Source organism: Streptomyces katrae, assembly GCF_000717655.1.
Taxonomy (GTDB): Bacteria; Actinomycetota; Actinomycetes; order Streptomycetales; family Streptomycetaceae; genus Streptomyces; species Streptomyces katrae_B.
Genome location: NZ_JNZY01000028.1, coordinates 1 through 56,012, shown reverse-complemented (window position 1 = coordinate 56,012; position 56,012 = coordinate 1). Strand labels below are relative to the sequence as shown.

Annotated in this window: 50 protein-coding genes, 1 tRNA gene and 7 pseudogenes (1 of these 58 running past the window's edge); 34 read left to right on the top strand and 24 right to left on the bottom strand. The window is 71.5% G+C overall.

Annotated features, from left to right (window positions below):
* The 3 genes from IF09_RS0128545 to IF09_RS0128535 form a co-directional block, all read left to right on the top strand.
* A protein-coding gene (locus tag IF09_RS0128545; RefSeq protein WP_030300392.1) for a substrate-binding domain-containing protein crosses the window boundary here: on the top strand, positions 1–943 show its 3' portion. It extends 197 nt beyond the left edge of the window; only the last 943 of its 1,140 coding nucleotides appear in the window; the start codon falls outside the window, past its left edge; its stop codon occupies positions 941–943.
* Between the two features lie 38 nt (positions 944–981).
* Positions 982–1,056: transfer RNA gene (locus IF09_RS0128540), tRNA-Trp, on the top strand.
* A gap of 526 nt (positions 1,057–1,582) precedes the next feature.
* Positions 1,583–1,960, top strand: coding sequence for a hypothetical protein (locus tag IF09_RS0128535; protein ID WP_030300390.1), 378 nt, complete (start codon positions 1,583–1,585; stop codon positions 1,958–1,960).
* Positions 1,961–1,984: 24 nt separating this feature from the next.
* Here IF09_RS0128535 and IF09_RS0128530 read toward each other — a convergent pair whose 3' ends face one another.
* Positions 1,985–2,752 (bottom strand): NPP1 family protein, encoded by a 768-nt coding sequence (locus IF09_RS0128530; RefSeq protein ID WP_030300389.1) that lies wholly within the window; start codon positions 2,750–2,752, stop codon positions 1,985–1,987.
* Between the two features lie 670 nt (positions 2,753–3,422).
* Here IF09_RS0128530 and IF09_RS0128525 point away from each other — a divergent pair.
* From IF09_RS0128525 to IF09_RS0128510, 4 genes are all read left to right on the top strand, one after another.
* A complete protein-coding gene (locus IF09_RS0128525) occupies positions 3,423–4,199 on the top strand; it encodes a CAP domain-containing protein (protein WP_030300388.1) in 777 nt (258 codons plus the stop codon).
* A gap of 285 nt (positions 4,200–4,484) precedes the next feature.
* A complete protein-coding gene (locus IF09_RS0128520; RefSeq protein ID WP_078613505.1) occupies positions 4,485–5,393 on the top strand; it encodes a class II aldolase/adducin family protein in 909 nt (302 codons plus the stop codon).
* Positions 5,394–5,405: 12 nt separating this feature from the next.
* Positions 5,406–6,149: a TetR/AcrR family transcriptional regulator gene (locus IF09_RS42035; RefSeq protein WP_051832995.1), complete on the top strand. Its 744-nt coding sequence runs from the start codon at positions 5,406–5,408 to the stop codon at positions 6,147–6,149.
* Positions 6,146–7,033, top strand: coding sequence for an alpha/beta fold hydrolase (locus IF09_RS0128510; RefSeq protein WP_063607443.1), 888 nt, complete (start codon positions 6,146–6,148; stop codon positions 7,031–7,033). Before IF09_RS42035 ends, IF09_RS0128510 begins: the two co-directional genes overlap by 4 nt.
* Positions 7,034–7,207: 174 nt before the next feature.
* Here the strand turns inward: IF09_RS0128510 and IF09_RS0128505 are convergent, their stop codons facing one another.
* Positions 7,208–8,425 carry a cytochrome P450 gene (locus tag IF09_RS0128505; RefSeq protein ID WP_030300380.1) on the bottom strand — a complete coding sequence of 406 codons (1,218 nt, stop codon included), beginning with the start codon at positions 8,423–8,425 and terminating at the stop codon, positions 7,208–7,210.
* Entirely contained in the window at positions 8,422–9,138 is a 717-nt protein-coding gene (locus IF09_RS0128500; RefSeq protein WP_030300379.1) for a tRNA-dependent cyclodipeptide synthase, read from the bottom strand. Before IF09_RS0128500 ends, IF09_RS0128505 begins: the two co-directional genes overlap by 4 nt.
* Before the next feature lie 403 nt (positions 9,139–9,541).
* On the opposite strand from IF09_RS0128500, the gene IF09_RS0128495 reads away from it, so the two are divergent.
* Positions 9,542–10,561, top strand: a complete 1,020-nt coding sequence (locus IF09_RS0128495) for a glutathione S-transferase C-terminal domain-containing protein (protein ID WP_030300378.1) — start codon at positions 9,542–9,544, stop codon at positions 10,559–10,561.
* 4 nt (positions 10,562–10,565) lie between these two features.
* Entirely contained in the window at positions 10,566–11,288 is a 723-nt protein-coding gene (locus IF09_RS0128490) for a DUF72 domain-containing protein (protein WP_030300376.1), read from the top strand.
* A gap of 54 nt (positions 11,289–11,342) precedes the next feature.
* Here IF09_RS0128490 and IF09_RS0128485 read toward each other — a convergent pair whose 3' ends face one another.
* Entirely contained in the window at positions 11,343–11,564 is a 222-nt protein-coding gene (locus IF09_RS0128485; RefSeq protein ID WP_030300374.1) for a hypothetical protein, read from the bottom strand.
* Positions 11,565–11,687: 123 nt separating this feature from the next.
* Positions 11,688–12,161 carry a DUF6328 family protein gene (locus IF09_RS0128480; RefSeq protein ID WP_030300372.1) on the bottom strand — a complete coding sequence of 158 codons (474 nt, stop codon included), beginning with the start codon at positions 12,159–12,161 and terminating at the stop codon, positions 11,688–11,690.
* Positions 12,162–12,390: 229 nt separating this feature from the next.
* Between IF09_RS0128480 and IF09_RS0128475 the strand changes: the two genes are divergently transcribed.
* The 6 genes from IF09_RS0128475 (at position 12,391) to IF09_RS0128450 (ending at position 17,507) form a co-directional block, all read left to right on the top strand.
* Positions 12,391–12,948 carry a type 1 glutamine amidotransferase domain-containing protein gene (locus tag IF09_RS0128475; protein ID WP_030300370.1) on the top strand — a complete coding sequence of 186 codons (558 nt, stop codon included), beginning with the start codon at positions 12,391–12,393 and terminating at the stop codon, positions 12,946–12,948.
* Between the two features lie 70 nt (positions 12,949–13,018).
* The gene (locus IF09_RS0128470; protein WP_030300368.1) at positions 13,019–13,561 is read left to right on the top strand and encodes a hypothetical protein; all 543 of its coding nucleotides are present in this window, start codon (positions 13,019–13,021) and stop codon (positions 13,559–13,561) included.
* A gap of 1 nt (position 13,562) precedes the next feature.
* Complete coding sequence (locus IF09_RS0128465) at positions 13,563–14,066, top strand: hypothetical protein (RefSeq protein WP_051832992.1); 504 nt, start codon at positions 13,563–13,565, stop codon at positions 14,064–14,066.
* Positions 14,067–14,298: 232 nt separating this feature from the next.
* Positions 14,299–15,306, top strand: coding sequence for a cation diffusion facilitator family transporter (locus tag IF09_RS0128460; RefSeq protein WP_037636223.1), 1,008 nt, complete (start codon positions 14,299–14,301; stop codon positions 15,304–15,306).
* Positions 15,307–15,453: 147 nt separating this feature from the next.
* Entirely contained in the window at positions 15,454–17,124 is a 1,671-nt protein-coding gene (ctaD, locus tag IF09_RS0128455; RefSeq protein ID WP_418953080.1) for a cytochrome c oxidase subunit I, read from the top strand.
* Positions 17,121–17,507, top strand: a complete 387-nt coding sequence (locus IF09_RS0128450; RefSeq protein ID WP_030300361.1) for a cytochrome c oxidase subunit 4 — start codon at positions 17,121–17,123, stop codon at positions 17,505–17,507. The genes ctaD and IF09_RS0128450 overlap by 4 nt, the downstream gene beginning before the upstream one ends.
* Positions 17,508–17,520: 13 nt before the next feature.
* Here IF09_RS0128450 and IF09_RS0128445 read toward each other — a convergent pair whose 3' ends face one another.
* The 4 genes from IF09_RS0128445 to IF09_RS0128430 all read right to left on the bottom strand — a co-directional run bounded on the left by IF09_RS0128445 (position 17,521) and on the right by IF09_RS0128430 (position 20,987).
* Positions 17,521–19,197 carry a ubiquinol-cytochrome c reductase cytochrome b subunit gene (locus tag IF09_RS0128445; RefSeq protein WP_030300359.1) on the bottom strand — a complete coding sequence of 559 codons (1,677 nt, stop codon included), beginning with the start codon at positions 19,195–19,197 and terminating at the stop codon, positions 17,521–17,523.
* Between the two features lie 139 nt (positions 19,198–19,336).
* A complete protein-coding gene (locus IF09_RS0128440) occupies positions 19,337–20,083 on the bottom strand; it encodes a metallophosphoesterase family protein (protein WP_030300357.1) in 747 nt (248 codons plus the stop codon).
* Entirely contained in the window at positions 20,080–20,334 is a 255-nt protein-coding gene (locus tag IF09_RS0128435) for a BON domain-containing protein (RefSeq protein ID WP_030300355.1), read from the bottom strand. Before IF09_RS0128435 ends, IF09_RS0128440 begins: the two co-directional genes overlap by 4 nt.
* Positions 20,331–20,987 (bottom strand): nucleotidyltransferase family protein, encoded by a 657-nt coding sequence (locus IF09_RS0128430; RefSeq protein WP_234321181.1) that lies wholly within the window; start codon positions 20,985–20,987, stop codon positions 20,331–20,333. The genes IF09_RS0128435 and IF09_RS0128430 overlap by 4 nt, the downstream gene beginning before the upstream one ends.
* 136 nt (positions 20,988–21,123) lie before the next feature.
* Here IF09_RS0128430 and IF09_RS43565 point away from each other — a divergent pair.
* Positions 21,124–21,225 (top strand): annotated as a pseudogene (locus tag IF09_RS43565) (uracil-DNA glycosylase); the annotation flags it as partial.
* A gap of 270 nt (positions 21,226–21,495) precedes the next feature.
* The gene (katG, locus tag IF09_RS0128420; protein ID WP_030300351.1) at positions 21,496–23,682 is read left to right on the top strand and encodes a catalase/peroxidase HPI; all 2,187 of its coding nucleotides are present in this window, start codon (positions 21,496–21,498) and stop codon (positions 23,680–23,682) included.
* 184 nt (positions 23,683–23,866) lie between these two features.
* Here katG and IF09_RS0128415 read toward each other — a convergent pair whose 3' ends face one another.
* Both IF09_RS0128415 and IF09_RS0128410 read right to left on the bottom strand, forming a co-directional pair.
* Positions 23,867–24,328 carry a universal stress protein gene (locus tag IF09_RS0128415; RefSeq protein WP_030300349.1) on the bottom strand — a complete coding sequence of 154 codons (462 nt, stop codon included), beginning with the start codon at positions 24,326–24,328 and terminating at the stop codon, positions 23,867–23,869.
* 155 nt (positions 24,329–24,483) lie between these two features.
* Positions 24,484–25,275, bottom strand: coding sequence for an N-formylglutamate amidohydrolase (locus IF09_RS0128410; RefSeq protein WP_030300347.1), 792 nt, complete (start codon positions 25,273–25,275; stop codon positions 24,484–24,486).
* Between the two features lie 248 nt (positions 25,276–25,523).
* On the opposite strand from IF09_RS0128410, the gene IF09_RS0128405 reads away from it, so the two are divergent.
* Complete coding sequence (locus IF09_RS0128405; protein ID WP_030300345.1) at positions 25,524–29,717, top strand: bifunctional nitrate reductase/sulfite reductase flavoprotein subunit alpha; 4,194 nt, start codon at positions 25,524–25,526, stop codon at positions 29,715–29,717.
* Between the two features lie 100 nt (positions 29,718–29,817).
* Here the strand turns inward: IF09_RS0128405 and IF09_RS0128400 are convergent, their stop codons facing one another.
* Positions 29,818–30,504, bottom strand: a complete 687-nt coding sequence (locus tag IF09_RS0128400; RefSeq protein ID WP_030300343.1) for a TetR/AcrR family transcriptional regulator — start codon at positions 30,502–30,504, stop codon at positions 29,818–29,820.
* Between the two features lie 174 nt (positions 30,505–30,678).
* Between IF09_RS0128400 and IF09_RS0128395 the strand changes: the two genes are divergently transcribed.
* The 4 genes from IF09_RS0128395 to IF09_RS0128380 all read left to right on the top strand — a co-directional run bounded on the left by IF09_RS0128395 (position 30,679) and on the right by IF09_RS0128380 (position 33,820).
* Positions 30,679–31,710: a medium chain dehydrogenase/reductase family protein gene (locus tag IF09_RS0128395; protein WP_030300341.1), complete on the top strand. Its 1,032-nt coding sequence runs from the start codon at positions 30,679–30,681 to the stop codon at positions 31,708–31,710.
* Between the two features lie 86 nt (positions 31,711–31,796).
* Positions 31,797–32,210: an ATP-binding protein gene (locus tag IF09_RS0128390; RefSeq protein WP_051832990.1), complete on the top strand. Its 414-nt coding sequence runs from the start codon at positions 31,797–31,799 to the stop codon at positions 32,208–32,210.
* Between the two features lie 110 nt (positions 32,211–32,320).
* Complete coding sequence (locus IF09_RS0128385; protein ID WP_030300337.1) at positions 32,321–32,635, top strand: hypothetical protein; 315 nt, start codon at positions 32,321–32,323, stop codon at positions 32,633–32,635.
* Between the two features lie 264 nt (positions 32,636–32,899).
* Positions 32,900–33,820, top strand: a complete 921-nt coding sequence (locus IF09_RS0128380; protein ID WP_030300335.1) for a cobalamin-binding protein — start codon at positions 32,900–32,902, stop codon at positions 33,818–33,820.
* 9 nt (positions 33,821–33,829) lie between these two features.
* On the opposite strand, the pseudogene IF09_RS43560 reads toward IF09_RS0128380, so the two are convergent.
* From IF09_RS43560 to IF09_RS0128365, 3 genes and pseudogenes are all read right to left on the bottom strand, one after another.
* Positions 33,830–34,049 (bottom strand): annotated as a pseudogene (locus tag IF09_RS43560) (short-chain fatty acyl-CoA regulator family protein); the annotation flags it as partial.
* 20 nt (positions 34,050–34,069) lie between these two features.
* Positions 34,070–34,978 (bottom strand): hypothetical protein, encoded by a 909-nt coding sequence (locus IF09_RS0128370; protein ID WP_030300334.1) that lies wholly within the window; start codon positions 34,976–34,978, stop codon positions 34,070–34,072.
* A gap of 285 nt (positions 34,979–35,263) precedes the next feature.
* Positions 35,264–35,968 carry a class E sortase gene (locus IF09_RS0128365; RefSeq protein ID WP_051832989.1) on the bottom strand — a complete coding sequence of 235 codons (705 nt, stop codon included), beginning with the start codon at positions 35,966–35,968 and terminating at the stop codon, positions 35,264–35,266.
* Between the two features lie 505 nt (positions 35,969–36,473).
* Between IF09_RS0128365 and IF09_RS0128355 the strand changes: the two genes are divergently transcribed.
* Complete coding sequence (locus IF09_RS0128355; RefSeq protein ID WP_030300328.1) at positions 36,474–37,421, top strand: 5'-nucleotidase; 948 nt, start codon at positions 36,474–36,476, stop codon at positions 37,419–37,421.
* A 43-nt stretch (positions 37,422–37,464) separates the two neighbouring features.
* Here IF09_RS0128355 and IF09_RS40740 read toward each other — a convergent pair.
* Positions 37,465–37,707, bottom strand: a pseudogene (locus IF09_RS40740) (antibiotic acetyltransferase); the annotation flags it as partial.
* 350 nt (positions 37,708–38,057) lie between these two features.
* On the opposite strand from IF09_RS40740, the gene IF09_RS0128345 reads away from it, so the two are divergent.
* Positions 38,058–39,617 carry an alpha/beta hydrolase gene (locus IF09_RS0128345; RefSeq protein WP_030300324.1) on the top strand — a complete coding sequence of 520 codons (1,560 nt, stop codon included), beginning with the start codon at positions 38,058–38,060 and terminating at the stop codon, positions 39,615–39,617.
* A 51-nt stretch (positions 39,618–39,668) separates the two neighbouring features.
* Here the strand turns inward: IF09_RS0128345 and IF09_RS0128340 are convergent, their stop codons facing one another.
* A complete protein-coding gene (locus IF09_RS0128340) occupies positions 39,669–41,057 on the bottom strand; it encodes a (2,3-dihydroxybenzoyl)adenylate synthase (RefSeq protein ID WP_030300323.1) in 1,389 nt (462 codons plus the stop codon).
* Between the two features lie 312 nt (positions 41,058–41,369).
* Here IF09_RS0128340 and IF09_RS40735 point away from each other — a divergent pair, with 312 nt between their 5' ends.
* From IF09_RS40735 to IF09_RS0128325, 3 genes are read left to right on the top strand one after another with little or no spacing between them, the layout of a single operon-like run.
* The gene (locus IF09_RS40735) at positions 41,370–41,999 is read left to right on the top strand and encodes a single-stranded DNA-binding protein (RefSeq protein WP_234321180.1); all 630 of its coding nucleotides are present in this window, start codon (positions 41,370–41,372) and stop codon (positions 41,997–41,999) included.
* On the top strand, positions 41,996–43,030 hold the full coding sequence (locus IF09_RS0128330; protein WP_030300318.1) for an NAD-dependent epimerase/dehydratase family protein: 1,035 nt from the start codon (positions 41,996–41,998) through the stop codon (positions 43,028–43,030). Before IF09_RS40735 ends, IF09_RS0128330 begins: the two co-directional genes overlap by 4 nt.
* An 11-nt stretch (positions 43,031–43,041) precedes the next feature.
* Complete coding sequence (locus tag IF09_RS0128325) at positions 43,042–43,230, top strand: DUF6381 family protein (RefSeq protein ID WP_030300317.1); 189 nt, start codon at positions 43,042–43,044, stop codon at positions 43,228–43,230.
* A gap of 20 nt (positions 43,231–43,250) precedes the next feature.
* On the opposite strand, the gene IF09_RS0128320 is transcribed toward IF09_RS0128325, so the two are convergent.
* The 3 genes from IF09_RS0128320 to IF09_RS0128310 form a co-directional block, all read right to left on the bottom strand.
* Entirely contained in the window at positions 43,251–43,673 is a 423-nt protein-coding gene (locus IF09_RS0128320) for a VOC family protein (protein WP_030300316.1), read from the bottom strand.
* 101 nt (positions 43,674–43,774) lie between these two features.
* Positions 43,775–44,143 (bottom strand): hypothetical protein, encoded by a 369-nt coding sequence (locus IF09_RS0128315; RefSeq protein ID WP_030300315.1) that lies wholly within the window; start codon positions 44,141–44,143, stop codon positions 43,775–43,777.
* A 258-nt stretch (positions 44,144–44,401) separates the two neighbouring features.
* Positions 44,402–44,599 carry a CsbD family protein gene (locus tag IF09_RS0128310; protein WP_030300314.1) on the bottom strand — a complete coding sequence of 66 codons (198 nt, stop codon included), beginning with the start codon at positions 44,597–44,599 and terminating at the stop codon, positions 44,402–44,404.
* Positions 44,600–45,069: 470 nt separating this feature from the next.
* Here IF09_RS0128310 and IF09_RS0128305 point away from each other — a divergent pair, with 470 nt between their 5' ends.
* A complete protein-coding gene (locus IF09_RS0128305) occupies positions 45,070–45,468 on the top strand; it encodes a cofilin family protein (RefSeq protein WP_030300313.1) in 399 nt (132 codons plus the stop codon).
* A 69-nt stretch (positions 45,469–45,537) separates the two neighbouring features.
* Here the strand turns inward: IF09_RS0128305 and IF09_RS0128300 are convergent, their stop codons facing one another.
* Positions 45,538–45,987: an SRPBCC family protein gene (locus tag IF09_RS0128300; RefSeq protein ID WP_030300312.1), complete on the bottom strand. Its 450-nt coding sequence runs from the start codon at positions 45,985–45,987 to the stop codon at positions 45,538–45,540.
* A gap of 510 nt (positions 45,988–46,497) precedes the next feature.
* Between IF09_RS0128300 and IF09_RS0128290 the strand changes: the two genes are divergently transcribed.
* Together IF09_RS0128290 and IF09_RS0128285 are read left to right on the top strand one after the other, a co-directional pair.
* A complete protein-coding gene (locus tag IF09_RS0128290; RefSeq protein WP_051832988.1) occupies positions 46,498–47,871 on the top strand; it encodes an MFS transporter in 1,374 nt (457 codons plus the stop codon).
* 24 nt (positions 47,872–47,895) lie between these two features.
* Positions 47,896–49,827, top strand: coding sequence for a helix-turn-helix domain-containing protein (locus IF09_RS0128285; protein WP_037636219.1), 1,932 nt, complete (start codon positions 47,896–47,898; stop codon positions 49,825–49,827).
* A 50-nt stretch (positions 49,828–49,877) separates the two neighbouring features.
* On the opposite strand, the gene IF09_RS0128280 is transcribed toward IF09_RS0128285, so the two are convergent.
* Positions 49,878–50,795, bottom strand: a complete 918-nt coding sequence (locus tag IF09_RS0128280) for an MBL fold metallo-hydrolase (RefSeq protein ID WP_030300308.1) — start codon at positions 50,793–50,795, stop codon at positions 49,878–49,880.
* Positions 50,796–50,895: 100 nt separating this feature from the next.
* Between IF09_RS0128280 and IF09_RS0128275 the strand changes: the two genes are divergently transcribed.
* A complete protein-coding gene (locus IF09_RS0128275; protein WP_030300306.1) occupies positions 50,896–51,825 on the top strand; it encodes an AraC family transcriptional regulator in 930 nt (309 codons plus the stop codon).
* 98 nt (positions 51,826–51,923) lie between these two features.
* Here IF09_RS0128275 and IF09_RS40730 read toward each other — a convergent pair.
* A pseudogene (locus IF09_RS40730) lies at positions 51,924–52,276 on the bottom strand (DUF4360 domain-containing protein); the annotation flags it as partial.
* 190 nt (positions 52,277–52,466) lie between these two features.
* Between IF09_RS40730 and IF09_RS0128265 the strand changes: the two are divergent.
* Positions 52,467–54,341: a glyoxal oxidase gene (locus IF09_RS0128265; RefSeq protein ID WP_030300304.1), complete on the top strand. Its 1,875-nt coding sequence runs from the start codon at positions 52,467–52,469 to the stop codon at positions 54,339–54,341.
* 45 nt (positions 54,342–54,386) lie between these two features.
* Here the strand turns inward: IF09_RS0128265 and IF09_RS47365 are convergent.
* A pseudogene (locus tag IF09_RS47365) lies at positions 54,387–54,590 on the bottom strand (MarR family transcriptional regulator); the annotation flags it as partial.
* On the opposite strand from IF09_RS47365, the pseudogene IF09_RS40725 reads away from it, so the two are divergent.
* Positions 54,554–55,069: pseudogene (locus IF09_RS40725) on the top strand (DMT family transporter); the annotation flags it as partial. The pseudogenes IF09_RS47365 and IF09_RS40725 overlap by 37 nt on opposite strands.
* A gap of 262 nt (positions 55,070–55,331) precedes the next feature.
* A pseudogene (locus IF09_RS46420) lies at positions 55,332–56,012 on the top strand (hypothetical protein); the annotation flags it as partial.

Sequence of the window (56,012 nt, the reverse complement as noted above, 5' to 3'; positions counted from 1 at the left end):
CACCGGGCCCCGGGCGGTCCCCGGCAAGTCCCTCGTGTACGTCGCGCAGACCATGACCAACCCCGGCGTCGCCGGAGTCGCGAAGGGCGTCAAGGAGGCGGCGCAGGCCATCGGCTGGGACGTCCGGGTGATCGACGGGGAGGGCACCCCCGCCGGCATCCAGGCGGCACTCAGCCAGGCCGTCACCCTCAAGCCCTCGGGCATCGTCATCGGCGGCTTCGATCCCCGCCTGACCTCACAGCAGGTGGCGCAAGCCGAGGAGGCGGGGATCCCGCTCATCGGCTGGCACGCGGTCAGCTCCCCCGGCCCGAGCACGAGTCCCAGGCTCTTCACCAACATCACCACGAGGGTGGAGGAGGTGGCGAAGGCCAGTGCGGACTGGGTCATCGCCCAGTCCGACGGCAACGCCGGGGTCGTCGTCTTCACCGACGACTCGATCCCGTTCGCCGGTACGAAGTCCCGGCTGATCGAGCGGCGGCTCGCCGCCTGCCCCGGCATGAAGCTCCTGGCGCACGCGAACATCCCGATCCCTGACGCGAGCCGGCGCACCCCCCAGGAGGTGTCCTCGCTCCTGTCCCGCTTCCCGAAGGACTGGACGTACTCCGTCGCCATCAACGACCTGTACTTCGACGACGCCGCCCCGGCCTTCCGCGCCGCAGGCAGGCCCGGCGCCGGGCCGCCCTTCAACATCGGCGCCGGCGACGGCGACCCCTCCGCGTTCCGGCGCATCAACAGCAAGCAGTTCCAGTCCGCGACCGTCCCGGAGCCGCTCTCGCAGCAGGGCTGGCAGATCGTCGACGAGTTCAACCGCGCCTTCGCCGGGCAGCCCGCCAGCGGCTACGTGGCTCCCGTCCACATCGCCACGGCGGCGAACAGCAGCGGGGCCTCCTCCTGGAACCCCCCGGACTACCGGGGTGCGTACGAGAAGATCTGGCGCGGCTGACCGGGCCTCCGGCGGACCTCGTATGATGTGGCCCGGACGGGGCCGTAGCGCAGAGGTCGTCGCGCGCGGTCTCCAAAACCGCGAGGACGCCGGTTCGATTCCGGCCGGCTCCGTCTCGGGCCGGCGGCAACGGCCCCGGCATCGGATACCGGGGCCGCAAGGTTCACGAGGACGCGGCGGTCGGGCCGGGGTTCCGGTCAACGCCGCGCTCGGCGAGATGCTGCCGAGCCGGCCCGGGTGAAGCCAGTCGGGCGTGAGGTCGTCGACCGCGGTCGTGCCACGAGGTGTCCGAGCTCGTCGCCCCGGACACGAGCCGGCCCGTCCGCCCCTGCGTCGCGGTGGTGCCGCGGGGGCGGGGGCGTGGTCGGGACGGGCCCGGGAGCCGGCTTGCGCCGGCTGTTCACCCGCCGCGGCGTCACCTCCGGGTCAACTCCAGCGCACCAGGGCCGTCATCGCGGCAAGGTCCGGCTCCGACCGGGCGATCGGGTCCCCGGGCCAGAGCAGTTCTCTTCCTGCCCACCCCATACCCCCAGCCCTTGCATCTGGCCGGCGCCTGCCGGGTATAAGGGTCCCGTCAGAGGCGGCCGACCGGCCTGCGATGATCGTGGACACAACAATGGGGCCAAGGAGATGAAGCAAGTGATCAGTCGCAGGATCGCCCGTACAGTACCCGCACTCGCGCTGGCCGGACTGCTGCTGAGTCCCCAGGCGCAGGCTCAGGCTGCGCCGGTGACGGCTCGTCCGATCGCGGTCGCCGCCGCCGAGGCGCAGCTTCCGTCCCAGGGTGCACCGGCCCAGGCGGCATCCGGGCAGGTCCAGCACTCGGCAGTCGACTCCGCCGGCCTCGTCGACGGCGCCAAGAAGGGCGACAAGAACAAGGACAAGGGCAAGAAGGGCAAGAAGAAGAGCTTCTTCAAGAAGTTGGGCACCGCCGCTGTTGTCGGCACCGTGGTCATCGTTCTGCTCGCCATCGCCGTGATCGTCTTCGCCGCCCGGCGCCGCCGCAGGGAGGCGTGACGGGCCCCGGAGTGCTTGCGCCGCCTACTGATACGGGTCGAAGGGGATGCCCGCCGGCTTGGCCTCCGCGAGGTGGGAGGAGAAGGCGCCGTCCTTCAGGCCGAAGTGGGCACTGCCGAAGTCGGCCTGGCTGAGCTTCTCGCGGAGCGTGGCCGGGTAGCCCGACCAGCCGACGAGCGTGGGGAACTGCCAGGTGCCGCGGTGGTTCTCCGGCGGTTCGTCGTTCGTGTTCGCCGCGCGGAAGCAGTGCGTGCCGATGCCGTCCTTGTGGTAGACGATCTTGGGGTGGGTGCCGTCCCAGCGGATCCGGTCGCGCGCGTGGATCTCGAAGTCGCCGTGGGCGGAGGTGGCGACGTACTTCGCCTCGTCGCCCTGGATCCACACCACGACGTGTTCCCAGTCGTGGCGGTGGCCGCCGAGGCCGATGCCCGGGACGGCCTGGTCCTTCTCGAAGTACAGCGCGTACATCACGGCACACCAACCGTTGTTGCAGGTGGCGCGGGAGTAGCCGTTGGTGTTGGCGAGGTCAGAGGCGTCGCGGCAGCTGCCGTCGAGGGCGCCGCTGGGTTTGAGACCGCCGTTCAGGACTCCGGTCGGGCCTATGGCGGGTGTCGGGTAGCAGCCGTCCGTGTCGTAGTCGTACGCCGGCTGGAAGGTCAGCTCCACGGCTTCTGCGTTGGCGGGGAGCGCCGGGGGCGGAGCCGCGAAGGCCGTCTGGGCGGCGGCGACGACCAGCGCGAGGGCGGCGCCGACGACGAGGGATGATCTCCGGATGTGCTGGCTCGTCCGCAAGGCAGGCCTCCGGGGCCGGTCGATTCGGGGCGGGGCGGATCCCGGCCGGGTGGCCGGCGCACAGCGAGCATCATTCGCGAACCTCGACGGCACAGCAAGGGTCCCGACACGGACTGTTCAGCCTTGATCGGCTTCGCAACGGGGCTGACTTCAGGACGAGTTGACGCCGACCGGGGATACCGAGCGCCGCGGCCGACGGATTGACCGGCGCCCCGATGCCCGGCGAGCCGTCCGGCGGCGCCGTCCCAGGACCCCGCGGACGCCTGTTCACCAGCACCCGGTTCCCCGCTAAACAGTGACATGCATCACTGCACCTCAAGGGATCACGGAAGCATTACGTCCGCTCATGCTTCCCCGACATGTCGATATTTGTCCCACTGGAATCGACATTCCCCGCTTCGGCGAAATGGGCATTCTGCGGATCGGCGCGTTCTGCGGTAACTCGCCACGCCACAGGCGTGTCTGAGGGCCGGCCTTCGTCTCACACAGTCGGCCGACCGGACGGCCAGCACGACTGTCCGCCCATTTCAAGCCCGCTGTACGGACGTCCCGCACGGGTCGGCGGCAAGACTTGCCAGCCCGTTCAGGGCCTTCTAAGAATGGCGGCCCGGCCCCGGCGCTCCAGCAGCTCAGGCGCAGGACGCATCGCAGAAACCAAGTGAGGTCACGCATGCACAAGCACCGTAAAAAGCGGACGCACTACAAGAAAATAACCATCGCCGCTGTCACGCTCGGCGTCGTCGGCATCCCCACGGCCGCCATGGCGTGCCTGGACACCCAGGAGGCGGGCTCGTCGAGGGCCGCCGGCCGGCACCACGGCATGCGCCCCTTCCACAGCGCCCCCTCCCCCAGCGAGTCGCTCCAGATCCAGGCGGGTCCGGCGGACGCCCCGGTCGAGACGGCACCGGCCGTGCCGGTCGAGCAGACCGAGCAGACCCAGACCGAGCAGGCTCCGCAGACCACGGAGCCGTCGACCGCCCCCGCCGCGCCGAAGCCCGCGCAGCCGGCCCCGGCCCGTCCGACGGCTCCGGTGACGCCGCAGAAGCCGACGACCCCGACCGCTGCGCCCTCCGGCCCGGCCGCCGAGGTGGTGGCCCTCGTGAACAAGGAGCGCGCCAAGGCCGGGTGCTCCGCGCTGACCGTCAATGCGAAGCTGACGGATGCCGCGCTGAAGCACAGCCAGGACATGGCCGCGCACGCCAACATGTCGCACACCGGTTCCGACGGTTCCGACCCGGGCCAGCGCATCACCCGCGCCGGCTACTCCTGGACGACCTACGGCGAGAACGTCGCCTACGGCTACACCACGCCCGAGCAGGTCATGACCGGCTGGATGAACAGCCCCGGACACCGGGAGAACATCCTCAACTGTGCCTTCAAGGAGATCGGCGTCGCCCTCGCGCAGCCGAACTCCTTCTGGACGCAGGACTTCGGCACCGCCCGCTAGGCGCGTCGTCCCGGGACGTCGGTGACACGCGTGCCGGGTTCCTGGAATGGATGAGGGCCTCCCGGCTCGGTGTGGATTGCGACATCCGCACCGATCCGAGGAGGCCCTCGTGCCCCACCGCGATGCCCCGCTGACCGGGACCGGGCGACTTCGCAGCCCGCTGGGCCACCCGGTACCGCCGGCTCGGAATCGCCGGAACGAGTGACCCGAACGGGCGCCCACACCACCGGCCGCCGGCGTCGGGTCTTGCGCTATGCGTCCACTGGAACCCATGCTATGCGTCCAATGGACGCACAGCAGAGGGAGGCGGGCGTGGACCGGACGACGGGCACCCGAGGGCAGCACGAGCCGGACGCGGATACGCTCACGGGTACGGGGACGGCCGCCGGGGCGGGCGCCGGGCTGCGCGGCAGTGCGTTCGTGCCGCGCCAGGAGAACCTCGAGCTGCCCCTGCCGCCCGTGTTCACCGACGCCGCGCAGGAACGCGAGCACCGCAAGCAGCGGCTCGCCGGCGCCTGCCGCGTCTTCGGCCGCCTCGGATTCTCCGAAGGCGTCGCGGGGCACATCACCGTGCGCGACCCGGAGTACCCGGACATGTTCTGGGTCAACCCGTTCGGCATGTCCTTCCGGCACGTACGGGTCAGCGACCTGATCCTCGTCGACCACGAGGGGCAGGTCCGCCACGGCAGGCGCCCGGTCAACCGGGCCGGATTCGTGATCCATTCGGCCATCCACGCCGCCCGGCCCGACGTGGTCGCCGCCTGTCACGCCCACGCCGTCCACGGGAAGGCGTTCTCGAGTCTGGGGCGCCTGCTGGACCCGATCACCCAGGACGCGTGCGCCGTGTACGAGCAGCACATCGTCCACCGGGACGGCGCCGGTGCCGTGGTGGTCGAAGAGGAGGCCGGCCGGCAGCTCGCCGCGGGGCTGGGGCCGCACAAGGCCGTCATCCATCAGAACCACGGCATCTTCACCGTCGGCGCATCGGTCGACGAGGCGGCCTGGTGGTTCATCTCGATGGAGCGCAGCGCCCAGGCGCAGCTGCTCGCGGAGGCCGCCGGCACCCCGCACCTGATCGACCCCGAGGCCGCCCGGCACACCCGGGAGCAGACCGGGTTCCCGCTCGCGGGCTGGTTCTCCTTCCAGCCCCTCTGGGACGAGATCACCCGCACGGAACCCGACCTCTTCGAATAGGCGCCACCACCCATGACACCCCAGCCCGAAGCCGAGTCCGAACCCGCCCCCGCGGAGCCCGGTTCCCCCGCCTGGTGGCAGGCCCGGTACGCCGAACGCGACCGGCGCAGGCCCCGCCAAGGCGGGCTGACGCTCGACCGGATCACCGCGGGCGCGCTCGAACTGGCCGACCACGAGGGCCTGGAGGCGCTCACCATGCGCCGGCTCGGCGACCACCTCCAGGTACGCCACACCTCCCTCTACCGGCACGTCGCGAGCCGCGAGGAGCTGCTGATCGAGACGGTCGACCACATGCTGGGCGAGATCCGGCTTCCCTCGCTCGAGGGGGACTGGCGGACCGGACTGGAAGGCGGGGCAAGGGAGTTCCGCCGGGTCCTCGCCGCGCACCCGGCGATCGTCCCGCTGCTGACCGCCGGTCAGCTGCTCGGTCCCCATGCCCTGCGCGCACGTGAGCACGCCCTCGGACAGCTCCTCGCCCACGGGTGGGCCCCGCGGCCGGCCGTCCACGTCTACCTGACGGTCACCCACTTCGTGATCGGCGCGGCCGTGCTCGACTCGGGCGGCGCGGCCCGTACCGCCGGTCAGCGTGCCGCGATGGCCGACCTGTTCGCCTCCCTCTCCCCGCGCACCCACCCCGTGGTCCGCCGCCACGCCGAACTGCTCAACTCGCTCGACGCCGAGGCCGAGTTCGCGTTCGGCTTGCGCGCGCTCCTGCACGGGCTGGGCCACCTGCACGACGAGGAGGCGCAGGCATGACCGCCGGCATGAGCAGCGGACGCGTCCTGCCGCCGCTGCGCCGCTGGACCGAGGGCGGCAGCACCGTCCGGATTGACGGCCACTCGGTGTTCGTACGCCAGGACGGGCCCGCGCTCGGCGCTCCCGTCACCCTCGTCCACGGTTTCCCGACCTCCTCCCACGACTGGGCCGCCGTCGTCCCGGCGCTCGTCGCGGCCGGACTCCGGGTCACCACGCTGGACCTGCTCGGTTTCGGGGAGAGCGACAAGCCCCGGCATCACCGCTACTCGCTCCTCGACCAGGCCTCGTTGGTCGAGGAGGTCTGGCGGCGGTACGGAATCGGCAGAACCGCCCTGGTCGCACACGACTACGGGGTGAGCGTCGGCCAGGAGCTGCTGGCCCGCGACCCGGCCCGGATCACCCGCATGGCCTGGCTCAACGGCGGCCTCTACCCCGATCTGCACCGCCCGGTGCCGATCCAGCGCCTGCTGCACGGCCCGTTGGGTCCGCTGCTGGCGCCTCTCACCACGGAGCGGCGGTTCGCCGGGTCCCTGCGCGCCGTGCTCGGGCGGCCGGTCCACGACGAGGACCTGCACGACCTGTGGGCGTCCGCGTCCCGGGCCGGTGGCCACCGCCTGGCCCCGCGACTGCTGCGCTACATCGACGAGCGCCGCCGGCATGCCGCGCGCTGGGCCTCGGCCCTCGAGGGCTACCCCGGACCCACACTGTTCGTATGGGGGCCTGCCGACCCGATCAGCGGGGCCCACGTTCTCGCCCGGATCCGGGCACGCATGCCGCAGGCCGGGGTCGTGGAGCTCGCCGGGCCGCCTGCCGTGGGGCACTACCCGCAGCTGGAGGATCCTGTCGCGGTGGCGGCCGCGCTCACCTCGTTCCTGGCACCCTGAGGCGGCCCCGGGGATCCCCCGGGGATCCACCGGTCAAGGCGTACGGGCATCAGGACGTCAGGACGTCAGGACATGCTGATCCGGCACCTGTGACCGGTGGGGACGGTGCTCAGCCGCCCGGGACCGGCAGCCGGGCGTCCCGGCTGCCGGTACCCGAAGGCGGCTAGGGCTGCGTCACCAGAGCACGGGCAGCCGCTCGGGGATGCGCTTCATGAACCCGGTGCGCCATACGAGCTGTTCGATCGGCACGGCGAGGTCGAGGCCGGGCAGCCGCTCGAGCAGGACCTCGACGGCGATCTGTGCGTGCCGCTTGCCGAGGGCGGTGGCGGGGCAGTAGTGGCCTCCTCCGCCGAACGACAGGTGCGCGTTCGGGTTCGGCCGGTCGAGGCGGACGGTGTGCGGGTCCTCGAATTCGGCGGGGTCGTGGTTGGCGGCCTCGACGAGGACGAGGACGAGCTCCCCCTTCTGCACGGTGACGTCGCCGAGCTGCATGGTCTCGGTGGCGATCCGGGGCAGGCCGTCGGCGATCGACAGGTTGATGCGCAGCAGCTCGTCCACCGCGGCCGGGATGAGCGCCGGGTCGGCGATCAACTGGGCCTTCAATTCGGGGTGCTGGATGAGAGAGACGAGTGCCATGGTGAGGAAGCCCATGACGCTGATGACGCCCGCGCCGAACATCGTGACGCCGACGGTGGCGAGCATCTCGTCCGTCAGGTGCGCGTAGTCGGGGTCGTCCCGCAGGGCGGCGAGTTCGGCCATGAGGCCCGTCGTCGCCGGGTCGTCGAGACGGGCGATCATGTGGCCCATGTCGCGGTCCCAGTTGATGTCCGCCGCGGGGATGGTGCGGGGGCTGTTCATGAACGCGACGTGCAGCGACCGGTAGAGGTCGGGGCCGTCGCTCTGGGGGATGCCGAGGATGTGGCAGTGCAGCCCGGTGGAGTAGGGGACGGTGAAGTCGCGGCGCAGGTCGGCCGGCACCCCTGTCGCGACCAACTGGTCGACGAGCGCGTGCGCGCGGCCGGTCAGCCATGCCTCCAGGCCGGGGGCCTTCGGGTTGAGGGCCTTCATCACGGCCTTGCGGAGCCCGGCACCCGTGATGTTCCCCATGTTGTTGACCACCTCCGGGGGGATGGTCAACGCGTACTGGCGGGGCGCACCCGGGGCGGAGGTGTCCTTGAGGGAGAACCGCGGGTCGTCGAGTACCTGCCTGCACAGTCGATAGGAGGACACCAGCCAGGCCTCGGCTCCGGCTATGGTGCGGACCTTTTTGACCGGCTCGTCGGTGAGGAGGTGCGCGATCTCGTCGGGCAGTCGCGTGCCGTTGGCGTCGAACGGGAACCGGGTGAGCTCGTCGGCCGCGGCGGCCGTGGAGGGGTCGGTGGTGGTGGTCATGCGGAGCGGTCCTGTTCTTCGGGTTCTTCGGCGGGGGTGATGACGGCATGGCCCTGATTGCGCGAGGCGCGCAGGCCCCAGCCCCGTGCGTACAGCAGCTCTGCCAACGGCAGTGCCTGGTGGTAGCAGTTGAGCGAGGAGGAGACCCCGAGGATGGCCGGGGTGTCCAGGAACAGGGGTACCTCGGCGCACACGTACTTGATGCACACCTCGCGCTGCAGCTGGGTGGGCGGCTGGCCGTTCAGCTTGTCGGCGAGGAACCGGGCCGCGAGTTGGTCACACACCTCGCGGAACTCGGGGTCGTCGGTCATGAGGGTGTCGAGCCGGGAACGGATGCGCTGGTAGGCCGGCAACTCCAGGAGCGCGGACATGGGACGGCCGCGCAGCCGCTCCCCCTCGGGGTCGAGGGCGGCGACCGCGGCGGTGACCTTGGCGCGGACGCCGCGGAGGTTCTTCACCGCCTTGCGCTGCGCTTCGACCTCGGGGTAGCCGAGGGCCACGAACATCTCGGCCACGTGCATGTCGGTCCAGATGAGATCGACCTGCCGGAAGTGTTCGAGCCCCCACCGGGCGAGATCGAGCACGCGGTCGTGGGTGAAGTACGAGTTCCCGGAGGAGATGCCGATGACGGCGTGATCACCCTCGTCATGGATCACCTGGCAGTGAGGCGTATAGGGACGGACGGCGAAGATGCCTTGAATGGCAGTCGTCAACGTGAGTAATTCCCCTGCGCCGCTAGTCCCGGCAGGGCCGTGTGCCCTGGGTGTGGCGGCGCGCGAGATGACGCTAACCGAGAACATGTCAGATGATCTAGAGCTACCGGCCGGTTACTCTGCGGATTTCGTTGTGGCCGACGCAGAACCGAAGGGCGGACGCGCGCTGGCGACACCGAGGGTTCACCCGCAGGTCAGCTGCCCGACAGTCGTCCGCGGCTACGGATTCCGGACTCCGGCCGCGCGTCATCCCGAGTCCGGTGCGACCCGTCGGCAGCCTGTCGAGTCCGGCGCAATCCGATGCAACCGGGCGGCCGAGGCGAAGGAGAAGCTCGACGCCGACCCGCACCGGTTGCGGGCCGCATCCGCGTTCGCTGCCGCAATTCCCGGGTAGGCGGTCCGCGTGAGCTATGTGACGCGAGGCAAGGAGTACTCCCGCGACGACCGGTACCTCACCACCCGGATCACCGCCGACGGACGCGACGGCTTCCCAGTGGAGAGCGGCCGCTACCGTCTGGTGGTCAGCCGGGCCTGCCCCTGGGCCGGCCGGGCCGTGATCGTACGGCGGCTCCTCGGGCTGGAGGCGGCTCTGCCCATGGCCGTCGCCGGACCCACCCACGACGAACGCAGCTGGCGGTTCGACCTCGATCCGGGGGGTCGCGACCCGGTGCTCGGGATCGAGCGGCTGCAGGACGCCTACTTCGCCCGCGATCCCGGATACGAACGGGGCATCACCGTCCCGGCGATCGTGGACGTACCGACCGGTCAGGTCGTGACCAATGACGTTCCGCAGATCACGCTCGACCTGTCGCTGGAGTGGGAGGCGTACCACCGCAGCGGAGCGCCGGCGCTCTATCCGCCCGCCCTTCGGCCGGAGATCGACGCCGTGAACGAGGTGGTGTACCGGGACGTGAACAACGGCGTCTACCGGGCCGGGTTCGCCGGGTCGCAGGAGTCGTACGCCGATGCGTACGAGCGTCTGTTCAGCCGGCTCGACCGGCTCTCCGCGCGCCTGGAGGGCTCGCGCTACCTCGTCGGTGACACGATCACGGAGGCGGACGTACGGCTGTTCACCACGCTCGTCCGCTTCGATGCCGTCTACCACGGCCATTTCAAGTGCAACCGGCAGAAGCTGTCCGAGATGCCCGTGCTCTGGGCGTACGCCCGCGACCTCTTCCAGACACCCGGCTTCGGCGACACGGTCGACTTCGACCACATCAAGAGGCACTACTTCACGGTGCAGGACGACATCAACCCGACCGGGATCGTGCCGGTCGGCCCGGACCTGTCGGGCTGGCTCTCACCGCACGGCCGCGCAGCGCTGGGCGGGCGCCCCTTCGGCGACGGCACACCGCCCGGCCCGGCCCCGGCGGCGGAGGCCGTCCCGGCCGACCACAACCCCGCTCGCCCCCTGAGCCGGTGACGTCATGCCCGTACGCGTCGGCACCTCGGGATGGCAGTACCGGGACTGGGCAGGGATCCTCTATCCGCCCGACCGGCCCCAGCGGTTGTGGCTGGAGGTGTACGCGGAGCACTTCGCCACCGTGGAGAGCAACAACGCCTTCTACAAGCTGCCTTCTGCGGAAACCTTCGCCCGGTGGCGCGAACGCACGCCCCGGGGCTTCGTCATGGCGGTGAAGGCCAGCCGGTACCTGACGCACATCAAACGACTGCACGACCCCAAGGAACCGGTCCACCGGCTGATGACGCACGCGGCCGCCCTGGGCGACCGGCTGGGGCCGGTCCTGCTCCAGCTGCCCCCGACCCTGCGGGCCGACCCGGACGCGCTGGACGGCTGTCTGGCGTGTTTCCCGGCCGGCACCCGCGTCGCCGTCGAACCGCGGCACGAGTCGTGGTGGACCGCGGACGTGCGCAAGGTCCTCACGGACCACCGGGCCGCCCTGTGCTGGGCCGACCGCGGCTCGCGGCCCGTGACACCGCTGTGGCGGACCGCCGAATGGGGATACGTACGGTTCCACGAGGGACGGGCCGATCCGGCACCCCGCTACGGTCGCACGGCACTGCGCTCCTGGGCGGCCCGTATCGCCGACACCTGGCCCGCGGACGCCGATGTCTTCGCGTACTTCAACAACGACCCGGGCGGGGCCGCCGTCGTCAACGCCCGCGCGTTCGTCCGACTGGTCCGGTGACCGGCCGGGCACCGCTGTGACCGGTGAACGCGACCGGTGAACCCGAGTACGGGATCAGCCTGCGGAGCCGCGCTCCCGGCGGCGGGTCGTGCGCGGCGGCTCGGTCGCCTCGTCCGGCCGGTCCAGCCGGCTCGCCTCGTCGGTGTCCGCCGCCCGGACGGGCGGCAGGTCCTTGCCGTCGGTCCCGGCACGGGGCGGGACGTGCGGGGCGCGGCGCCGTTCCTTGTCGTCGTGGTCGTGCAGGGGGGCGCCTCCGGCGCCGCCTTGGTCTTCCATGGCCCGTCCCTCCTCGTGCGTCATCCGGTCCCCGATGTCCGGCGCCTGCCCGGACGCCGGAGGCGAAAACCTGCGATCGCCCTGCGCGGCCGGCCCTTCACGCGGCGTACGAGACGCCGCGCCTCACGCCTTCCTGGTCTTGTTGCGCAGGAGCATGCTCGGCATGACCAGCCAGCAGATCGCGAACCAGCCGGTGACACAGGCGGTCACCGGCCAGGCGATCCAGTGCGAGGTGGCGACCCGCAGCAGGAGCAGCACCGAGAGGGTCACGGTCAGCGCGAGGAGCACGATGCCGGTGGAGACCAGCCGCCCCGCCGCCTTGACCAGTTGCGGCTTGAGGTGGTGGCCGGCCAGCAGTTGGTGGTAGGCGACCGGGGCGATCATGGTCCCGGTCGCCAGGGCGCCCAGCGCCACGGTCACGACGTACAGGCCGCGGTCGAAAGGGCCCAGTTCCTCGAAGCGGGGCGTGAAGGCGACGCTGAGCAGGAAGCCGAAGAGGATCTGGGCCCCGGTCTGGGCGACGCGGACTTCTTGGAGCGTCTCGTTCCAGCGGCGGTCGGCCCGCTCCGCCGGGGTCTCGTCCCGATCGTCTGGCATGGGAGCCGACCTCCTCCGGATAGGGAACGGCCGGTCACCGGTACCCGCCGCCCGCGAGCCTAATCCGCCGCCGTGCCGGGACCTCGGCGACACGGTGTCGGCGCGTGGGGCCTCCTCCGGCCGCTCTCGGCCGGGCGGCGCTGATTGAGACGCTTCCGTCCGGGCAGGCGCCGCACGTACAAGAGAATCCAGCGGTGCCGGAACCGCCTGACCGAACGAGGTGTCCCCGATGCGTATCGCCTTCCTCACGGCGCCCGAGGGCGTCGAGGAGATCGAACTGACCGAGCCCTGGCAGGCCGTGCTCGACGCCGGATGGAACCCGCGGCTGGTGTCCACCGAGCCCGGCCGCGTCCGCGCGTTCCGGCACTTCGCCCCCGGGGACACGTACGGCGTCGACCACGTCCTGGCAGGTGGCACGGCAGAGGCCTTCGACGCACTCGTGCTGCCCGGCGGCGTCGCCAACCCCGACGCCCTGCGGATGAACGAACTGGCCGTCGGTTTCACCCGGAGCTTCTTCGAGGCGGGCAAACCCGTCGCCGCGATCTGCCACGCGCCCTGGACGCTGGTGGAGGCGGACGTCGTACGGGGCCGGACCCTGACGTCCTGGCCCAGCCTCGCGACCGACATCCGCAACGCGGGCGGCACCTGGGTGGACGAGAAGGTGCACGTCTGCCACGCGGAGCCCGCCACGCTGGTCACCAGCCGCAAACCGGCGGACCTGGAAGCCTTCTGCGGCGCCTTCGTGAAGGAGTTCGCCGCATCCGGCGCAGCGGTCGGCAGCACCTGAGCGCACCTGACGGCCCGCCACCGCACCACCGCACCCACCCCATCGACGAGGCCCCGGAACGGAGGCCACCATGTCAACAGGCACACTCATCGCCGTCATCGTGCTCGCGGCGGTCGTGCTGATCGCGCTCGGCACTGCATTGTGGATGCGGTCGCGGCGACGCCACCTGCAGGACCGGTTCGGACCGGAGTACGAGCGCACGGTCGAGCAGAAGGGCGGCCGGCTGGCCGCCGACCGCGAGCTGCACGCCCGCGAGGAACGCCACGCCGATCTCGACATCAAAGAGCTCCCGGAGGAACGCCGCCGCGCCTATGCGCAGGAGTGGAGCGGTGTCCAGGAGCACTTCGTGGACCGCCCCGAAGGGTCCGTGACGCAGGCCGACGAGCTGGTGTCGCGGCTGATGAGGGAGCGGGGCTATCCCACCGACGGGTTCGACGCCCAAGTCCGCGACCTCTCGGTGGCCCACGGAGACACCCTCGAGCACTACCGCGCGGCCCACGCGGTCAAGGTGCGCAGCACCGAAGGACGGGCGACGACAGAAGAGCTCCGCGGGGCGATGGTGCACTACCGCGCCCTGTTCGCCGAGCTGCTGAACGACCGAGGAGGTCGATGACATGCGCGACGACGGCATCCAGGACCGCGGCGAGGGCGAGGAGCGCCTGGGCGGCAGCGGTCTCAGCACAGAGGACCTGGCGGACCCCGGCCGGACGCAGGGGACGGCCGTCTACCCCGGGGAGGCCACGGCAGAGCAGGAGGAGGACCGGGACGAGGAGCGCGGCGCGGGAGACGACGCGGGAGCGCTGACCGCGGAGCGGAGCGCTTCCGGTGTGGACGAAGGCGAGGACGAGAACGAGCCCCTGCTCGACACCAAGGAGGCGGAGGAGTACCGGACGACGTGGCGTGAGATCCAGGGCCGTTTCGTGGACGACCCCCAGGACGCGGTGCGGTCCGCGGACACCCTGGTCGCGGAGGTGATGCAGACGCTCGCCCGTTCGTTCGCGGACCACAAGCAGGCGCTCGTCGACCAGTGGGGCCGCGGCGAGGACGTCGCCACGGAGGAGCTGCGGCTGGCACTGCAGCGCTACCGTTCGTTCTTCAACCGGCTGCTGAAGACGTGAACCCACCCGGCAGTGCGTTCCCCGACGGGTGCGTTCCCCGACCGGGATGACCGGTGCCGAGGAGCCCGGGCGGCCGTCCCGCGTGGGGCGGGTGGGCAGAGCCTCCGCCGTGCGCGGGCCGGACGCCGCTGGGTTCGCGTGCAGGAACTGGAGGTCCGGCGCCGTCACGCGCGGACGTGGTCAGACTCCGGCGGCGCCGGTTAACCGGTCGTGCCCCGGGCAGGCGCAGGGTATGGGCACAGGGCGTACGGCCGGTTCCGGGGGAAGCCCGGCGGAGCGGGACTCCGAGACCCGGTTCACGGTGTGGGTGGCCCTCGTGGCCAACCTGGTCATCTGCGTCGCCAAGGCGGTCGGTGGCGTCATCGCCGCCTCTCCCGCCCTGCTGTCCGAAGCGGCCCATTCCGTGGCCGACAGCCTCAACGAGGTGTTCCTGCTGGCCTCGGTCAAGCGCAGCCGGCGCCCGGCCGACCGACGGCACCCCTTCGGCTACGGCAAGGAGCGCTTCTTCTGGTCGCTGCTCGCCGCGGTGGGCATCTTCGTCACCGGAGGCTGCTTCTCGGTGTTCCAGGGCATCGAGGCGTTCCGGTCGGGCGGTTCCGAGTCCCACGAGGGATACGTGATCGGCTTCGTCGTGCTCTTCGTGGCGCTGCTCGCCGAGGGGGCCTCCCTGGTCCGTGCCGTCCTCCAGGTCCGCGGCGCGGCTGCGGCCGCCGGGCACGGGATGCGTGAGGAGATCCGGGAGGGCCGCGATCCGGCGCTGCGGACCGTCCTGGCGGAGGACGGCACGGCCTGCACGGGCGTCCTGCTGGCCATGGCCGGGATGGGCCTCCACATGGCGACCGGGCAGATGGCGTACGAGGCGTCCGCCTCCATCCTGATCGGCGTCCTGCTGGTCTACGTGGCGTACACGCTCGGCAGGAACGCCCGCGCCCAGTTGATCGGCGAGGCGGCCGGTCCCGAGGTGCAGCGCGGGGTGCAGGAGCTGCTGCAGCAGCAGCCGGAGATCGACTCGGTCACCGCCCTGCTGACGATGCGCCTGAGCCCGGATTCCGTGCTGCTGGCTGCGAGCGTCGACCTCACGGCGGGGTACGACAGCGAGGCCGTCGAGGACGCCATGGTCCGCATCCGGACCGAGCTGAAGAGGCGCTGGCCCGAGCTGGACCAGGTGTTCCTCGATGTCACGGACGCCGCCACAGCCCGCCGCGCGGCGGCCCGCGACCGGGGCCCGGCGCGGATCTGAACTGCCCGCCCGCAGCGCCTGCGCTCCTCGATGCGGGTAACTCTCGGCGGCGCGCCGTCGCGCTTGGCCGGTGAAGGTGAGGCCGGGTGCCAGGCTGGGCCGAGAGGCCGTCGGCCGGCCGGTCCGTCGTCGCTACTGGAGGCCCTGGTGTCGCTCACTGACCCGTTGTCGGCAGCAGCGGAGGCGGAGCCGGACGACGAGCGGGTCACCGGTGAACGGGTGCGGGCGGGGTCGCAGGTGCTGCGCCTGCTGTCGACCACCGACCACAAGGTGATCGGCAACATGTACCTGGTCACCGCCTTCGGCTTCTTCCTGTTCGGCGGCGTGCTGGCCCTCGTCATGCGGGCGGAGCTGGCCCGGCCCGGACTGCAGATCGTCTCCGCCGAGCAGTACAACCAGCTCTTCACCCTGCACGGCACGATCATGATGCTGCTGTTCGCCACCCCGACGTTCACCGGCTTCGCCAATGCGATCATGCCGTTGCAGATCGGCGCCCCGGACGTCGCCTTTCCCCGCCTGAACGCCTTCACATACTGGGTGTTCCTCTTCGGGGGCCTCACCGTGATCAGCGGACTCCTGACCGCGAACGGGTCCGCCGCCTTCGGCTGGTTCGCTTATGCACCGCTGAACGGGGCGGCGTACTCCCCCGGTGTGGGCGCCGACCTGTGGGTGATGGGGCTGGCGGTGTCGGGACTGAGCACGATCCTCGGTGCGGTGAACTTCATCGCGACGATCGTGTGCCTGCGGGCGCCGGGCATGACCGTCTTCCGGATGCCGATCTTCACCTGGAACGTGCTGTTCACCTCGATCCTGGCGCTGCTGGCGTTTCCGGTGCTCACCGCTGCGCTGCTGGTTCTGGAGGCGGACCGGAAGTTCGGGGCGCACGTCTTCGACGCGGCGTACGGCGGCGCGCTGCTGTGGCAGCACCTGTTCTGGTTCTTCGGCCATCCGGAGGTGTACATCGTGGCGTTGCCGTTCTTCGGGATCGTCAGCGAGATCATCCCCGTGTTCAGCCGGAAGCCGATCTTCGGCTATGCCGCCCTGGTCGGTGCGACGATCGCGATCACGGGGCTTTCCGCCACGGTGTGGGCCCATCACATGTTCGCCACCGGCGCCGTGCTGTTGCCGTTCTTCTCCCTGCTGTCGTTCCTCATCGCCGTTCCGACCGGGGTGAAGTTCTTCAACTGGATCGGCACGATGTGGGGCGGATCGCTCTCGTTCGAGACGCCGATGCTGTGGTCCATCGGATTCCTGGTGACGTTCCTGCTGGGCGGTCTGACGGGAGTCGTGGTGGCCTCGCCGCCGATGGACTTCCATCTCACCGACAGCTATTTCGTGGTCGCCCACCTGCACTACGTGCTCTTCGGCACGATCGTGTTCGCCACCTTCGCGGGCTTCTACTTCTGGTGGCCCAAGCTCACGGGCAGACTGCTCGACGAACGCCTGGGGCGGATGCACTTCTGGACCCTGTTCACCGGCTTCCAGCTGACCTTCCTCGTCCAGCACTGGCTCGGCGAGCAGGGCATGCCCCGCCGGTACGCCGACTACCTGGCGGCCGACGGGTTCACCCTGCTCAACACGCTCTCCACCATCGGATCCTTCCTCCTGGGGCTGTCCTTGCTGCCGTTCGCCTACAACGTGTGGAAGACCGGTCGCCACGGCAGGCGCGTGGACGTGGACGACCCGTGGGGGTGGGGCCGGTCCCTCGAGTGGGCCACCTCCTGCCCGCCGCCCCGGCACAACTTCGAGGCGCTGCCCCGGATCCGGTCGGACTCGCCCGCCTTCGACCTGCACCACCCCGAAGTGGTGCCCCGGTGAAGGCGGAGGCGTGGCTGTTCACCGGTGTGGCAGTGTTCTTCGCCGTCACCGGCGGCGTCTACGCGGTGTTCTCCAGTGATCCGGCGGGGATCGCCGCCCTGTCCGTGTCGTTCCTCATGTCGGCGCTGGTCGCCGCGTTCCTGTGGCGGCAGTACGGCCGCGGTGGCCGACGGCCCGAGGACACCGGCGATGCGGAGATCCGTACGGGCGGGGGCAGGGAGTTCTCGTTCCCCGCGCGGAGCTTCGCGCCCGTGATCACCGCCACCGGTACGGCGCTCATGGGCATCGGCGCCGTTCAGGGGCTCTGGCTGGTCCTCATCGGCGGCGGCGTCGTGATCCCGGGACTGTTCGGATTCGTGTTCCGCCCCGGTCAGGACGCCTGATCCGGTCCGGGGGTCAGTGCTCGCCCGCGGGCCGGGCCTCCTCGGTGTCCGGGCCGGCCAGCACGGCGGCGACGCGGATGCGCTGCGTGTCGGTCAGCGGCGGCACCAGCTGATCGCGGTAGTACCAGCGGCTCAGCCCCCGCCTCAGCCGCTCCGCGAGGCCCCGTGCGCCCGGACGCCGCTCGCCTGCGGTCCGCCCGGGCAGGATCACCCGTACGGGCGCCGGCACGCGGTGGACGGACCGTACGTACCGCTCCGCCCCCGTCGGCGGCCGGTGCGCCGGGTGGAAGCCGCCCTCGACCGACTGGCGTACGTCGTCCGTCGCCAGTCCGCTCTTCAGCGCCTCGACGTCCTCCTCCTGCAGGGCGAGACAGATCCGACGGGTGAGCCAGAAGGATGCCGCAGGCACGACGAGCAGGGCGCAGCGCAGCGCCCAGGTGATCGCCGCCACGGGGATCTCGGTGATGAAGGCGATGATGTCCTGCGCGCCGGCCAGCAGCAGGATGGTGTAGGCGGCGAGCACGGCGACCCCCAGCGCTGTGCGGGCGGGCCGGTGGCGCGGCCGGTCGCACAGGTGCTGCTCTCCGCCCTCCGGGGTGATCCAGCGTTCGAAGAACGGATAGCCGTACAGGCCGGCGAACAGCAGTCCCGGCAAGACGACGCCCGCGATCAGTGGATTCCACGTCAGGGTGTGGCCCCACAGGCGGGTTTCGAAGCCCGGCATCAGCCGCAGGGCCCCTTCCAGGAAGCCCACGTACCAGTCCGGCTGGGACCCGGTGGACACCAGGTCGGGGCGGTACGGCCCGTACGCCCACACGGGATTGATCTGCGCCAGCGCGGCGAGCGCGGACAGCAGGCCGGCGACCATGAAGAACAGCCCCGCGGACTTCGCCGTGTACTGGGCGAAGAAGGGCTTGCCGAGCACGTTGCGGCCGCTGCTGCCGGGGACCGCCCACTGCGTGTGCTTGAGGTGCACGACGAGCAGCAGGTGCAGCGAAACCAGGGCGACGAGCAGTCCTGGCACGAGGAGGATGTGCACGGGGTAGAGCCGGGACACGATGTCCTCGGCCGGGAACTCGCCGCCGAAGACGAAGAGGCTCAGGTACGTGCCCACGACGGGCAGCGACAGCATGATGCCCTGGGCGGTGCGCAGGCCCGTACCCGACAGCAGGTCGTCGGGGAGCGAGTAGCCCGCGAAGCCCTCGACCAGCGTGAGCAGCAGCATCGTGACGCCGACCACCCAGTTCACCTCGCGGGGCTTGCGGAACGCGCCGGTGAAGAACACCCGCAGCAGGTGGACGCCGATCGCGGCCACGAACACGAGGGCCGCCCAGTGGTGCATCTGCCGGATCAGCAGACCGCCCCGCACGTCGAAGCTGATGCGCAGCGTGGAGGCGTAGGCGGAGGAGACGGGCAGGCCGTTCAGGGGGCCGTAGGAGCCTTGGTACATGACCTCGCGCATGGACGGGTCGAAGAAGAACGTGAGGTACGTGCCGGTCAGCAGCAGCACGACCAGGCTGTAGAGGGCGATCTCGCCGAGCAGGAACGCCCAGTGATCCGGAAACGCCTTCCGCACCCCGCCCTTGGCCACGTCCAGCAGGGGCAGCCGGGCGTCGAGGCCGAACACCGTACGCCTGACCGAGCGTCGCATCACGCGGACCGCACGGGCCTTCTTCCTCTCGAGAACCACCGGCTCCACGCCCTCCTCGCATCCGCCGACCGGGCCCTAACGGCATGGGAGGAGCATCGCGCGCCCGCGTCCCGCGGCCCGGTAGGCACGCAGGGGGGTGCTCAGTTCGAGGGCTCGCCTCGTGGCGCCACGGCCGCCCTCACCGCGGGCGGCCCTGCCCGTTTCCGGCGGCGAGGTGATAGACGGCGAAGGCCCGGTCGATGACCGGCATCGCGACGTTGCGCACCCGTACTCCGCCTGCCGTCAGTCCGTGTTCCGTGCCGAGGTGGGCATGACCGTGGACGGCGAGATCGGCACCCGCCTCGTCCACGGCCTCGGCGAGCAGATAGCTGCCGAGGAACGGGAAGATCTCCGGGGGCTCGCCCGCGAGGGTGTCGGGGACCGGCGAGAAGTGCGTGAGGGCGATACGCAGATCGCTCCCCGCCTCGCGCAGCTCCCGCAGCGATCGTGCCAGCCCGTCCGCGCACCGCCGGGTGTACTGGACGAACGCCTTCATCTCGGGTTCGCCGAAGTCACTGGCGCAGCGCCCGGCGAAGCCGCCGCCGAAACCCTTCGTCCCGGCGACCCCGACCTTCGTACCGTCGATGTCGACGAGCACGCCGTCACACTCCAGTACGCGTACGCCGCCCTCGCTCAGCTCTCGTGTGAGGGCATCCTGCTGGTCGCTCTGGTAGTCGTGGTTGCCGAGCACCGCGATCACGGGTACGGGCAGCCCGGCCACCTCGCCGGCCACCACCCGGCCCTCCTGCGGGGTGCCGTGCCGGGTCAGGTCGCCGGCGAGCAGCAGCAGGTCCGCGCAGCCCGCGAGGGTTTCGAAGGCCGGCCGCAGCAGGCCCTCGCTGCCGGGGCCGAGGTGGATGTCTCCGACGGCTGCGATCCGGATCACGGCAGTTCCTCCGAATGGTCGGGAGGTCCGGGGCAGCTCACGGTGACGTCCTCGCGCCAGAGCACGCCCGCCAGCTCTTCTCCGGCGATCCGCAGGACCGCCGCCCGGCAGTCGGCGCTGTTGACGCTTCCCCAGACCAGTGCGCCTGCGCCGCGGGCCTCGACCCGTACGCCGAGTTCCGAGATCTCCTCGCGCGCCAGGCGGTCCCGTAGGTGCTCGAGCCGGTACTCGATGAATTCGGTCGATGTCACGGGGCGTCCTCCCGCCGGTCGAAGTCGACGACGTGGAGCCGTTCGAGGAGGTACAGGAACGCGTCGGACAGGGGTGCATCCCGGTGTTCCCGGTTCATCCGGTCCCAGTCGATCTGCTCCCGCAGCATCCGGGCCATCGGCAGCAGGTCCCCGAAGTCGCAGTAGTGCTCGCAGAGGGCGGTGAGGCGGGCGTCCATCAGATCGGTGGGCGCCAGCACGGGCATCCACACCGAGTCGACCGGCCGGACCTCTGCCCGGGCTAGCAGCTCCGTACTGACCGGACGCCGCGCCAGCTCGAAGATCAGATCGATCTCCTCGCCGCCGGAACGCCCTTTGACCAGCCAGTCCTCGGGTGCCCGGCGCATCGCGATGCCCCCTGCCTCCAGTGCCTCGATGACCACTCCCGAGTCCTCGGGCCGGACGCAGAAGTCCGTGTCGTGCTGGAAGCGAGCCGGGAGGCCGTGTGCGAATGCGGCCACACTGCCGGCGAGGGCGAACGGCTTTCCGGTCGCCTTGAGGAGCGCGGCCACATGCTTGGTGGTCTCGAGGATGGCCTGGGTGTGGTCGCGCGGCAGCCGCCCGCCGCCGCGGGAATCGGGCCTCTCGGACGGAGCGGGACCTTGCCCTACAGGAGGGAGAACGTCATCTCTCACGGCACGCCTCACGGGATCGCGTCACGGGGTGCGCCTTGCCGTCCTGGCGCCGCTCAAACCCGCAGGACAGGGTCGGTTTCGGAAGGGCGCCTTCTGCGGGCGGGTGATCCGTACGGACCGTCCGCCGGCCCGGACGAGCACCGTCCACCCCTCCGCCGTGCTGCGGGCCGACGACCGGGAGGCCGCCTTCCGCGGTCTCGTGGCCGATCTTTCGGTCGCGGCGCCCGCGCTCGACTGAGGCGCGGCGGAGCGGCTGCCGGACGTCCGCGTCCATTTCTCACGTCCTCACCCCCGCGCAATGATCACGATCATCTGAATAAACCGCTCTTGCCACGCGCGAGTTCTTCTTAACGCAGCGGGCTCTGCGTGTTCTCGCCGCCGCGCGGTCCACGGTGCGCGACCATCAGGACGCCGACATCCGGCGGGCGCCACGGCGCGCTACGAGCGTGGGTCGCATTGTTCGACACCGGCAAGGAAAAGAAACACCGAGACAGGAAGAAGGGCGGACGTGTCCGGCAGCGAAAGCGAAAACCCAGCAATCCCCTCCCCCACCCCCACGCCGACCCGCCCCAGGACGAACCGGGACTGGTGGCCGAACCAGCTGGACCTGCAGGTCCTCCACCAGCACTCGCCACTGTCCGACCCGATGGGCGAGGACTTCGACTACGCCAAGGAATTCGCGACCCTCGACGTCGACGCGCTGAAGCAGGACGTCTTCGAGGTGATGACGAACTCCCAGGACTGGTGGCCTGCCGACTACGGCCACTACGGGCCGCTCTTCATCCGGATGAGCTGGCACGCCGCCGGCACGTACCGCATCGCCGACGGCCGGGGCGGCGGCGGCGCCGGATCCCAGCGCTTCGCGCCCCTCAACAGCTGGCCGGACAATGCGAGCCTGGACAAGGCCCGCCGTTTGCTCTGGCCGGTCAAGCAGAAGTACGGCCGGAAGATCTCCTGGGCCGATCTGCTGATCTTCGCCGGAAACTGCGCCATGGAATCGATGGGGTTCAAAACGTTCGGATTCGGTTTCGGCCGGGAGGACACCTGGGAACCCGAGGAAATCTTCTGGGGGCCCGAGGACACCTGGCTCGGAGACGAGCGCTACGCCGGTGACCGGCAACTCACCGGTCCTTTCGGCGCCGTACAGATGGGCCTGATCTACGTCAATCCGGAAGGGCCCAACGGCAATCCGGATCCGCTGGCCGCGGCCAGGGACATTCGCGAGACGTTCGGGCGCATGGCCATGGACGACGAGGAGACGGCTGCGCTCATCATCGGCGGACATACGTTCGGCAAGTGTCACGGTGCCGTCGACCCCGCCTACATCGGCCCGGAGCCCGAGGCCGGCCCCATCGAGCAGCAGGGCCTCGGCTGGCGGAACACGTACGGCAGCGGCAAGGGCGTCGACACGCTGACCAGTGGGCTCGAGGGCGCATGGACCTCCGAGCCGACGAAGTGGGACAACGGGTACCTGGACAACCTGTTCAAGTACGACTGGGAGCTGACGACGAGTCCCGCCGGGGCGAACCAGTGGACTCCCACGGATCCGTCGGCCAAGGACACCGTGCCCGATGCCCATGATCCGTCGAAGCGGCACGCGCCGATGATGCTGACGACGGACCTCGCGCTGAAGATGGACCCGGTCTATGCGCCGATCGTGAAGAGCTTCCACGAGAACCCGGACAAGCTCGCGGTGGCCTTCGCCAAGGCCTGGTACAAGCTGTTGCACCGCGACATGGGACCCCTCTCGCGCTATCTCGGCCCGTGGATCCCCGAGCCGCAGCTGTGGCAGGACCCCGTCCCGGCGGTCGATCACGAGCTGGTCGGGGATGCGGACATCGCCGCCCTCAAGAGCAGGATCCTCGACTCGGGGCTGTCCGTCCCGCAGCTGGTCACCACCGCCTGGGCGGCGGCGGCGAGCTTCCGCGGCACCGACAACCGGGGCGGGGCCAACGGGGCCAGGATCCGGCTCGCGCCGCAACGGGACTGGGAGGTCAACGCCGTACCCGAGGTGGCCCGGGTACTGCAGACCCTCGAGCAGGTCCGGCAGGAGTTCAATGGCTCGGCCGGTGCCAAGAAGGTCTCGCTCGCGGACCTGATCGTCCTGGGCGGGTGCGCGGCGGTCGAGCAGGCCGCGAAGAACGCCGGGTACGACATCACGGTGCCGTTCGCACCCGGGCGTACGGACGCCTCGCAGGAGCAGACCGACGTGGAGTCGTTCGCCGTGCTCGAACCCCCGGCGGACGGGTTCCGCAACTACCTGCGGGAGGGGGAGAAGCTGTCGCCGGAGACCCTCCTGCTGGACCGCGCCAACCTGCTGACGCTCACCGCTCCCGAGATGACGGTGCTGATCGGCGGCATGCGGGCGCTGAACACCGGCTTCGGGCAGTCCCAGCACGGCGTCTTCACGGACCGGCCGGAGACGTTGACCAACGACTTCTTCGTCAACCTGCTCGACATGAGCACGGAGTGGAAGCCGTCGGCCTCGGCCGAGAACGTGTTCGAGGGCAGGGACCGCGCCACGGGCGAGGCCAAGTGGACCGCCACCGCCGTGGACCTCGTCTTCGGCTCGCACTCCCAGCTCCGAGCCCTCTCGGAGGTCTACGCGTCCGGGGACGGCGGGGAGAAGTTCGTGCGTGATTTCGTGGCCGCGTGGGACAAGGTGATGAACCTCGACCGGTTCGACCTCTCCTGAACCCCCGCCCGATGTCCCGGCCGGCCGTGCACCGGCCGGCCGGGACGTCGGCCATGGCTCGTCTCCGGGCCGACCGGCGACACGCAGCCGGCAGCAACGCCGCCGCTGCCGGTGCCTCCCGTGCCGGGTGGTGGGACAGCCGCATCTGCCGGCCTTGCGGCGGTAACCGGATCACCCCCGTGCACTATGAACGGTCGGCCGCGGAAGCGGGCCGCGGGCGGACGATGACCACCGGGCAGGGCGCGTGGAGGGCGCACTGCTGGCTCACCGAGCCCAGCAGGAGACGGGCGAAGCCGCCCCGCCCCCGGCTGCCCACGACCAGGAGTTCAGCGCCCTCCGCCGCAGCGGTCAGCACGTCGGCCGGGTTGCCCCGCACCACGTGCTGCTCCAAGGGGACGGGGCTGTCGCTGCCGACGACCCGCCGGATCTCCTCGGTCAGCGCCCGCCGTGTCTCCGCCTCGTCGAAGTCGGCGTCCACCGCGGGAGCCGACCACCCCATCTCGAGGGGCAGGTCGTAGGCGGCGATCGCCTCCACGCCCGCTCCGATCAGGCTCGCGTGGCGAACCGCCCAGCTCAGTGCCCCGTACGAGTCCGGCGAGCCGTCGACGCCCACCACGACGCGTGGGGCGCGCCTGTCGTCACCCATGGCCGATCCCTCCTTCACGCCGAGCCGGCGGGGCCCGCAGGGGCCACGGCGAGCCGGATCCGCTGCGCGTCCGCCCGCCCGTGAGCGCGTCTGCCCGCGCGCGCCGGCGGCACACCCCGCGGTCCGCCGTCACGCAGGGCGGAGTCCCGGTCCCGTCACCGGGCCGCCCCGTCCACGAGAGCGGCCAGCGCCTCCGCCAGCGCGTCGAGGCCGGTGCCCGCCGCTCCTCCCGGCTCGCTCATGTAGACGTCCCGCCGGATCTCCACCATCAGCGCGCCGACCCGCGCGTCCTTCCCGTAGTGGCGCAGTGGCACGTACGTTCCCGAGAACGGGCTGTCCAGCCCCGTGCCGCCGAAGCCCGCGAACGCCTGCCGCGCCGCGTCGAGCAGGGGTCGGGGCGTGTGGAAGGCGTCCGTGCCGATGCAGATCGGCGGGCGCGGACCGTCGCCGTGGAGCTCGTAGGGCAGCGCCTTCGCAGGGTACGAGTGCACGTCGAGGATGACGGCCCGCCCGACGGCCGCCAGCCGCTCCTCCACCGCGTCCGTCATCGCCTGCGCGTACGGGTGGAAGTACCGCTCGATCAGCGGTCGTCCGTCGAAGTCGGCCGGGCGGAGCTCTTCGCGGTGCGTCGTCCGGGTGTAGACCGCGCCCATCCCCCGTGCCAGCATCTCCTCCCGCTCGTCGGGGAACCGCTCGGGGTCGATGACCAGCCGTGACAGCCGGTTCTCGAACCTCCAGGGGGTGACGCGGGCGGCCCCGGCCGCCCGCGCCGCCATCTCCGCCGTGTGCGAGTCGGTGATGTGGTCCAGTTCCCCTTCGAGGGCCCGGTCGTCCAGCAGGATCCCGGCGCGGACGTCCGCGGGTATGGCACGGGACGAGTGCGGAACATGGAGTATCACGGGTGAGTCGGGAGCTCCGGGGTGGAGGAGGGCGGCTGCGTCGCTCATCTGTTCCTCGCTGCGTGTCGCGTACGGATCAAGGTGCCACCGCCATCATGTCGGCCGGAGGGGATCTCGTGGCACGTGCCTCACCTCCCGTGGTGATCTTGGCGCAGATGCTTGTAACCCCCGGGTGGCGCCGCCCGTCACATGTACGCAACACGGACTTTCTACGTTGGGCCGCAACGGGATCGACCTGCACACGGCCGCAGCGGCCCCGAGCGGTGGGGTCGGCCGGCGGTACGAGGAGGTCTGCTGTGGCGGAGGCGAGGACCGCGACCGGTCGGCAGGTGCGTACGGTCTGCTCCTACTGCGGCGTCGGCTGCGGGGTCGTACTGGACATCGCCAGCGGCCGCGACGGGCACCGTACGGTGGCCAAGGTCAGCGGCGACAAGCAGCACCCCGCGAACTCCGGACGCCTGTGCACCAAGGGCGCCACGCACGCCGACATGCTGGCCGCGCCCGGGCGGCTGGAGACCGCGCTGATCCGCGGCGAGCGGGGCGCCGGGCCCGCCGCCGTCGCGGTGGACACGGCCGTCGCCGAGACGGCCCGCCGCCTGCGGGAGATCCTGGACGCGCACGGCCCCGACGCGCTGGCGCTCTACGTCTCCGGTCAGATGTCCCTGGAGGCCCAGTACCTCGCCAACAAGCTGGCCAAGGGGTTCCTGCGGACGAACCGGATCGAGTCCAATTCGCGGCTGTGCATGGCGAGCGCCGGCAGCGGCTACAAGCTCTCGCTCGGCGCCGACGGGCCGCCCGGCTCGTACGAGGACTTCGAGCGGGCGGACGCGTTCTTCGTCATCGGCGCCAACATGGCCGACTGCCACCCCGTCCTCTTCCTCAGGATGATGGACCGCGTCAAGGCCGCCGGCGCCAAACTGATCGTGGTGGACCCCCGGCGCAACGCCACCGCCGACAAGGCCGACCTGTTCCTGCAGATACGGCCCGGCACCGATCTGGCCCTCCTCAACGGGCTGCTGCACCTGCTGGTCGAAGGCGGCTGGACCGACCCGGACTTCATCGCCGAGCACACCGAGGGCTGGGAGGACATGCCCGCCTTCCTGCGGGACTACCCGCCCGCGAAGGTCGCCGAGATCACCGGCATACCGGAGGCGGACATCCGGCTGGCCGCCCGCTGGATCGGCGAGGCGGGCGAGTGGACGAGCTGCTGGACCATGGGCCTCAACCAGTCCACCCACGGGACGTGGAACACCAACGCCCTGGTCAACCTGCACCTGGCCACCGGCGCCATCTGCCGTCCCGGCAGCGGCCCGTTCTCCCTCACCGGCCAGCCCAACGCCATGGGCGGCCGCGAGATGGGCTACATGGGGCCCGGCCTGCCCGGCCAGCGCTCGGTCCTGGTCGACGAGGACCGCGACTTCGTCGAGAAGCTGTGGGGCCTGCCGGAGAACACCCTGCGCACCGACGTCGGACGCGGGACCATCGAGATGTTCGAGCAGATGGCCGCCGGCGAGATCAAGGCGTGCTGGATCATCTGCACCAACCCGGTCGCCTCCGTCGCCAACCGCAGCACGGTCATCAAGGCGCTGGAGACCGCCGAACTGGTCATCACCCAGGACGTGTTCGCGGAGACCGAGACCAACGCCTACGCGGACATCGTGCTCCCCGCCACCCTCTGGGCCGAGGCGGACGGCGTGATGATCAACTCGGAGCGCAACCTCACCCTGGTGCAGGGGGCCGCCGACCCGCCCGGCGAGGCCCTGCCCGACTGGCAGTTGATCGCCCGGGTCGCCTGCGCGATGGGATTCGCCGAGGCGTTCACGTACAGCTGCGCCGAGGAGGTGTTCGAGGAGCTCCGGCACGCCTGGAACCCGAAGACCGGCTGGGACCTGCGCGGTGTCACGTACGAGCGGCTGCGCGCGAGCCCGGTGCAGTGGCCGGCCGCCCCGGGCGGGCCCGACCGCAACCCGGTCCGCTACCTCAACGACGGCCTCAGCCAGACCCCGGTGGAGCGCCCGGACGGCAGCCGTCCCCGGCTGGTCTTCCCCACGGAGACGGGGCGGGCCGTGTTCTTCGCCCGCCCCCATCTCCCGGCCGCCGAACTCCCGGACGACGACTACCCGTTCGTCCTCAACACGGGCCGCCTGCAGCACCAGTGGCACACCCTGACCAAGACCGGCAAGATCGCCAAGCTCAACAAGCTCAGCCCGGGGCCGTTCGTGGAGATCCACCCGCAGGACGCGGCCGCTCTCGGGATCGCGACGGGCGACGGGGTGGAGGTGGCCTCACGGCGCGGGCGCGCCGTGCTGCCCGCCGTCGTCACCGACCGGGTCCGGCCCGGGAACTGCTTCGCCCCCTTCCACTGGAACGACCTGTTCGGCGAATACCTCAGCGTCAACGCCGTCACCGACGACGCCGTCGACCCGATCTCCTTCCAGCCCGGGTTCAAGATGTGCGCGGTGACGCTGACGAAGACACGGGTCCCGGTCCCGGTGGCCGTTCCGGCTGCCGAACCCGGCCTCGTCGCGGCCGCGGCACACCCGGGCGGTGCCGTTGCGACGCTGACGCGTCCCGTCACCGCCCCCGCGCCCGCCGCACCGACGGCACTCACCTCCTTGTTCGGCCTGGACGGCCACGCGCCGCCCGACCTCTCCGACCGGGAACGCCAGTACCTCGCCGGATTCCTCGCCGGGCTCGCCTCCACCCCGCCCGGCGCGGGCGTCCCGGTCCTACCCGCCGGCGCCCCCTTCGAGGCCGGGCACGCCCTCTGGGTCGACGGAGTGCTCGCCGGCACGTACTCGCGTACGGCGACGGCCCTGGCCGCCACGCCTCCGGCCGCTCCGGCACCGGCCCCCGCCGCACCGGGTACGCCGGCCCGCCAGACCGTGGTCCTGTGGGCTTCCCAGACGGGTAACGCCGAGGACCTCGCCGCCACCATCGGAACGGAACTGGCCGGCAGCGGCTCCGCGGTGAACGTGCACGGCATGGCGGACCGCACCCCCGCATCCCTCACTCCCGGCACGGATCTGCTGGTCGTCACGAGCACGTTCGGCGACGGCGACGCCCCGGACAACGGAGCCGCGTTCTGGGAGGCCCTCGTCTCGTCCGACGCGCCCCGGCTCGAGGACGTCCGGTACGCCGTCCTCGCGCTCGGCGACTCCGCGTACGACGCCTTCTGCGGCCACGGCCGCCGGCTCGACCGGCGCCTCGAAGAGCTGGGGGCCCGGCGCCTCCTGCCGCGCGTGGACTGCGAGCCCGACTACGAGGAGCCCGCCGCCCGGTGGCTGGAGCGGGTACGCGACGCGCTGGCGGCCGCCCCGGAACCCGCCGCCCCACACCCGGCGAGGGCCCCGGGGCCGTCCCGTCCGGTGCCGGACAAGAACTCCCCGTACACCGCCCGGCTGTCCGGCAACCGCCTCCTGAGCCTGCCCGGCGCCGCCAAGGAGGTCCGCCGGTTCACCTTCGACCTGAGCGAGGACGGCCCGGCGTACGAGGCGGGTGACGCCCTCGGCGTCCTGCCGGTCAACTGTCCCGACCTGGTGACGCAATGGCTGGCCGCCACCGGTCTCGCCCCCGACGCGGAGGTCGCCGTCGCCGGGCACGCCCCCATGCCCTTCGCCGAGGCACTGCACCGGCACCTGGACATCACCCGTCTCACGCCCGACCTCCTGCGCTTCGTCACCGAGCACACCGGCGACCGCAGGCTCAAGCAGCTGATGCGCCCCAACAACAAGGACGGCCTCGCCCGGTGGGCCTGGGGCCGGCAGCCCGTCGACCTCCTGGCCGAGTTCCCGGTCCGCCTCAGCGCCCAGGAGTGGGCCGAGCGCCTCAAACGCCTCCAGCCACGCCTGTACTCCATCTCCTCCAGCCCCCTCGTCGACCCGCGCGAGGTGAGCCTGACCGTCTCGGTCCTTCGCTACGAGGGGCCGGGCGGCCGGCAGCGCAAGGGCGTCGCCTCCACCTTCCTCGCGGACGCCGAACCGGGCACCCCGGTACCGCTGTTCGTACAGCGATCGGCCCACTTCCGCCCGCCCGCGGGCGCGGACACACCGGCGATCATGGTCGGTCCGGGCACCGGCATCGCCCCGTTCATGGCCTTCCTCGAACACCGCCGCGCCCTCGGGCACCACGGCGACAACTGGCTGCTCTTCGGGGAACAGCGCCGGGCCACCGACTTCCACTACCGCGAAGAGCTGGAGGAACTCCACAGGCACGGCACGCTCACCCGCCTCGACCTGGCCTTCTCCCGCGACCAGCGGACCAAGACGTACGTCCAGGACCGCATGCGCGAGCACGGCGCCCAGCTGTGGTCATGGCTCCAGGACGGCGCCCACTTCTACGTGTGCGGTGACGCGAGCCGGATGGCGAGGGACGTCGACCGGGCGCTGCGCGACATAGCGGTGGCGCACGGCGGCCTCGACGAGGACGAGGCCGCCGCCTACCTGAAACAGCTCTCCGCCGACAAGCGGTACGGCCGCGACGTGTACTGAACGCCGAAGACCCCCGGGAGGCGTGCCTGGGCCGGGCGGGGTACACCTTGGGGCCGACGAGACCGGCGACGTGCGCGGTGGTGCATGGAGTGCGTGCGCGTCAGCGGGTGGTCAGGCCGTCCACCTCGGCCTCGAAGAGCAGGGCGGGGTCCAGGCCCATGCCGGTGAAGTGGCCCGCCAGCTCCAGGGACAGCACGCCGTGCAGGCGGCTCCAGAACGCCAGGGCCAGGCGCAGGGCCGACGGCGGGGCGTCCGGGTGGCTGCCGGCCCACTCCCGGTGGCCGGCCAGGTGCCCCTCGAAGGCACGGGGTCCCGCACCGGGGGCGGGGTCCGGTCCGGCGGCGGTGCAGGCGTCGAGCAGGACGGACATCATTTCCGAGGCGATCGCGGTGATGTCCTGCGGAGCGTGGTAGCCGGGTACGGGGGTGCCGTAGATGAGGAAGTAGCGGTGCGGGTCCTCCAGGGCCCAGTGGCGGAGCACCTGCGCCAGAGCGGCGAGCTGGTCTCGACCCGCTCCCCGGTCACCCCCGTCGCCCCCGTCGCCGACGGCGATGAAGGCATCGGCGAGGCTGCGGTAGGCGTCGCGGATGAGTTCGGTGATCAACTCGTCGCGGTTGGCGAAGTACCGGTACAGCGCAGGCCCGCTCATGCCCATCTGCTTGGCGATCGCGTTGAGGGAGAGCGCCGAGGCGCCGGAGCCGGCGATCTGCTGCCAGGCCTTTTCCTTGACCTCCTCGCGCACCTGCTGCCGGTACCGCTCACGGGGGGTCTTCGCACTCCCGCTCATTCCCGCCACCCTCTCATCGCCCATCGCCCACATGACGGGCGGTTAGAGGCTATCACCATCGGCAGGGCCCCTCGCGATCGGACGGGCCACCCCCTTGACATCGGCGATACGCCTGCCCATTGTTGTTATAGCTTCTAACGGACACGATATGGCGAAACCAACTGGAGGGTCATGATGAACACCGCCGAGCTGATCGAGATCGTTCTGCCGGGCAGGGTCGAGCCGGAAGGCCTGGAGCTGCACCGCGGACCGGTCCCGGCCCCGGCTGCCGGGCAGGTGGTGGTCGCGATGGAGGCGACGGGCGTGTCCTTCGCCGAGCAGCAGATGCGCCGCGGCCGGTACTACGACCAGCCCGCGTTCCCCTTCGTCCCCGGATACGACCTGGTCGGTACGGTGCTGGCCGTGGGCGAGGGCGTCGGCTCCGGCCTGCTCGGCCGTCGGGTGGCCGCCCTGACGAAGACCGGAGGCTGGGCGAGCCACATCGCGCTCGACGCCGCCGACGTGGTGGAGGTACCCGAAGGCGTCAGCCCGGTGGACGCGGAGACTGCGGTCGTCAACGGCGTCACCGCCTGGCAGATGCTCCACCGCAAGGCCCGGGTGCGCGCCGGCCAGACCGTGCTGGTCCACGGCGCCAACGGCGGCGTCGGCTCGATCCTGGTCCAGCTGGCGCTCGCCGCGGGCGTCCGGGTGATCGGCACCGCCTCGACCCGCCACCACGACGCACTGCGCGCCCTCGGGGTGGCCCCCGTCGACTACCGCTCCGGCGACGTTCCGGCACGGGTACGAGCCCTCGCGCCGAGCGGGGTGGACGCGGTGTTCGACCACGTCGGCGGCGAGGGCATCGTGGATTCCTGGCGGCTCCTGGCCCCCGGCGGCACGCTCGTCTCGTACGGCAGCGCCGCCACCCGCGACGACGAGGGCTCCGGCTCGTCGCCGATCCTCAAGCTCCTGGGCCGGGTGTGGCTGTGGAACGCGCTGCCGAACGGCCGCCGTGCGTACTTCTTCAACGTGTGGGCCGGTCGCGCCTACGCAAAGAACCGCTTCCGGGCGCGCCTGCGGTCCGACCTCACCCAGGTGTTCACGGCGCTGCAGCGCGGTGAGATCACCGCGAAGGTCGCTGCCGAGATCCCGCTGGCCCGCGTCGCCGAGGCGATGCGCCTGGCCGAGTCCGGGACGGTCGCCGGGAAAGTCGTCCTCGTCCCCTGACCCGGCACACGGATGTGTATGGGCTCGCCTCTGGCGGGCATGCGCCTCTACACAAGAAGGAGAAAATTCCTCAACCGGAGCCCGTGATGACTCCCTCGTACGCTCAGCCCCGGCGGCACCTCGACCTGCCGCCCGACACCAGCGCGGCCGGCCGCGCCCGGGACGCGACCTCCCGGTTTCTGCAGAGCGCCGGCGACCAGGGGCAGCCGGTGCACCCGGCGGCCGCGGACGCCGCCGTGCTGATCGTGACCGAGCTCGTGACCAACGCCGTGCGGCACACCGACGGCCCGTGCACCCTGGATCTCGTCCTGCACGAGGGCCTGCTCGACATCGACGTCACCGACACCAGCTCGGCCCCGCCCCAGATCGTGCGGCCCCACGTCCACGGCGGTGGCGGCTGGGGCTGGATCCTCGTCCGCCACATCGCCCGGGACGTCGACGTCAAGCCCACACCCACCGGCGGCAAGCGCGTTCACGCCTGCATAGCCGTTGCCGGGTGACACCGGTACGGACTCCACGCCCCGCCCTGCGCCGCGGCGACCACGCGGGAACGCCGGACCCGCCGTAACGTGGAAGGGTCAGTGGACTCCGCGGTGAGGGGCGATCCGCCATGACCTGGGCTTCGTGGACAACGACAGGGGTGTTCGCCGGACGCGGCGGAGTACGCACCGAAGAGGCGGGGGTCCTCAGCGGGGACCTGACCGTGCACACGACCTGGTCGGGCCAGGAGGCCCTGGTGGCCGTGCAGTACAGCGGCGGTTCGGACTGGTTCACCGTCACCGGCAGTCCGGTCCCCTGTGCGTCCGAAGACGGCAGCCGTCTCCTGCACCAGGCCGTGGTGGACGCCGTACGCATCGGTGGCGCAGCCACCGTCCCCCGCAACCTGCCCGCAGACACCCACGGGGGCGGGGCGGGGCCGGCATAGCGCTGCGGTCAGAGTGCGAGCTCGAGCCGGGCCGGGCGGTGCCGCCGAAGCCGATGTGCACCGGAGGGCGGCGGCGGTCTCCGAGGCCACCGCATACCGCCGTCATCCGGCCCGAGGCGGCCGCCGCGCGACCCGGTATCCGCTTCGACCTTCACCACACGCACCTCGATAGACGCCCCGTACCGGCCGGGCGAGGCGGGTCAGCGGTGGTGAAGAACCGGGCATGTCGGCGACCCCGAGGAGCGGCGGACCTACGCTCGGCACATGCGCATCGTCTCCCTGCTCCCCGCGGCCACCGACATCGTGGCCGAGCTCGGGCTGGCCGCCGATCTCGTGGGCCGGACGCACGAGTGCGACTGGCCGCCGCAGGCCGTGGCCGGGGTGCCGGTGGTGACCGCCGCCGAGTTCTCCTCGGACGCCCTGAGCAGCCGGGAGATCTCCGCCGCCGTCGGTGGCGCCGCGCACGGCGGCTCCTCGCTCTACACCCTCGACACCGAGGCTCTCGGGACCCTCGCACCCGATGTGGTCCTCACCCAGGACCTGTGCGACGTCTGCGCGGTCTCCTACGCGGGGGTGAGCCGGGCGGTGCGCGTCCAGGGGGCCGGACCCCGGGTGCTCAGCCTCGAGCCGCGCACCTTGGACGACGTACTGGACTGCCTGGTGACCGTGGGCGAGCTGCTGGGCGTACGGGACGTCGCGCAGGCCCGGCGCGAGGCCCTCGCGAGCCGACTGGAGGCTGTCCGCACGCAGACGGTCGGGCGGCCGCGCCCCCGGGTGGTGGCGCTCGAGTGGCTCGATCCGCTCTGGCCGGCCGGGCACTGGGTGCCGGAGCAGATCACGTACGCGGGCGGCGAGGCGCTGGTCGCCGCGCCGGGCGAACACACCCGGCCCATGGGCTGGGACACGGTCCGGGCGGCCCGTCCGGACGTACTCCTCCTGATGCCCTGCGGGTTCAGCCCGCAACGCACCCTGCGCGAGTGGGAGTTGCTGACCTCGCTGCCCGGCTGGGCCGAGCTGCCCGCCGTACGGGCCGGCGAAGTGTGGGTGCTCGACGGGCCCGCATACTTCAACCGGCCGGGCCCGCGGGTGGTGCGCGGCGCGGAGGTCCTGGCGCACGTCCTGCACGGGGTCGGGGCCGGGGAGCCGGTGACGCCGGCGGAGGCCCTCCGGCTGGTCGGTTCCTGAGAGCCGGCCCTACTCGGCCACCCGGTACGGGACGAAGGTGCTGCTGTTCTCGTCGACGGCCAGCGGGCCCCCGAGGGGCGGGACGGCGCGCTGCGGGCACTCCGGGCGCTCGCAGATCCGGCAGCCCATGCCGATGGGCGTGTCGGCGCAGGTGTCGTCCAGGTCGAGGCCGTCGGAGTGGACGAGCAGCGCCCGCGTGCCGGATCTCGCAGCCGAGGCCGGTCGCGAAGGACCGGTGCCGCCGACCGGTCAGACGCCGCCCTCGATGAGCGACCAGCCGGACGAAACGTCGGGGAGCGGGCCGACGTTGGCGTAGTTGCCGTTGACGAGCGTCGACGTCCAGGCGGTCCCGTCGTTCTTGTAGAAGAACAGGCTGTCCGAGGTCCGGCCCACCTTGTCCCAGATGCCGGAGGTGCCGATCTTGCGGAAGTCGATGCCCGAGCCATCGGTCGCGTCGGAGACCCGGAACTCGAGTTGGCCGCCGGTCTTCGCCAAGGACAGCACGGAGTCCTCGGTCGCGGTCAACTGCCCCAGATAGTCGTCCCTCGGGATGCTGCCCATGTCCCGGTAGACGCCGTTCTTGAGGGTCCCGAAGCCCACGTTGCTCCAGGGGAATTCCCTCGACCCGTGCCTGGCCGCGGAGACCAACGTGTCGCACGAGGCGGCCATGGTCCCCCAGCCCGTGCTGAAGTTGTCGTACACGCGCACCTGTCGGAACGCGCCGTTCTTGAGGGTGCCCGTGACACCGTGGCCGGTGTTGCCGTTGTAGAAGATCACGGAGTCGCCGGACGCCTCGATGAAGGTCCAGCCCGTGGAGAAGTTCTCGAACGTCCGGGTGCGGTTGTACTGCCCGTCCCTGAAGGTGCCGACCTCCCCGTCCCCGGTGTTCTTGTTGTACAGCAGCAGCGAGTCGCGGCTCGCCGCGGCGTGCGTGTAGCCGGCCGGGAGATCGAGCGCCCCCTCGTAGTGCCAGCGGCCGGCGGAGAGGGTGCCGGTGCCGGCTTCGCCGCTTCCGGTCTTGTAGAACAGGATCGAGGTGCTCGGCGTCGTCCGGTTGCAGAACGCCGAAGCGGCCGTCGCGGGCGTCGCCGGACCGGCCAGCAGGACGGCCGTCACGGACGTGGCAGTGGCCAGTGCGGCCACCAGGGATTTCTTCATGTTCTCCCCACTTCCTCGCACGGGGGCGCGTGCGGCACCGGGGCGGGTGCGGCCGGCCATCGGGGCGCGGCGGAATTCCCCGCGCCGCAGCCGTGCACGATCTGAAGGAGGACGCCCTCACGCGCGGCCGGCCCGCTCCCGCGGCACCGGCCCGCCGCCGCTGCCGAGCTCGTTCCGCGCTCGTGCCGAGACGTCCTCGTTCATCGTGCGCTGCGCACGACCGCGCCGCATCTCGGTACGGCGGCGGAGGTCGCCGGCGGCCGTAGCCGTGACCGGGGCCGTGTTTCAGCCGACGGGCGGGGCTCCGGCGGTTTTGCGCAGAACCCCTATCTTGTCGATGCGGTGCTCGGGGTTGCCCCGGGCATCGCTCCAGAAGTTGCCCTCGGCGTGGTCCTCCGGCGTGGCGCAGGTCGAGATCGTGATCATGGCCTGTTTGGGGGTCACCCCGGGCGCGCCGGGCACTGCGGCGCGCTGCTCGCTCAGCGAGCTCTCCGAGCGGAAGGACGTCTTGCGGGTCGCGACGATCTCGTACGTGTACACCGTCTCACCCACGGTCACGAGGACGGTGTCGCCCTTGTCGACGGAAGGCAGGTCGTGCAGTGGACCTCCCGCCGACAGGCGGTGCGCCGTGACCAGGAAATTGCCGACCTGACCGGGGCCGACTCCGCCCCGCTCGCCGTACGGACTGGCCGCCGCGCCGAGGTCCTGGATACGGGTCCCGGGCGCGTCGTCGGTGGTGCCCTCGTACGGCACCACGCGCAGCCCGGCGATACCGGCGGAGGGTATGGACAGCGTGGAGACCTGGGCACGGACGGCAGCGCCGGGGCCTACGGGCGGGGCCGCCGCCCGGGCCGAAGCGGGTACCGCTGCCGTCGTCCGCGGTGGAGCCACCGGACCGGCGGCAGCCGAAGGCGCGCACGCGGCCAGCAGGGCGGTCACGGCCCCGGCCAGTACGGCGGGCACGGCTCGGGACGGAAACGGCAGGAACATGGGCGCCAGAGTGACATACGGGGCGAGAGGTTGATAAGGGTCCAGGTCTGTGACCTCCCTCCCGTGGCCGGTCCCCCGGCCCCGGTGGAGCGGGGAGCAGCGGATAGGAGTGGTCCGATGGACACCACCGAAGTGATCACGAGGCTGCTGCGCGAGCACGGGCGGACCTACGCCGACGAACCGGCATCACGCGCCGGAAGGAACGCGTGGACGCCCTCGGGCGGGTGCTCGACCGCTGCCACGGCGACCTCCGCACACTCCGCGAGCGGGCCGGGGGCGACACGGGAACCCTGCGCGAACTGATGCAGGACATACCGAGGACCGGCCCCGGGGGCGCGCACGTCTTCTGCTCCGAAGTCCGGGCCGTGTGGCCCGAGTTGCGCCCCTTCTTCGATGCCCGCTCCTGCAGGGCCGCAGCCCGAGCCGTTTGCCGTTTTCCGTTTTCCGCATATGCCAAGGGGTGATAAGCATCCCGACGTTGCACTTGTGCCGGCAGAGGAGTGCCATGAAGTACGACCTGTCCGACCGCTTGGTGGTGGGGATCGCCTCCAGTGCCCTCTTCGACCTGACCGACTGCGACGCCGTGTTCCGGGAGCAAGGAGAGGACGCCTACCGGAGCCATCAGGAGACTCATGTCGACGATGTGCTGGGCAAAGGGGTGGCCTTCCCCTTCGTCAGACGCCTGCTGTCGTTGAACGACCTCTCGGATCGGTCCGATCCCTTGGTCGAGGTCATCATCCTTTCCCGGAACGACCCGGACACCGGCATGCGCGTCATGCGTTCGATCAAAGCGCACGACCTGCCGATCAGCCGCGCGGTCTTCCGGCAGGGTCGATCCTCACACCGCTTCATGCCGGCGCTGAACATGTCACTGTTCCTGTCGGCCAACGGACCTGACGTCCGCGACGCGGTCTCAGATGGACTGCCGGCGGGTCATGTACTCGAAACAGCACGCATCGACGACGAGACCGACCGTGAACTCCGCATGGCCTTCGACTTCGACGGAGTGCTGGCAGGCGACGCCGCCGAGCGGATCTACCAGAGCGGCGGTCTCGACCAGTTCCGTGCGCACGAGGTCCGCAATGCCACCACCCCCCACGATCCGGGCCCGCTACGGGACTTCCTCGCCGGCATCAACCGCATCCAGCGCCGCGAGGAGGAGCAGCGCCGCAAGGATCCGACGTATCAGCCCCGCGTTCGGGTGTCCCTGGTCACCGCTCGGGATGCCCCGGCACATGAACGTGCCGTCACCAGCCTCAAAGGGTGGGGGCTACGGGTCAACGACGCCTTCTTCCTCGGCGGTATCGACAAGGCTGCGGTCATGAAAGCGCTCGACCCGCACATCTTCTTCGACGACCAGGTCTCTCATCTGAACGCCACGGCACCGGGCACCCCCAGCGTTCACATCCCGTTCGGAGTGGTCAATACGACCCGCCGAACGGCGGAAGGGTGACGAACGACCGTCGGCGCCGGCGGGACTCCCGCCACGCGCGCCGGGGCCCGGCCGGGGCGGCGGCTTCCAGGGCGTCGGTGCTGCCGGACACGGCGGTGCGCACGTGCCGGGTCAGGTGCTCGGCCGGCCAGTCCCACCAGGCCAGGGAGAGGAGGCGGGTGACGTCCGCCTCGTTGTACCGGGTTCGCATCAGCCGGGCCGGGTTGTTGCCGACGATGCCGTAGTCGGGGACCTCGACGACGACGGCTCCGGAGGCGATGATCGCGCCGTGGCCGATGCACGCTCCGTCGGCGAGTCCTCATCCGACCGCCGGGCCTCCGTCCCCCGTTCGGCGGCGCCGTCGTACTTGAGGGGGACCGACTACCCGCGGCTCGGGCGGTGTTCGCGTCGGGTGCCGAGGCGGTCTCCGTACCCCCGCGTACCAGCGGTGATCATGCGCGCATCCGGCCGGTGGCGGGGTGGCGCCCGTCACGCCGAGCGAAGGGGTCACCGGGCCGGATTCCGGCCAACTGCCCTGATTCACATGGTACGGGAGAGGGACCAGGGACGGCCCTTCCAGGGGATTCGCGGGTACCCGCCGATGCAACAAGGTGGGCACACCAGCGATTTCACCGGATGAAGGAACGGCACCCGCCCATGAAACGCCTCGCACCGCTGCTCGCCACCGTCGGACTCGTCGCGACCTCCCTGCCCCTGCTGACGGCGCATCAGGCAGCCGCCGCCCAGACCCCCGGCCACATGCGCCAGAAGCCGGCCTGGCACCGCTGCAGTCCGGACCGGCCGGCGACGTACGAGTGCGCGACCCTCAAGGTGCCGCTCGACTATCAGCACCCCGAGGGCCGCACGCTCGACCTCGCGATATCCCGGATCAGGAGCGAGAACCCCGCCAAGCGGCGCGGCGTCCTGCTCTTCAACCCTGGCGGTCCCGGCGCCGCCGCCCTGACCCGGCCGGTCGAGCTGGACAAGAATTTGCCCAAGGACGTACGGGACCAGTACGACCTCATCGGCTTCGACCCGCGCGGGGTCGGCCAGAGCAGCCCGATCACCTGTGGCGGGCTGAGCCGGGCCGAACACGGCATCGGCGGTGCGTACCGGCCCGAGACCTTCCCCTCGGACGTGGCCTGGGCGCGCGGCATCGCCGACAAGTGCCGTGAGAAGTCCGGCGACGTCATCCCGTACATCACCACCCGCAACACGGCCCGCGACCTGGACGTGATCCGCGCGGCGCTCGGCGAGCGGAAGATCTCGTACCTGAGCTACTCGTACGGGACCTACCTCGGCGCCGTGTACTCCCAGATGTTCCCGCAGCACACCGACCGCTTCGTGCTGGACAGCGGGGTGGACCCGCAGCGCGTCTGGCGCGGCATGATCCAGGTGTGGGGCACCGAGGCGGAGCCGGCCTTCGCGCGGTGGACGCGGTGGGCGGCGGAGCGCTCGGACCGGTACGGGCTCGGCACCACGCCCGAAGAGGTGTCCGCCACCTTCTGGGGCCTCGTGGCGCGGGCCGACCGGGACCCGATCGTCCACGACGGGCAGAAGTACACGGGTGACGATCTCAGAGCCGATCCGTCGCTGTTCTTCGACCCGTACGGGGCCTCGGCCGCCATCAGGTTCCTGAAGGCCCTGGCCGAGACCGGACACCCGCCGGCGGACGGCGGCGCGCCGGAGCTGGAGCGGCTGCTGGCAGGCGCCCGGACGTCCGAACGGAGCACCTCCGCGCCGGACACCGCGGCGGCCGGCCCGGCAGCAGCCTCCGCTTTCGGTGACAACGCCACGGCCGTCTACTGGTCCGTCGTGTGCGGGGACACGGACAGCTGGCCGCGTGACCCCGATCAGTACGCGCGGGACGCGGTGCGGGACAAGGCGAAGTATCCGATCTACGGGGACTTCGCATCGAACATCAAGCCGTGCGCCTTCTGGCAGCGGCCAGTCGAGCCCGCGACGCCCATGAAGACCCGGGCCGACGTACTGACCGTACAGAACGAGTGGGACCCGACGACCCCGCTGGCCAGCGGCCAGGGCCTGCACAAGGCGCTCAAGGGCTCACGGATGGTGCTCGCGCTGGGCGGCCGGAAGCACGGTGTGTACCTCTCCGACCCGGCCTCCTGCGCCGACGCCACGGTCGACAAGTACCTCGCCACGGGCCGGCTGCCCGCTGCGGACGTGACCTGCCAGGACGCGACGCCCTCCCCGTAGGGGTGCCGGCCGTGGGGGTGCCGGGAGCCGGCGAGGGTGCCGCCCTGTCCGTCACGGGCCGGACGGGTCCTCGTGGCCGGTCCGCCGCGGGACGTTCTCGGGGCGGCCGGTCACCACCAGGTCGCCGTCCGGGGTGCGCCACGCCAGTTGGCCGGTGCGAAAGTACCCGTCGGTGGTGAAGGAGCGTGCGTTGAGGTCCGGCGCCCGGTAGTAGCCGCGCAGGGTGTACGGACCGCGGGCGAGGAGTTCGCCGGGCTGCCCGTCGGGCAGGTCCTTGCCCTCGGCGTCGACGATGCGGATCTCGTCGTCGGGCGAAAGCGGCCGGCCCTGCGTGGTGAGCACGGTCTCGTCCGGATCGGTGGGCCGGGTGAGGGTGAGCAGCCCCTCGGCCATGCCGAAGACCTGCTGCAGGCGACAGCCCAGTTCGGTGCCCATCTGCTCCGCGGTCGCCCGGTGCAAGGGCGCGCCGCCGACCTGCACGAGGCGCAGACTGCTCAAGTCGGCCCGGACCCTGGGGAGTACGTCGAGCCAGCGCTGGGCGGCGTCGGGCGCCAGCGACGTGAGGGTGACCCGCTCGCGTTCGATGGCCGCGAGGCATTCGGTGGGTTCCGGGTCCTCGAGCAGGACGACGGTGCCGCCGGCCGAGAGGGTACCGACGATGCCCGGGCAGCCGAAGGTGAGGTTGGACTCGGCGGGCAGCGCAGCGAGATACACGTCGTTCTCGGTGAGCGACACCAGCTCGCCGGCGGCCCGTGCCTGGTAGGCGTAGTCGTCGTGGGTGCGCGGAACGAGCCTGGGCGCCGCCGCGGAGCCGCCGGAGAGCAGGAAGAAGGCCACCTGGCCGGCGCTCTGCGCGAGCGCCGGCTCGGGCGCGGCGTCGATGGAGCCCAGCGGGGAGTACTGGCAGCCCGACGGGTCGGTCGTCAGACCGCCGTACGGGGACGACTCGCCCGGCGCCTCATAGGTGAACACCCGCCGCAGGAAGGGCCATCGGGCCGCGATGTCCGCTGCCATCGCCGTGTGGTCGAAGCCCTGGTACGTCGAGGGAGCGACGTACGCGACGGCCTGGGTGACCCGTACGAGGTCGGGCACCTCGCAGGCGCGGTGCGGGACCGGGCAGAACACTGGGATCACGCCGATCCGCATCAGTGCGAACACGGTAACGACGAACTCGGGCACGTTCGGCAGCTGGACGACGGCCCGCATCCCGGGCCGCAGGCCGCGCAGCCGGAATCCGGCGGCCATGCGGTCCACGCGCCGGTTCAGGTTCGCGTACGTGATGCGGTTGCCGCCGTGCACGAGCGCAGTCCGTGGTCCGTACTGCAGGGCCCAGCCGCGCAGCAGGTTGTCCAGCGTGTTGCCCCGCCAGCGCCCGGCCGCCCAGTAGCGGTCGACGAACTCCTCGGGCCAGGGCGTACAGCCGTCGAGCAGGGTTGCCATGCGTTTCGCTTCCTTCCGGGCCGACCGGTGTCCATCCGGGCCAGGGCGGACGCAGCGGCCGGGGAGCAACTCGACGTCCTGACCTTGGAATCCAATGGTTCGGTGCGCCCGCACGCAAGGCGCTTTCCTGACCATGGACGTCGCACTCCATCGGCGGAACATCCAATCAGGGGCGCTCACCAGCAGGAACGGCTTCTACCGGTGCCGGCTCGGCACTCCTGGTTTGAAGGCCGCCAGGCCGGTCAGACGCCAAGGGCCACCCCCGGCATCGCGGGTGGCAGCCGCCCACGTCCAAACGATCGGAACAGCGCCATGCATGCCAGGGAAACGCACCCCCACAGCTCGGAACCCCGTTCCTCACCCGCATCAACCCGGCAACGCCTCCTCGCGATCTATCTGAACGACCACCTCGCGGGCGCCAGCAGTGGCGTCTCCCTCATCCGCCGGATGGCGCGGGCGCACCGCGGTACCCCGGCGGGGGTCCCCTTGGCCGCGCTGGCCGAGCAGATCGCCCAGGACCGGGACAGCCTGCGCGAGATCATGACGGCCTTCGACGTCCCCGCGCAGTGGCACAGGGTCGTCATGGGACGTCTGGCCGAGAAGGCGGGCAGGGCCAAGCTCAACGGCCGGCTGGTGAGCCGCTCACCCCTCAGCGACGTCCTCGAGCTGGAAGCCATGCGGCTCGGCGTGGAGGGCAAGGCATCCCTGTGGCGGTCACTGGGGACCCTCGCCGCCACCGCCGAAGCCCCTCTCGACCCGGCCGTCGTCGCCCGGCTCCTGGACCGCGCGCAGCGCCAGGCGGCCGTCCTGGAGGAACTGCGGGGGGAGGCCGCGGGCCGGACCTTCACCGCCGCTGCCGAAGGCTCCGTCCTGGCCGGCCGGGGCCGCGCCGACGGCACGCCACGCCACCGGCCGTCGCGAAGGGCGGGGTGGGCGTCATGAGAGTCGTCGTCACGGGCGCCAGCGGCAACGCGGGCACCAGTGTGGTCGAGGCCCTGGCGGCCGACCGTACGGTCACCGACGTGCTTGGTGTCTCCCGTCGCCGGCCCGGCCTGAGCATCCCCGGCGTGCGGTGGACCGAAGCCGACGTCGAACCGGGCCGCGGCGACCTGACCGGGGTCTTCGCGGGCGCCGACGCGGTCGTCCACCTGGCGTGGAAGTTCCAGCCGACCCACGACCCCGTCGCCACCTGGCGGACCAACGTCCTGGGAAGCATCAACGTCTTCGAGGCGTGTGCACGGGCCGGTGTGCACGCCCTGGTGCACGCCTCGTCGGTCGGCGCGTACTCGCCCGGCCCGGAGGACGGGCGTCCGGTCGACGAGTCCTGGCCCACCCACGGCTGGCCGGGCGCTGCCTACACCCGGGAGAAGGCCTATCTGGAGCGGTACCTCGACAGCTTCCAACTCGCCCACCGCGAACTGCGGGTGGTGCGGATGCGGCCGGCGTTCCTGTTCAAGAAGGAGTCGGCGAGCGAGCAGGGCAGGATCTTCGGCGGGCGGTTCCTGCCGTGGCGCCTGATCCGGCCGGGCCTGCTGCCCGCCCTGCCCGCCGTGTCCGGCCTGCGCTTCCAGGCCCTGCACACCGACGACGCCGCCGAGGCGTACCGGGCGGCCGTCGTCCGCCCCGTCCGCGGCCCGTTCAACCTGGTGGCCGATCCCGTACTGAACACGGCCGCCGTGGCCGGCCTCCTGCGCGCCCGTACGCTGCCTCTCCCGGCCGGCGCAGCCCGAGCCGCGCTCTCCGCGGCCTGGCGGGTACACCTCGTACCGGCCGATCCCGGCCTGCTGGACGCCGTTCTGCGACTCCCCCTGCTCGACGCCGGCCGGGCCCGCGACGAGCTGGGATGGACGCCGTCGACCACCGCCACCGAGGCCGTCGCGGCATTCCTCGAAGGCCTCCACCAGGGAGCCGGCCTCGACACCCCGCCCCTGACCCCCGCAACTGCGGGCGCAGGACGCCATCGGCACGCGTGAAAGGACTGACCATGAGCGAAGAAAGCCGGCCTCCCGAGCGAGCCAGGGAGATGCGTGACAAGGCCCAAGAACTGGAGCAGACGGCGCAACACGCCACGGATCCCGTGGAACGACAGCGGCTGAGGGACAAGGCCATGCGCATCCGCGAGAAGAGCGAGCAGGTGTACGGGAGGGGCAGCGGGACCATGGACCCGATGTAGCCACGCGGCGCCAGGCGGCGCTAAGCGGCGTCTCCGGGGACGACGTCTTCGCGGATGGCGGCGAGCGCGAACGCGTGGCCGGCCGGGTCGGCGTAGCGGCGCAGGGTCGTCCGGCTGCCCGGCAGGCTGCCGTCGTCCTCCGCGGCCACCGGCCGGGCTCCGAGGGTCACGGCCTCGCGCTCGGCCTCGTCGAGGCACTTCTCGTCGACGAGGATGCACAGATGGGCCTGCTGGGAGCCCTCCGGGAGCGGCCAGCTCGGTGGGGCGTGGTCCGGGTCGCGGCGGACTCCGAGTACGACGCCGCCGCGGCCGGTGACGAGGAGGAGTTCCCCGTCGCCCGGTGCCGGCCCTGCCGTGGCACCGAGCAGTTCGGCGTAGAACCGTGCCAGCAGCTCGGGCTCGGCACTGTCCAGGACGAGAACGGTTGTCTTGGGTACGGTCATGCACGCCGTTTGCCCTGTGTCGGCGTCCGTACACGGTACGTGCCCGCAGGCCGGGCGGACGGTGTGAAACCGGCGCCCGCAACCGGCCCCCGCACTCGGTCTCAGGAACGGATGCGGAGTCCGAGCTCCATCTCCTGATCGCCCGATACGGCTCCCATGTCCTCGACGGTGAATTGTCCGGCGAGGGCGGCCTGCACCCGCTCCACCGCGCGGGGGCCTCCCTGGAGGGTGACGCTGACCGGGTCCTTCAGCCGAACGGGCGCCGCCTTGCGCTCCGCCGGCTTCGCCGCGTCGAGGGTCGCGCTCCACACGGTCGCGGCCTGTCCGCCTTGCGCTGCGCTGCCCGCCCGGGCCTCTGCGGGGAAGGAACGCTCGAGCAGGTCGAGGACGGCGCGCGCGTCCTCCGCAGAGCAGTCGCCGACCGCCACCACCACTTCGGCCGCCGGGCTGTCCTTGTCCTGGCTGTCCATCAAGGGCTACCTCTCTCGTGCACATGGACCCGGCCGCGCCACGCCTCGGTCGGGCCCTGCCGCGTGCGTCGGGGCCGAGCCCGCGGAACAGGCACGTCCACGCTCACACACGGATTCGGCCCCCGCATCATTTGCCGCACGGAGGGGTGTGAAGCCCTCCCCTGCCCGGGCCGGAAAATGATGCGGCCCACGACGCCGAGGCGCCGTGGGCCGCATCCCCGGTCCGCCGGTGAGCCCGTGGGACTCGCCGGGTCGGCGTCAGGCCCTGTCGCGCTTGTCGCGCACGGAATCCTCGATGCCGCGGGCGCGCTTCTCGGTTTCGCTCAGGGCTTCCTTCGCCTTGCCCTTGGCCTGGTCCGTCTTGCCCTCGGTCTTCATCCGGTCGTTGCCGGTGACCTTGCCGACGGCTTCCTTGGCCTTGCCCTTGGCCTGGTCCATCTTGCCCTTGTCAGCCATGGTGAACTCCTTGATTCGTGGGAATCCCGATAGGGACAAACTAGATGAAACCGGTCTTTCGTGCGCGGCGGGGCCGGCGATGGTCCCCCATACGCGGACGGGCCGGCCCGTGGCGCCTGTTCACGGATCCGCCGGATCCTGATCCTTACGACGCCTGCCCGGCGAGAACGACGCCATTCAGCATTCGCGCCCTCGGTTCCCAGCGGTGGAGCCAGATCTTCCTCTGCATCTTCGGCGCCGTCCGGCTCCTCCTGCGCGGTTCCCCTGAAGCTGCCGCCCGGGCGGGGACGGCGGCTGTGCGGGCAGAAGCCGGATGCCCCTCACCGGCGCGCCAACGCCGACCGTCCTGTGTGATGGCTACCGTGATGTGGAAGATCGGGAAGGAGCACGGGTGAACAGACCAGCCGACGAACCCGTCAGGGGTCGCGTTGTCGATCTCCGGTTCCGGCCATGAGAGAAACGAGGCCCGTGTGAACAGCCCGGCCGGCCTTTCGGAAGGCTGCCTTGATGCCCTCCAGCGTCTGAAGGAGACGCGGGAGACCAACACCGTGATCCTCCGCGGCACGCCGGGTGGGCTGGTCACGGAGGTCGAGGGAAACCTGACCCACGATGAGCTGCTCCAGGCGCTGCCCGTCGACGAGCCGCGCCTGGTCGTCCACGAGCTGTCGTTCGCCAGCCCGGAAGGCATGCGCAGGAACGAGCGCGTACTGATCCTGTGGGTCCCCTCGGCGGCGAGTGAGCAGGACGAAGCGGCCTACACGCCCGGCTACACGTCGCTGGCGGAGTTCCTCGCCGACGTTCACGTCCACCTCACAGCCAGGCGGACGGACCAGCTGGCGTACCAGAGGCTCGTCGCCCTGGCCGGCTGAGCGCGCCCCGGCTGCCGCCCGTACCGGCCACCCGGACGGGCGGGCGGCCGGACGGGCGGGGAGCCGGGGTCAGACCTGTCCGCGCCATTCCCCGGTGGCCGTACCCCGGTCTTCGATGAAGTGCTTGAACCGCTTCAGGTCTCCCTTGACCTGGCGGTCGACCAAGCCGAGTTTGTCGCCGATGTTCTCGGCCATCCCGTCCGGATCGAAGTCCATCATCAGCGTGACCTGGGTATGCGAGGGGTCGATGGGTCGGAAGGTGACCAGGCCCGACTGCTCGGTCTCACCACCGACCGTGACCCAGGCGACCTTGGTGTCCGGGATCTGTTCGGTGATCTCCGCGTCGAACTCCCGCTTGACACCGGCGATCTTCGTCACCCAGTGCGTGAGGGTGTCCGAACGCTGCTCGATCCTCTCGACCCCCTCCATGAACTGGGGGAACGACTCGAACTGCGTCCACTGGTCATACGCTGCCCGGACGGGAACGTCGACCTCGATCGACTCCTTGACCTGCGACATGATGCGCCTCCTCGGTCTGGCGGATCGTGATGCGGGAACCTGTGCCTTGGGCCTGTCCGGCTCCCGCGGGGGCACCGCATCCGTGCCCGCTCACCCCCCGCCTGCCCCGGCGTTTTCGAGGTGATTCCCCGAACGAGCCCACTTCCCGTGCCAACCGGCCCCCGGGGGCGGCCCCGCGCGATGCGGACGCTGCCCGAATCAGCGGAAGACGGCCATCGCCCGGACCTCGAGGCCGGCTCGCTCCGGGCCGCCGTCGCCGGTGGCCCGGAACCGGCCCCGGATCAGTACGAACACCTGGAGAGTCGGCCCTCCTGCGGGGTGGCCACCTCCTTCGGTCCCGAGAACGGACCGGCGGGCTCGCGGGCGAGGCGTACACGGGTGCCGTGGTGGGCGGGGCGCACATATCCCGGGGGACAACTGTGTGGACGCGGGCCATGTGCGGGTGGGCTGGGGGTTTCTACGGTGTGGCGACACGGATCGTCCCCGTCCCCAGTCCGGAAGTGGTAAATCATGGCCGCCTCTGCCGTACCGTCCCCAAGCCCCGGCTCCATCAAGCGCATCGTCGCCGCGAGCCTCATCGGGACCACCATCGAGTGGTACGACTTCTTTCTGTACGGCACCGCCGCCGCGCTGGTGTTCAACAAGCTGTTCTTTCCCACCGGCGATCCGCTGACCGGGACCCTGATCGCCTTCATCACCTACGCCATCGGTTTCCTGGCCCGGCCGCTCGGCGGGGTGGTGTTCGGGCACTTCGGGGACAAGGTCGGACGCAAGAAGCTGCTCGTGCTGAGCCTGCTCATGATGGGCGGGGCCACCTTCGCGATGGGGCTGCTGCCCACGTACGCGAGCATCGGCGTCGGGGCCCCCGTACTGCTCACCGTGCTGCGGCTGGTGCAGGGCTTCGCCCTCGGCGGGGAGTGGGGCGGGGCGGTGCTGATCGTGTCCGAGCACGGCGGGGCCGAGCACCGCGGGTTCTGGGCGTCCTGGCCGCAGTCCGGTGCTCCGGGCGGGAACCTGCTGGCCACGGGGGTGCTCGCGCTGCTCGCCGGTGTGCAGTCCGATGCCGCGTTCCTGGCGTGGGGCTGGCGCGTCCCGTTCCTGCTCTCCGGGGTCCTGGTGATGGTCGGGTTGTGGATCCGGTTGTCCGTCTCCGAGTCCCCGGTGTTCCTCGCCGCGCAGGCCGCCCGGCAGGGGCGCAAGGACGAAGCTCCGGTCGTCCGGGTGTTCCGCAAGAGCGCGCGCCAGGTGCTGACCGCCATCGGCACCCGGTTCGGCGAGAACATTTCGTACTACGTGCTGACCTCCTTTCTGCTCGTCTACGTCACCGTGCACCTGGGGCTGGCCAAGAGCACCGCGCTGAACGCCGTCCTCATCGGCTCGGCCGTCCACTTCGTCACCATCCCGGCCTGGGGTGCGTTGTCCGACCGGATCGGCCGGCGTCCCGTGACACTGATCGGGTCGGCCGGTATGGCCTTCTGGGCGTTCGCGTTCTTCGCGCTGGTCGACTCGAAGTCCTTCGCCGTCATCACCGTGGCCGTCACCGCCGGGCTGCTCCTGCACGGTGCCATGTACGGCCCCCAAGCCGCCTTCATCTCCGAGATGTTCGACACCGACGTCCGCTACTCCGGTGCCTCGATGGGCTCGCAGCTCGCCTCGATCGTGGCCGGAGCACTGGCCCCGCTCATCGCCGTCGAGCTCCTCAAGGACTACGGCTCCTCCGTTCCCGTCTCCCTCTATCTCTGTGCGGCAGCCGTCGTGACCACCCTCACCGTCGCCTTCGCCCGGGAGACCCGCGGCCGTGATCTGACACAGGCAGGCACCGGGGGCGCCGCGGCCTCCGGCGGACGGACGGCTCCGCTCCCGGCCGCCGTCGACCCCGCCTGATACGGTCCGGCCGGCCACGGAAGAATGCCCCCCATGACCTCCGGATCCGAATCCGCCCTGCTCGAACTGCTCGGTCTGCTGCGCCGCGGCGCGCCGGTCGAGCAGTTCGACCGCCCCGCGGCGGACGCACGCACCGCCGGGGCGGGTCCCGCCGAGCAGGCCCTCGTGGACGAGGCCACACGGGTGGCGCTGGACATCCGGCGTACGCTCGATCAGCACCGGCGACGCGAGGCCGAGCTCACGGCCCTGTTCGACACCGCCGGCGACCTCGCCGCCCTGCGCGATCTGGACGCGGTGCTCCGGGCCATCGTCCACCGGGCCCGCATGCTGCTGGGCACCGACGTCGCGTACATGACCCTCAACGACCCGGTCGTCGGCGACACGTTCATGCGCGTCACCGACGGCTCGGTGTCGGCCGCCTTCCAGCAGCTGCGGCTCGGGATGGGCGAGGGGCTCGGGGGTCTGGTCGCCCAGACCGCCCGCCCGTACGCCAGCGCCGACTACCGCACCGACGACCGCTTCCGGCACACGGACACCATCGACAACGGGGTCCGCGAGGAGGGCCTGCGCGGCATCCTCGGTGTCCCGCTGCGCGTCGGCACCCGTGTGATCGGGGTGCTGTACGCCGCCGACCGGGCGGTCCGCGACTTCACCCCCGACGCGGTCGCGCTCCTCTCCTCCCTCGCCGACCACGCCGCCGTCGCCATCGACAGCGCCCGGCTGCTCGAAGAGACCCGCGCCGCCCTGGTCGAACTCGGGGTCGCCACCGAGACCGCCCGCGCCCAGAGCGAGGCGATGCGGCTCGCCGCCGAGACGCACGACCGCCTCACCCGCCTCGTCCTGCGCGGCGGCGACGTGGCCGACGTCGCCCAGGAGGTCGCCGCGCTGCTGGGCGGCAGCCTGGTCGTGCACGACGGCGACGGCGCCGAGCTCGCACGGGTCGGCCGGGATCCGGTCGGCCCGCCGGCCCGCGGCCTGGCCGCGTCGCGCTCCGGCGGCCGGGCCGTCGCGGTGGACGGCGTATGGGTCTGCGCGGTCCTGGCCGGGCCGGAGCTGCTGGGCAGCCTCACCCTCGGCGGACGCGCCGACCTGCCCGACACCGAGCGGCGGCTGTTCGAGCGGGCCGGCCTGGTGACGGCTCTCCTGCTCCTGCTGCGCCGGACCGTCGCCCACGCCGAGGACCGGGTCCGCGGCGAACTGCTCGGCGACCTGCTGGCTCCGGCGGCGCCCGGCCGGGTCCGCGACACCGACAGCCAGACCCTGCGGGCCCGCAAGCTCGGGGTCGACCTCACCCGCCCGCACGCCCTCGTGGTGCTGCACTGCGACGCCGCGCTGCGGCCCCGGCTGGCGGCGGAGGCCGCCCGCCACGCGCGCGCCCGCGACGGCCTGGCCGGTCTGCACGAGGGCCGCGTCGTCCTCCTCGCCCCGACCGACGGCCCGGGCCCGCTCGCCCGCTCGCTCGCCGCCGAGCTGGGCCACACCCTGGGCACCCCGGTCACCGCGGGCTCCGCCGGGCCCGCCGCCGGACCGGAGGGGCTCCCGGGCGTGTACGCCGAGGCGCTGCGCTGCCTCGAGGCACTGCACGCCCTCGGCCACACCGGCGACGGGGCCGGCCTGCCCGACCTCGGATTCCTCGGGGTGCTCCTGGGCGACGGGGCGGACGTGGGCGCGTACGTCGAGCAGGTGCTGGGGCCGGTCATCGCGTACGACACGCAGCGCGGGACGGAACTGGTCCGCACACTGGAGGCGTACTTCGCCCACGGGGCCAGCCTGGCCCGGACCAAGGACGCCCTCCACGTGCACGTCAACACCGTCGTGCAGCGTCTGGACCGGGTCCGGCAGATCCTGGGCGAGGACTGGAACACCCCGGCCGGTGCGCTGGAGATCCAGCTGGCCCTGCGGATCCTGCGGGTGACGTCGGTCCGACCCCGCCCGGTCCCGAAGTCGCCGGTTTGACACCCATCCGGGCCTGTCACCATCAGGTTTCACCCAAAGGAAACGCGCCACTACCCGACCTCGACGTAATCCGCCCACTCCCCGAGGGCGAACTTCAGCCCTTGGCGGCGGACTTCGACCGCTCCCGCGCCTCCGAAGTGGGCGGGTACGAGCAACTCCACTTCGTCGGCGGCGCGTTCGAGGATCCGGCGGCGGCTGGCGGCGGCCTGGCCGGCATCCAGGCAGAAGCAGCTGTTGCAGGCGGGCTCCAGGATCTGCACCGGGCTGTGCAGCAGGTCGCCGACGAAGACGGCCCGGTCGGTCCCGGAGGCGAGCCGCAGGACGGCGGATCCGGGGGTGTGTCCGGGCGCGGACTCGAGGGTGAGGTACTCGTCGATGCGGTGGGCGCCGTCCCAGACCACGGCCTGTCCGGCGCGGTGGACGGGGGCGATGCTGTCCTCGTAGATCAGCCGGTCGTCCTCCCGGCGGCCGCCGCCGTACGCGTTGCCGGGCCCGAAGTGATGGTCGTCCGCGGCCGGGATGAGGTACTGGGCATGGGGGAAGGTGGGCACCCAGCCCCCGTCCGCAGCCACGGTGTTCCAGCCGACGTGGTCGCCGTGGACATGAGTGTTGACGACGATGTCGACGTCCTCCGGCCGGACACCGGCCCGCGCCAGCTCCCCGAGGAAATCGCCCTGCCGGTGATGGAAGTGCGGGGAACCGGGCCGCTCCCGGCCATTGCCGACGCCCGTGTCGACCAGGACGGTCTTCCCGCCGCTGCGCAGGACCCAGGTCTGGAGGGCGAGCACCGCCCGGTCGCCGTCCGCCTCCCAGTGGTCCGGCGAGAGCCAGTCCTGGTTCTCTTTCCACACCTCTGCCCCGACCCCCGGCACGAGGTTGCGCGCCGGTCCGAGCGGCCCCGCCCATTCGACGACCCGGGTGATCTCGACCTCGCCCAGCATGATGCTCTGCCTGCTCTCGTTCTTCATGCCGTTGAGTCTAGAAAGCGTGGTTGAGCCTCTCAATGCCCGTTCGGCTCATCCGAATACGTGGTCGTCTCATGCCTGAGGTCACGGCTACCCTGGTCCCATGGATGTGGTGAGCGACGCCATCGCGGCCGTGCGGATCGGGCAGCCCTCCTCCAACCGGGTCAGCGTGAGCGGGAGTTGGTGCACGCGCTTCGCCCCGTACGAGGGCGCGGGTTTCCACGTGGTACTGGAGGGCAATTGCTGGCTGCTGCCCGACGGCGGCGGCCCGCCGGTCTCCCTCGGCCCCGGCGACGCCGTGCTGCTGCCGCACGGAACGGGGCACGTGATCGCCGACTCCCCGGCCGACGCCGCGGCCGTGGCGCGGGCCGTGCCGTTCGAGCTGCGGCCGGACGGGACGCTGCCGGGCCGGGGCGCGGCGGCCGCCTCAGGTGCCGTGGAGATGCTGTGCGGCAAGTACCGGCTCGACCGCAGCCGCGTCCACCCGCTCATGCTGGAGCTGCCGAAAGTGGTGCATCTGCCGAATCGGGTCGGCGCGCACCCCGAACTGCGTGCGGCCATCACCCTGTTGGGAGGCGAACTGAGCGGCGAACAGCGGCCCGGGTCCTGCATGGCGGTGCCCAGCCTGCTCGACCTGCTGCTCGTCTACATGATCCGTTCCTGGATGGCCGAGGGCTCGGGCGGAGCCTGGTCGGCCGTGCTCGGCGACCCCGTCGCGGCCGCCGCCCTGCGGGCGCTGCACTCGGATCCGGCCGCGCCCTGGACCAACGACCGGCTGGCGGCCGAGGCGGGCGTCTCCCGCCCCACGCTGGCGCGCCGGTTCACCGCACTGGTCGGCCGCCCGCCGATGGCGTACCTGACGTGGTGGCGCCTGACGTACGCCGCCACCCTGCTCCGCGACACCCCCGACCCGCTGGCCGCGATCGCGCGCCGGGTCGGGTACGGGACTCCGTACGCCTTCTCGCACGCCTTCAGCAGGGAGTTCGGGACCACCCCGGGCCGCTACCGGGACGCGGCGGCGAAGCCCTCGTAGGCGGCCGGGCCGCCGGGTGACCGGACGGCAGGACACCCCTGAGCGGCGGGGACGGATCACCGCCACCGCCGCTCAGGGAGCCCGGAGAACCGGCCGGCTCAGCGCCGGACCGGGCACTGCTTCCAGGAGAAGTGGTACACGGTGCTGATGCTGCCGTCCGTGGAGTCGACGGTCATGTACTGGTCTTGGTCTTGTCGGAGGTGCCGACGTCCGCGCGCAGCTCGGTGGTGATGTCGAAGTTGCGCTGCTCGCCACAGGGAGCGAAGACGAGGGCCTCGATGCCGGTGGTGTCGGTCACCTGCCAGTTGTCGTCGAGCGCGCCATGGAACTGGTGCGTCCGATTGGCGGTCTGGCTCATGCCCTGGAAGTAGTAGCTGGCCTTCTGGGTGCCGATCGCCCCTTCCTCCAGCTTGCCGTAGCCCCGGTAGTCGACGTGGGACACGGCGTACGTGCCGAGCCCGACCGGGTACGCAGCATCACCCGGTCGGACGGCCCGGTTCACCGAAGAAACGATTCAGCAATCCGGACCGGCCAGCCGAACGGCCCCACATGCCACACCTCCACTCGCCGCCAGCCATGACCTTCCATGCCAAAGCCGACATTTCTCCTATGATGGGCATCCCGTCGACGGAGGAGAGCCCATGCCCGGTCCGCTCGTACGGCGCTCCGCCGTGCTGTCCGCATGCGTGGCCGTGGCCGCCGCTTTCGCACCTCTCACCGTGCCCCCACCGCCCGCCTCGGCCGCGGCAGTCGGGCACGAATCCCCTCCGGGGCACCACCGGGCCGACGACGGCGCCGTGCGGGTCGAGGCGGATGCCGGAGAGGCCGCCGTACTCGGCGAGGAGCACGCCCGGGCGCACGCACAGCGGCGCAACGACGCCAAGGGCCCCCAGGAATACCCGCAGGCGAAGCGCACCAAGAGCCTGACCTCCCTCGAGTCCTCGCAGCAGCGCACCAACGCCGCCTTCCCCGCCGCGCAGTTCGGCCGGTTCACGGAGTTCTTCCCCTCCCCCGACTTCGGCGTCCACACCGCCCTGCTGCCCACCGGCAAGGTGCTGCTCTTCTCCTTCGAGCGCGTGGAGGTCAACCCCACCAAGGAGACCGGGCCCACCGACCGGATCGGCCGGACGAACGCGGGCCGCGCCTTCCTCTGGGACCCCTCCCGGGGCACCGGGGCCCGGGCCTTCAAGAAGGTGGAGCCCCCGACGGTCCTGATGCCCGACGGTACGTACGTACCGCGCCCGGCGCCGTTCTTCTGCGCGGGGCACGCCTTCCTGCCCAACGGCATGGTCGGGGTTTTCGGGGGCAACACCGGCGGCAAGGGCGGCAGCGGCGCCAAGCTGTCCTTCGTGTTCGACCCGTGGACCGAGAAGTGGTTCCGCAACCAGGACATGTCCGTCGGCCGCTGGTACCCCTCGGTCGTGACGGGGGCGGACGGGCGGCAGATCATCATGTCCGGCCAGTCCGAGCGGGGTACGGGCACGCCCACCCCGGTCGTGGAGCGCTTCCCCGCGCTGCGCCACCCCGTGCCCTGGGGCCCGTACGACATCCCCGTCGACCTGGCCGCCGAGCGGCTGCGGGCGGACGCCCCGTTCCGCAACGACTATCCGCACCTGTTCTCGCTGCGCGACGGCATGATCTACGGCCTCGGCCGGGACGCCGATCAGCAGTGGCTGTTCGACCCGGTCAAGGAGACCCGGACCGATCTGCCCCGGCGGCCCGCCGACTTCCGCGGCTACGGCTCGGCGGTGCCGCTGCCGGCGGGGTTCCGCGGCCCCGACTCCGTACTGGTGCTCGGCGGCGATCCGCACGACCCGAACACCTACCGGCTGTCCGGCGGCCGGTGGACCACCGAGCAGCCGCGGGCCTTCGGCCGCACCCAGGACGACACGCTGATCCTGCCGGACGGGACGCTGCTCACGGTCAACGGCGCCCTGGACACCCGCAATTACGGGCACGGGCCGTTCAATCCGCAGGCCGACCTCTCGTACCGGCAGATCGAAATGCGCGATGCGCAGGGCCGTTGGCGGCTCGGACCGGCGCAGCGGCTGCCCCGCGGCTACCACTCCAATGCCCTCGTGCTGCCGGACGGCCGGATGATGGTCACCGGCGACGAGCTCCAGCAGATCGCCAACGACCCCGACATCGGGGACAAGATGGACGGCAGCATCGAGCTCTACGAGCCCGCGTACCTGCACCGGGGCGCCCGGCCCGCGCTCGACCGGGTGCCCGAGGGCGAGCTGGGCTACGGGGCGGGGTTCGAGGTGCACAGTTCCACCGCCGCCCGGGTCACCCGGGCCGTGCTCCTGGCGCCGACCACCGTCACCCACGCGGTGAACACCAGCCAGCGCCATCTGGAACTCCCGATCGCCGGCGTGCACGGCAACGCGGTCGGGCTGCGGACACCGCCGAGTGCGGCCGACGCCCCGCCCGGGTACTACATGCTGTTCCTGCTCGACAAGAAGGGGGTGCCGAGCACGGCGAAGTGGGTCAAGCTCGGCGTCGGCCGCCGGTAACGGGGACGACGCCGGTCTCAGGGCGCGGGCGGCGGCTCGATCCGGGCCAGCCAGGCGACGCCGGTCGATCCGCTTGGTCATGGCGCCGGTCGTCACCATGGTGTGCACGGCCAGTTCGCCGGGTGCCCGCTCGTACGGGTCGCCCGCGCGGCGCAGGGCGGCCAGTACGTCGAACTCCCCCTCGCTCAGGCCGTAGCGGCGGTAGACGAGGCAGAGGCGGTCCGTCAGCAGCAGCCCGAGCGGGTGCAGCCGGGTCCGTGCCGCTGGACGCCCTCGGCGTGGCGGCCTCCGTGGCCGCCATGACGATGTCCTCGTTCGGCTACATCCTCGCCAAGCGGTGGAGCACCGAGGTCGAGGTGCTCTTCGACGGCGTGGCAGCTGCTGGGCGGCGGGCTCGTGCTACTGCCGTTCGCCGCCGCGACGGAGGGATCTCCGCCGGCCCTGGACGGTTCGGAGCTGGTCGGATTCGGGTACGTCACGGTCGTCGCGACGGCACTGGCGTTCGCAGCCCGGTTCGCGGGCCTGCGGCGGCTGCCGGTCGCAACGGTCGGACTGCTGGGGTCCTGAACCCGGTCACGGGCGTCCTGTTGGGCCCGGTGATCGCCGGGGAGACGCTCACCGTGCGACAGATCTGCGGGCTCCTGCTGACCCTGGCAGGCATCCTCCTCGGGCGGAGGGGTGGATTCCTCACCGCTCGTGACGAGAGGAATTCGGCAGGTAGTAATTAGGTGAATCCCTGACTGAATTACCGTCAACAAGGATTCTCCATATATCTCGATTCGGTAACGAGATCTCCGAAATGGCCTGGACCATTAACAGCCTACGCGCGTAACTTACTTATTTTTTAAGTGAGTTGACGGTTCATCAAATCCCGCTAGCAGGTAACAGTCTGATATCTCGGGGCCCATTCCCGTTTGTCCGAATTCTCCACCGCGCCCATCTGGCAGGCTTCCGCGCACCCACTCCTCCGACCAAGGATTTGAGGTGCGCATGACCAGACATCGCAGGAAGCCGCGCGAACACCGTCGCAAACCGCGCCGGTTGATACTCCTCACCGCCGCCATGGCCACGGCGGCGGTGATAGCGGGCGGCATCGCCTATTCCGGGCTCGGCGACGACGCCCAGGCAGGGACGCCCGTACTGGCCGACGCGGCCGCGGACTCCCTCACACCGGCCGCCGCACCGGCCCGCGACGCGGAGCCGGCGCCCATCGTGGGCGAGCCCGCCAACGAGACCGCCAAGGGCATGGTCTTCGACGGCCTCAAGGCCGCACCGAAGGGCGACCGTTGCGTCGGCGTCTACCGCACGGAGGCCGGGCTCTGCACGCACGGTCCCGACGCCCCGCCGAAGGACGTCGACATCAAGGCCGACGTCGCCCCCGTCGTGAAGACGAAGGCCCCGGCCGCCGACCCGGCAAAGCCCGAGGCCGCAGAAGCGGCTGCCGCAGAAGGCAGCGGGCGTCCTCAGGACGCGCCCGCCGCCGACGCCGCCTCCGCCAGTGCCCCGGCGTCCAAGGCCCCGGCACCCGCGTCCGGGGGCAGCAACCAGGCCGTCGCCGCCGGGCCCTCGGGGCAGACCGTCCAGTGCGACGGTGACGGCAGCACCGGCAACCGCGTCCAGGTCGTGTACGTCCACGGCCCCGACCGCGACCGCTACTCCGAATACGTCGCC

Excerpts from the sequence above, each read along its gene's own strand:
- IF09_RS0128525 (WP_030300388.1), top strand. The coding sequence starts at position 3,423 with ATGCACAAGCACCGTAAAAAGCGGACGCACTACAAGAAAATAACCATC.
- IF09_RS0128520 (WP_078613505.1), top strand. The coding sequence starts at position 4,485 with ATGGACGCACAGCAGAGGGAGGCGGGCGTGGACCGGACGACGGGCACC.
- IF09_RS42035 (WP_051832995.1), top strand. The coding sequence starts at position 5,406 with ATGACACCCCAGCCCGAAGCCGAGTCCGAACCCGCCCCCGCGGAGCCC.
- IF09_RS0128510 (WP_063607443.1), top strand. The coding sequence starts at position 6,146 with ATGACCGCCGGCATGAGCAGCGGACGCGTCCTGCCGCCGCTGCGCCGC.
- IF09_RS0128505 (WP_030300380.1), bottom strand. The coding sequence starts at position 8,425 with ATGACCACCACCACCGACCCCTCCACGGCCGCCGCGGCCGACGAGCTC.
- IF09_RS0128490 (WP_030300376.1), top strand. The coding sequence starts at position 10,566 with ATGCCCGTACGCGTCGGCACCTCGGGATGGCAGTACCGGGACTGGGCA.
- IF09_RS0128485 (WP_030300374.1), bottom strand. The coding sequence starts at position 11,564 with ATGGAAGACCAAGGCGGCGCCGGAGGCGCCCCCCTGCACGACCACGAC.
- IF09_RS0128480 (WP_030300372.1), bottom strand. The coding sequence starts at position 12,161 with ATGCCAGACGATCGGGACGAGACCCCGGCGGAGCGGGCCGACCGCCGC.
- IF09_RS0128475 (WP_030300370.1), top strand. The coding sequence starts at position 12,391 with ATGCGTATCGCCTTCCTCACGGCGCCCGAGGGCGTCGAGGAGATCGAA.
- IF09_RS0128470 (WP_030300368.1), top strand. The coding sequence starts at position 13,019 with ATGTCAACAGGCACACTCATCGCCGTCATCGTGCTCGCGGCGGTCGTG.
- IF09_RS0128465 (WP_051832992.1), top strand. The coding sequence starts at position 13,563 with ATGCGCGACGACGGCATCCAGGACCGCGGCGAGGGCGAGGAGCGCCTG.
- IF09_RS0128460 (WP_037636223.1), top strand. The coding sequence starts at position 14,299 with ATGGGCACAGGGCGTACGGCCGGTTCCGGGGGAAGCCCGGCGGAGCGG.
- IF09_RS0128415 (WP_030300349.1), bottom strand. The coding sequence starts at position 24,328 with ATGGGTGACGACAGGCGCGCCCCACGCGTCGTGGTGGGCGTCGACGGC.
- IF09_RS0128410 (WP_030300347.1), bottom strand. The coding sequence starts at position 25,275 with ATGAGCGACGCAGCCGCCCTCCTCCACCCCGGAGCTCCCGACTCACCC.
- IF09_RS0128400 (WP_030300343.1), bottom strand. The coding sequence starts at position 30,504 with ATGAGCGGGAGTGCGAAGACCCCCCGTGAGCGGTACCGGCAGCAGGTG.
- IF09_RS0128395 (WP_030300341.1), top strand. The coding sequence starts at position 30,679 with ATGAACACCGCCGAGCTGATCGAGATCGTTCTGCCGGGCAGGGTCGAG.
- IF09_RS0128390 (WP_051832990.1), top strand. The coding sequence starts at position 31,797 with ATGACTCCCTCGTACGCTCAGCCCCGGCGGCACCTCGACCTGCCGCCC.
- IF09_RS0128385 (WP_030300337.1), top strand. The coding sequence starts at position 32,321 with ATGACCTGGGCTTCGTGGACAACGACAGGGGTGTTCGCCGGACGCGGC.
- IF09_RS0128380 (WP_030300335.1), top strand. The coding sequence starts at position 32,900 with ATGCGCATCGTCTCCCTGCTCCCCGCGGCCACCGACATCGTGGCCGAG.
- IF09_RS0128370 (WP_030300334.1), bottom strand. The coding sequence starts at position 34,978 with ATGAAGAAATCCCTGGTGGCCGCACTGGCCACTGCCACGTCCGTGACG.
- IF09_RS0128365 (WP_051832989.1), bottom strand. The coding sequence starts at position 35,968 with ATGTTCCTGCCGTTTCCGTCCCGAGCCGTGCCCGCCGTACTGGCCGGG.
- IF09_RS0128355 (WP_030300328.1), top strand. The coding sequence starts at position 36,474 with ATGAAGTACGACCTGTCCGACCGCTTGGTGGTGGGGATCGCCTCCAGT.
- IF09_RS0128345 (WP_030300324.1), top strand. The coding sequence starts at position 38,058 with ATGAAACGCCTCGCACCGCTGCTCGCCACCGTCGGACTCGTCGCGACC.
- IF09_RS0128340 (WP_030300323.1), bottom strand. The coding sequence starts at position 41,057 with ATGGCAACCCTGCTCGACGGCTGTACGCCCTGGCCCGAGGAGTTCGTC.
- IF09_RS40735 (WP_234321180.1), top strand. The coding sequence starts at position 41,370 with ATGCATGCCAGGGAAACGCACCCCCACAGCTCGGAACCCCGTTCCTCA.
- IF09_RS0128330 (WP_030300318.1), top strand. The coding sequence starts at position 41,996 with ATGAGAGTCGTCGTCACGGGCGCCAGCGGCAACGCGGGCACCAGTGTG.
- IF09_RS0128325 (WP_030300317.1), top strand. The coding sequence starts at position 43,042 with ATGAGCGAAGAAAGCCGGCCTCCCGAGCGAGCCAGGGAGATGCGTGAC.
- IF09_RS0128320 (WP_030300316.1), bottom strand. The coding sequence starts at position 43,673 with ATGACCGTACCCAAGACAACCGTTCTCGTCCTGGACAGTGCCGAGCCC.
- IF09_RS0128315 (WP_030300315.1), bottom strand. The coding sequence starts at position 44,143 with ATGGACAGCCAGGACAAGGACAGCCCGGCGGCCGAAGTGGTGGTGGCG.
- IF09_RS0128310 (WP_030300314.1), bottom strand. The coding sequence starts at position 44,599 with ATGGCTGACAAGGGCAAGATGGACCAGGCCAAGGGCAAGGCCAAGGAA.
- IF09_RS0128300 (WP_030300312.1), bottom strand. The coding sequence starts at position 45,987 with ATGTCGCAGGTCAAGGAGTCGATCGAGGTCGACGTTCCCGTCCGGGCA.
- IF09_RS0128290 (WP_051832988.1), top strand. The coding sequence starts at position 46,498 with ATGGCCGCCTCTGCCGTACCGTCCCCAAGCCCCGGCTCCATCAAGCGC.
- IF09_RS0128285 (WP_037636219.1), top strand. The coding sequence starts at position 47,896 with ATGCCCCCCATGACCTCCGGATCCGAATCCGCCCTGCTCGAACTGCTC.
- IF09_RS0128280 (WP_030300308.1), bottom strand. The coding sequence starts at position 50,795 with ATGAAGAACGAGAGCAGGCAGAGCATCATGCTGGGCGAGGTCGAGATC.
- IF09_RS0128275 (WP_030300306.1), top strand. The coding sequence starts at position 50,896 with ATGGATGTGGTGAGCGACGCCATCGCGGCCGTGCGGATCGGGCAGCCC.
- IF09_RS0128265 (WP_030300304.1), top strand. The coding sequence starts at position 52,467 with ATGCCCGGTCCGCTCGTACGGCGCTCCGCCGTGCTGTCCGCATGCGTG.